The 55,101-nt window shown below is 73.2% G+C and carries 54 protein-coding genes and 1 pseudogene (1 of these 55 only partly in view); 28 read left to right on the forward strand and 27 right to left on the reverse strand.

Annotated elements, in window-relative coordinates:
* Positions 1–688: pseudogene (locus ABGB06_RS27610) on the reverse strand (hypothetical protein); the annotation flags it as partial.
* Positions 689–835: 147 nt separating this feature from the next.
* On the reverse strand, positions 836–2,653 hold the full coding sequence (locus tag ABGB06_RS27615) for a gamma-glutamyltransferase family protein (RefSeq protein WP_347594213.1): 1,818 nt from the start codon (positions 2,651–2,653) through the stop codon (positions 836–838).
* A 184-nt stretch (positions 2,654–2,837) separates the two neighbouring features.
* Between ABGB06_RS27615 and ABGB06_RS27620 the strand changes: the two genes are divergently transcribed.
* The 3 genes from ABGB06_RS27620 (at position 2,838) to ABGB06_RS27630 (ending at position 6,121) form a co-directional block, all read left to right on the forward strand.
* Positions 2,838–3,344 (forward strand): hypothetical protein, encoded by a 507-nt coding sequence (locus tag ABGB06_RS27620; RefSeq protein WP_347594215.1) that lies wholly within the window; start codon positions 2,838–2,840, stop codon positions 3,342–3,344.
* A 549-nt stretch (positions 3,345–3,893) separates the two neighbouring features.
* Positions 3,894–4,718 carry a hydrolase gene (locus tag ABGB06_RS27625; RefSeq protein ID WP_347594217.1) on the forward strand — a complete coding sequence of 275 codons (825 nt, stop codon included), beginning with the start codon at positions 3,894–3,896 and terminating at the stop codon, positions 4,716–4,718.
* 452 nt (positions 4,719–5,170) lie between these two features.
* Positions 5,171–6,121, forward strand: coding sequence for an RICIN domain-containing protein (locus ABGB06_RS27630; RefSeq protein ID WP_347594219.1), 951 nt, complete (start codon positions 5,171–5,173; stop codon positions 6,119–6,121).
* 160 nt (positions 6,122–6,281) lie between these two features.
* On the opposite strand, the gene ABGB06_RS27635 is transcribed toward ABGB06_RS27630, so the two are convergent.
* Entirely contained in the window at positions 6,282–6,956 is a 675-nt protein-coding gene (locus ABGB06_RS27635) for a hypothetical protein (protein WP_347594221.1), read from the reverse strand.
* Between the two features lie 174 nt (positions 6,957–7,130).
* Between ABGB06_RS27635 and ABGB06_RS27640 the strand changes: the two genes are divergently transcribed.
* The 8 genes from ABGB06_RS27640 to ABGB06_RS27675 all read left to right on the forward strand — a co-directional run bounded on the left by ABGB06_RS27640 (position 7,131) and on the right by ABGB06_RS27675 (position 15,599).
* Complete coding sequence (locus tag ABGB06_RS27640) at positions 7,131–7,949, forward strand: nucleotidyltransferase domain-containing protein (RefSeq protein WP_347594553.1); 819 nt, start codon at positions 7,131–7,133, stop codon at positions 7,947–7,949.
* Between the two features lie 145 nt (positions 7,950–8,094).
* Positions 8,095–8,190, forward strand: a complete 96-nt coding sequence (locus tag ABGB06_RS27645; protein ID WP_347594223.1) for a putative leader peptide — start codon at positions 8,095–8,097, stop codon at positions 8,188–8,190.
* A 266-nt stretch (positions 8,191–8,456) separates the two neighbouring features.
* Complete coding sequence (locus ABGB06_RS27650) at positions 8,457–9,221, forward strand: GntR family transcriptional regulator (protein WP_347594225.1); 765 nt, start codon at positions 8,457–8,459, stop codon at positions 9,219–9,221.
* Positions 9,222–9,247: 26 nt separating this feature from the next.
* A complete protein-coding gene (locus ABGB06_RS27655) occupies positions 9,248–9,475 on the forward strand; it encodes a ferredoxin family protein (protein ID WP_347594227.1) in 228 nt (75 codons plus the stop codon).
* Between the two features lie 13 nt (positions 9,476–9,488).
* Entirely contained in the window at positions 9,489–10,958 is a 1,470-nt protein-coding gene (locus ABGB06_RS27660; RefSeq protein ID WP_347594229.1) for an ABC transporter substrate-binding protein, read from the forward strand.
* A 158-nt stretch (positions 10,959–11,116) separates the two neighbouring features.
* The gene (locus ABGB06_RS27665; protein WP_347594555.1) at positions 11,117–11,905 is read left to right on the forward strand and encodes an ABC transporter permease; all 789 of its coding nucleotides are present in this window, start codon (positions 11,117–11,119) and stop codon (positions 11,903–11,905) included.
* Positions 11,902–12,810, forward strand: a complete 909-nt coding sequence (locus ABGB06_RS27670; protein WP_347594231.1) for an ATP-binding cassette domain-containing protein — start codon at positions 11,902–11,904, stop codon at positions 12,808–12,810. Before ABGB06_RS27665 ends, ABGB06_RS27670 begins: the two co-directional genes overlap by 4 nt.
* Positions 12,811–12,824: 14 nt before the next feature.
* Positions 12,825–15,599 (forward strand): fumarate reductase/succinate dehydrogenase flavoprotein subunit, encoded by a 2,775-nt coding sequence (locus ABGB06_RS27675; protein WP_347594232.1) that lies wholly within the window; start codon positions 12,825–12,827, stop codon positions 15,597–15,599.
* A gap of 62 nt (positions 15,600–15,661) precedes the next feature.
* Here ABGB06_RS27675 and ABGB06_RS27680 read toward each other — a convergent pair whose 3' ends face one another.
* The 3 genes from ABGB06_RS27680 to ABGB06_RS27690 all read right to left on the reverse strand — a co-directional run bounded on the left by ABGB06_RS27680 (position 15,662) and on the right by ABGB06_RS27690 (position 17,928).
* Positions 15,662–15,859 carry a DUF397 domain-containing protein gene (locus ABGB06_RS27680; RefSeq protein WP_347594234.1) on the reverse strand — a complete coding sequence of 66 codons (198 nt, stop codon included), beginning with the start codon at positions 15,857–15,859 and terminating at the stop codon, positions 15,662–15,664.
* 13 nt (positions 15,860–15,872) lie between these two features.
* Positions 15,873–16,406: a DUF5753 domain-containing protein gene (locus ABGB06_RS27685; RefSeq protein WP_347594236.1), complete on the reverse strand. Its 534-nt coding sequence runs from the start codon at positions 16,404–16,406 to the stop codon at positions 15,873–15,875.
* 85 nt (positions 16,407–16,491) lie between these two features.
* Positions 16,492–17,928 (reverse strand): DUF234 domain-containing protein, encoded by a 1,437-nt coding sequence (locus ABGB06_RS27690; RefSeq protein ID WP_347594238.1) that lies wholly within the window; start codon positions 17,926–17,928, stop codon positions 16,492–16,494.
* Positions 17,929–18,324: 396 nt separating this feature from the next.
* On the opposite strand from ABGB06_RS27690, the gene ABGB06_RS27695 reads away from it, so the two are divergent.
* Positions 18,325–18,507 carry a hypothetical protein gene (locus ABGB06_RS27695; protein WP_347594240.1) on the forward strand — a complete coding sequence of 61 codons (183 nt, stop codon included), beginning with the start codon at positions 18,325–18,327 and terminating at the stop codon, positions 18,505–18,507.
* Positions 18,508–18,542: 35 nt separating this feature from the next.
* Here the strand turns inward: ABGB06_RS27695 and ABGB06_RS27700 are convergent, their stop codons facing one another.
* The 5 genes from ABGB06_RS27700 to ABGB06_RS27720 all read right to left on the reverse strand — a co-directional run bounded on the left by ABGB06_RS27700 (position 18,543) and on the right by ABGB06_RS27720 (position 23,593).
* Complete coding sequence (locus tag ABGB06_RS27700; RefSeq protein ID WP_347594557.1) at positions 18,543–19,454, reverse strand: 5-dehydro-4-deoxyglucarate dehydratase; 912 nt, start codon at positions 19,452–19,454, stop codon at positions 18,543–18,545.
* Positions 19,455–19,468: 14 nt separating this feature from the next.
* Positions 19,469–20,389 (reverse strand): carbohydrate ABC transporter permease, encoded by a 921-nt coding sequence (locus ABGB06_RS27705; RefSeq protein ID WP_347594242.1) that lies wholly within the window; start codon positions 20,387–20,389, stop codon positions 19,469–19,471.
* Positions 20,386–21,246, reverse strand: coding sequence for a sugar ABC transporter permease (locus ABGB06_RS27710; protein ID WP_347594559.1), 861 nt, complete (start codon positions 21,244–21,246; stop codon positions 20,386–20,388). The genes ABGB06_RS27705 and ABGB06_RS27710 overlap by 4 nt, the downstream gene beginning before the upstream one ends.
* A gap of 80 nt (positions 21,247–21,326) precedes the next feature.
* Positions 21,327–22,652, reverse strand: coding sequence for an extracellular solute-binding protein (locus ABGB06_RS27715; protein ID WP_347594244.1), 1,326 nt, complete (start codon positions 22,650–22,652; stop codon positions 21,327–21,329).
* A gap of 179 nt (positions 22,653–22,831) precedes the next feature.
* Positions 22,832–23,593: a ZIP family zinc transporter gene (locus tag ABGB06_RS27720; protein WP_347594246.1), complete on the reverse strand. Its 762-nt coding sequence runs from the start codon at positions 23,591–23,593 to the stop codon at positions 22,832–22,834.
* Positions 23,594–23,680: 87 nt separating this feature from the next.
* Here ABGB06_RS27720 and ABGB06_RS27725 point away from each other — a divergent pair, with 87 nt between their 5' ends.
* From ABGB06_RS27725 to ABGB06_RS27735, 3 genes are all read left to right on the forward strand, one after another.
* Positions 23,681–24,388: a DUF2267 domain-containing protein gene (locus ABGB06_RS27725; RefSeq protein WP_347594248.1), complete on the forward strand. Its 708-nt coding sequence runs from the start codon at positions 23,681–23,683 to the stop codon at positions 24,386–24,388.
* A gap of 97 nt (positions 24,389–24,485) precedes the next feature.
* Positions 24,486–25,229, forward strand: a complete 744-nt coding sequence (locus tag ABGB06_RS27730) for a hypothetical protein (protein WP_347594250.1) — start codon at positions 24,486–24,488, stop codon at positions 25,227–25,229.
* Between the two features lie 63 nt (positions 25,230–25,292).
* A complete protein-coding gene (locus tag ABGB06_RS27735; RefSeq protein WP_347594252.1) occupies positions 25,293–26,054 on the forward strand; it encodes a GntR family transcriptional regulator in 762 nt (253 codons plus the stop codon).
* A 60-nt stretch (positions 26,055–26,114) separates the two neighbouring features.
* Here the strand turns inward: ABGB06_RS27735 and ABGB06_RS27740 are convergent, their stop codons facing one another.
* The 7 genes from ABGB06_RS27740 to ABGB06_RS27770 all read right to left on the reverse strand — a co-directional run bounded on the left by ABGB06_RS27740 (position 26,115) and on the right by ABGB06_RS27770 (position 31,911).
* Positions 26,115–26,537 (reverse strand): DUF6278 family protein, encoded by a 423-nt coding sequence (locus ABGB06_RS27740; protein ID WP_347594254.1) that lies wholly within the window; start codon positions 26,535–26,537, stop codon positions 26,115–26,117.
* A 110-nt stretch (positions 26,538–26,647) separates the two neighbouring features.
* Entirely contained in the window at positions 26,648–27,427 is a 780-nt protein-coding gene (locus ABGB06_RS27745) for an exodeoxyribonuclease III (RefSeq protein ID WP_347594256.1), read from the reverse strand.
* A 55-nt stretch (positions 27,428–27,482) separates the two neighbouring features.
* A complete protein-coding gene (locus ABGB06_RS27750; protein WP_347594258.1) occupies positions 27,483–28,130 on the reverse strand; it encodes an MBL fold metallo-hydrolase in 648 nt (215 codons plus the stop codon).
* A 111-nt stretch (positions 28,131–28,241) separates the two neighbouring features.
* Positions 28,242–29,012 carry a CDP-diacylglycerol--serine O-phosphatidyltransferase gene (gene pssA / locus ABGB06_RS27755; RefSeq protein WP_347594560.1) on the reverse strand — a complete coding sequence of 257 codons (771 nt, stop codon included), beginning with the start codon at positions 29,010–29,012 and terminating at the stop codon, positions 28,242–28,244.
* A gap of 118 nt (positions 29,013–29,130) precedes the next feature.
* A complete protein-coding gene (locus ABGB06_RS27760) occupies positions 29,131–29,778 on the reverse strand; it encodes a phosphatidylserine decarboxylase (RefSeq protein WP_347594260.1) in 648 nt (215 codons plus the stop codon).
* A gap of 269 nt (positions 29,779–30,047) precedes the next feature.
* The gene (locus tag ABGB06_RS27765; protein ID WP_347594262.1) at positions 30,048–31,061 is read right to left on the reverse strand and encodes a CoA ester lyase; all 1,014 of its coding nucleotides are present in this window, start codon (positions 31,059–31,061) and stop codon (positions 30,048–30,050) included.
* Positions 31,062–31,137: 76 nt separating this feature from the next.
* Positions 31,138–31,911, reverse strand: coding sequence for a TetR family transcriptional regulator (locus ABGB06_RS27770; protein WP_347594264.1), 774 nt, complete (start codon positions 31,909–31,911; stop codon positions 31,138–31,140).
* Between the two features lie 209 nt (positions 31,912–32,120).
* On the opposite strand from ABGB06_RS27770, the gene ABGB06_RS27775 reads away from it, so the two are divergent.
* The 4 genes from ABGB06_RS27775 to ABGB06_RS27790 all read left to right on the forward strand — a co-directional run bounded on the left by ABGB06_RS27775 (position 32,121) and on the right by ABGB06_RS27790 (position 34,619).
* Positions 32,121–32,327 (forward strand): hypothetical protein, encoded by a 207-nt coding sequence (locus ABGB06_RS27775; protein ID WP_347594266.1) that lies wholly within the window; start codon positions 32,121–32,123, stop codon positions 32,325–32,327.
* A gap of 103 nt (positions 32,328–32,430) precedes the next feature.
* On the forward strand, positions 32,431–33,276 hold the full coding sequence (gene prcB, locus ABGB06_RS27780; RefSeq protein WP_347594268.1) for a proteasome subunit beta: 846 nt from the start codon (positions 32,431–32,433) through the stop codon (positions 33,274–33,276).
* 8 nt (positions 33,277–33,284) lie between these two features.
* Entirely contained in the window at positions 33,285–34,025 is a 741-nt protein-coding gene (locus ABGB06_RS27785; RefSeq protein WP_347594270.1) for an MBL fold metallo-hydrolase, read from the forward strand.
* A 141-nt stretch (positions 34,026–34,166) separates the two neighbouring features.
* Positions 34,167–34,619: a MarR family transcriptional regulator gene (locus ABGB06_RS27790; protein WP_347594272.1), complete on the forward strand. Its 453-nt coding sequence runs from the start codon at positions 34,167–34,169 to the stop codon at positions 34,617–34,619.
* A 58-nt stretch (positions 34,620–34,677) separates the two neighbouring features.
* On the opposite strand, the gene ABGB06_RS27795 is transcribed toward ABGB06_RS27790, so the two are convergent.
* Positions 34,678–35,310, reverse strand: coding sequence for a ScbR family autoregulator-binding transcription factor (locus ABGB06_RS27795; RefSeq protein WP_347594274.1), 633 nt, complete (start codon positions 35,308–35,310; stop codon positions 34,678–34,680).
* 694 nt (positions 35,311–36,004) lie between these two features.
* On the opposite strand from ABGB06_RS27795, the gene ABGB06_RS27800 reads away from it, so the two are divergent.
* Positions 36,005–36,961: an AMP-binding protein gene (locus ABGB06_RS27800; protein ID WP_347594276.1), complete on the forward strand. Its 957-nt coding sequence runs from the start codon at positions 36,005–36,007 to the stop codon at positions 36,959–36,961.
* Positions 36,962–37,151: 190 nt separating this feature from the next.
* Here the strand turns inward: ABGB06_RS27800 and ABGB06_RS27805 are convergent, their stop codons facing one another.
* A complete protein-coding gene (locus ABGB06_RS27805) occupies positions 37,152–38,813 on the reverse strand; it encodes an FAD-dependent monooxygenase (RefSeq protein ID WP_347594278.1) in 1,662 nt (553 codons plus the stop codon).
* 521 nt (positions 38,814–39,334) lie between these two features.
* Here ABGB06_RS27805 and ABGB06_RS27810 point away from each other — a divergent pair.
* From ABGB06_RS27810 to ABGB06_RS27830, 5 genes are read left to right on the forward strand one after another with little or no spacing between them, the layout of a single operon-like run.
* Positions 39,335–40,447: a ScbA/BarX family gamma-butyrolactone biosynthesis protein gene (locus tag ABGB06_RS27810; RefSeq protein ID WP_347594280.1), complete on the forward strand. Its 1,113-nt coding sequence runs from the start codon at positions 39,335–39,337 to the stop codon at positions 40,445–40,447.
* A 26-nt stretch (positions 40,448–40,473) separates the two neighbouring features.
* The gene (locus tag ABGB06_RS27815) at positions 40,474–41,154 is read left to right on the forward strand and encodes an HAD-IB family hydrolase (RefSeq protein WP_347594282.1); all 681 of its coding nucleotides are present in this window, start codon (positions 40,474–40,476) and stop codon (positions 41,152–41,154) included.
* Positions 41,151–42,227 carry a beta-ketoacyl-ACP synthase III gene (locus tag ABGB06_RS27820; protein ID WP_347594284.1) on the forward strand — a complete coding sequence of 359 codons (1,077 nt, stop codon included), beginning with the start codon at positions 41,151–41,153 and terminating at the stop codon, positions 42,225–42,227. The genes ABGB06_RS27815 and ABGB06_RS27820 overlap by 4 nt, the downstream gene beginning before the upstream one ends.
* Positions 42,228–42,280: 53 nt before the next feature.
* Positions 42,281–43,951, forward strand: a complete 1,671-nt coding sequence (locus ABGB06_RS27825; RefSeq protein ID WP_347594286.1) for an MFS transporter — start codon at positions 42,281–42,283, stop codon at positions 43,949–43,951.
* 10 nt (positions 43,952–43,961) lie between these two features.
* Positions 43,962–44,969: a cyclase family protein gene (locus ABGB06_RS27830; RefSeq protein WP_347594288.1), complete on the forward strand. Its 1,008-nt coding sequence runs from the start codon at positions 43,962–43,964 to the stop codon at positions 44,967–44,969.
* Between the two features lie 55 nt (positions 44,970–45,024).
* Here ABGB06_RS27830 and ABGB06_RS27835 read toward each other — a convergent pair whose 3' ends face one another.
* The gene (locus tag ABGB06_RS27835) at positions 45,025–45,456 is read right to left on the reverse strand and encodes a MarR family transcriptional regulator (protein WP_347594290.1); all 432 of its coding nucleotides are present in this window, start codon (positions 45,454–45,456) and stop codon (positions 45,025–45,027) included.
* Positions 45,457–45,663: 207 nt separating this feature from the next.
* Between ABGB06_RS27835 and ABGB06_RS27840 the strand changes: the two genes are divergently transcribed.
* From ABGB06_RS27840 to ABGB06_RS27850, 3 genes are read left to right on the forward strand one after another with little or no spacing between them, the layout of a single operon-like run.
* Complete coding sequence (locus ABGB06_RS27840; protein ID WP_347594292.1) at positions 45,664–46,362, forward strand: DUF2271 domain-containing protein; 699 nt, start codon at positions 45,664–45,666, stop codon at positions 46,360–46,362.
* A gap of 2 nt (positions 46,363–46,364) precedes the next feature.
* On the forward strand, positions 46,365–47,288 hold the full coding sequence (locus tag ABGB06_RS27845) for an FAD:protein FMN transferase (protein ID WP_347594294.1): 924 nt from the start codon (positions 46,365–46,367) through the stop codon (positions 47,286–47,288).
* Positions 47,285–48,457 carry a ferric reductase-like transmembrane domain-containing protein gene (locus tag ABGB06_RS27850; RefSeq protein WP_347594296.1) on the forward strand — a complete coding sequence of 391 codons (1,173 nt, stop codon included), beginning with the start codon at positions 47,285–47,287 and terminating at the stop codon, positions 48,455–48,457. The genes ABGB06_RS27845 and ABGB06_RS27850 overlap by 4 nt, the downstream gene beginning before the upstream one ends.
* 19 nt (positions 48,458–48,476) lie before the next feature.
* Here ABGB06_RS27850 and ABGB06_RS27855 read toward each other — a convergent pair whose 3' ends face one another.
* The 6 genes from ABGB06_RS27855 to ABGB06_RS27880 form a co-directional block, all read right to left on the reverse strand.
* Positions 48,477–49,298, reverse strand: a complete 822-nt coding sequence (locus ABGB06_RS27855; protein ID WP_347594298.1) for an endonuclease/exonuclease/phosphatase family protein — start codon at positions 49,296–49,298, stop codon at positions 48,477–48,479.
* 85 nt (positions 49,299–49,383) lie between these two features.
* Positions 49,384–51,489 (reverse strand): hypothetical protein, encoded by a 2,106-nt coding sequence (locus ABGB06_RS27860; protein ID WP_347594300.1) that lies wholly within the window; start codon positions 51,487–51,489, stop codon positions 49,384–49,386.
* Between the two features lie 7 nt (positions 51,490–51,496).
* Positions 51,497–52,783, reverse strand: a complete 1,287-nt coding sequence (locus ABGB06_RS27865; protein WP_347594302.1) for an extracellular solute-binding protein — start codon at positions 52,781–52,783, stop codon at positions 51,497–51,499.
* 20 nt (positions 52,784–52,803) lie between these two features.
* A complete protein-coding gene (locus ABGB06_RS27870; RefSeq protein ID WP_347594304.1) occupies positions 52,804–53,718 on the reverse strand; it encodes a carbohydrate ABC transporter permease in 915 nt (304 codons plus the stop codon).
* Entirely contained in the window at positions 53,708–54,655 is a 948-nt protein-coding gene (locus tag ABGB06_RS27875) for a sugar ABC transporter permease (protein WP_347594306.1), read from the reverse strand. The genes ABGB06_RS27870 and ABGB06_RS27875 overlap by 11 nt, the downstream gene beginning before the upstream one ends.
* 208 nt (positions 54,656–54,863) lie before the next feature.
* A protein-coding gene (locus ABGB06_RS27880; RefSeq protein WP_347594308.1) for a hypothetical protein crosses the window boundary here: on the reverse strand, positions 54,864–55,101 show its 3' end. It continues 1,100 nt past the right edge of the window; only the last 238 of its 1,338 coding nucleotides appear in the window; its start codon lies beyond the right edge, outside the window; it ends in the stop codon at positions 54,864–54,866.

A 55,101-nucleotide genomic window follows, 5' to 3' on the forward strand; every position in this document is an offset into this window, starting at 1 on the left:
GGCCGGACCCGCGGCCCGGCCCGTCCGGGGTCCGGGGCCGCGGCGCGGTGGCGTTCGCCGCACCGCCGTCCGCCGCGGCCGGCGCGCCGGTCCGCACCTGCTCCCGGGCCCGGGCCTGTTCCCCGGCCGCCGGCGCCGCGGTGGCGGCCCGCGCCTCGTCGTTCCTGGCCGCCGCGCCGCGCGCCGCCGCGAGGCGGGCCTTCAGCTCGGCGCGGCGGGTCAGGATCCGTTCCTCGTCGTCCTCGGCCCACAGCCGCAGGGCGGCCATCCGCTCGGCCTCCCGGGCGTCGCCACCCTCCTTGGCGCGCTCCTCGGCGCCGGCCAGCAGCCGGGCCCGCTGGCGCACCTCGCGCTCCGCGTGGTCCAGCGCCCCGAGCCGGCGGGCCAACGTGGCGCGCCCGTCGGGCGACGCGTCCTGGGTCCGGGCCGCGGTCTCGTACCGGTCCCTGATGCGCCACCCCGTGCGCTCCGCGGCGGCGAGGCCGTGCCCCACGGCCAGGTCCTGGAGCAGGTCGGCGATGATGTCCCAGGGCGGCAGCTCCCGCCCACCCAGCCAGTCGTCCAGCTCCGCGCGGCTCCGCCGGGCGAAGGCCGCGTACCAGCCGTGGCCCGGATCCAGCCGTGAGGTGAGTGCCCGTAACTCCGCCGTGAAGGCGGTGAGGGACGCGGTGAGTTCCCGATCGGCCATGGACACATCATTAGCCATGGCAGGTACTGAATCGAAGACGTGTTACAGACCTTGTTTCGGATTCGCTACGGCCCGTTTTCCGAGTGCTCTTTTCCGCCCGCGCCTTTGCGTCCGGCGGCGGCCCGGACGAGCGGCTTCGCCGCCGGGTCACCGCCCCACGGCGTAACCTTGCATCCCCCGTGGATTGGCGCCGGCCGACAGGACGCCCGTCTCCGGGTCCCGCGCCACCGCGCACAGCCGGCCCTCCGTCCAGGCGTCCGCCACCGTCACCTTGTGGCCGCGCCGCCGCAGCTCCGCCGCGGCCGCCTCGCCGACCCGGGATTCCACGGTGACGCTGGCCGGCAGCATCCCGCGCGGGAAGAAGGAACTCGGAAACGCGTCCTGGTGCCAGTTGGGAGCGTCGATCGCGCCCTGCAGATCGAGCCCGCCGCGCACCTCGGGCGCCAGCGCCAGGGCCACGAGGAAATGCGCCTGCCACTGGTCCTGCTGGTCGCCGCCCGGGGTGCCGAACGCCAGCACCGGCTCCCCGCCGCGCAGCGCCAGCGTGGGCGAGAGGGTGGTGCGCGGGCGCCGTCCCGGCACCAGCGAGGACGGCAGCCCCGGCTCCAACCAGGTCATCTGCAGCCGGGTGCCGAGCGGGAAGCCGAGCCCTCGCACCACCGGCGAGGACTGCAGCCAGCCGCCGCTGGGCGTGGCGCTGATCATGTTCCCCCAGCGGTCGACGACGTCCACGTGGCAGGTGTCGCCGCGGGTCTCGCCGGTGGGCGCGACGGTCGGCTCGCCGGTGCCGGCCACCCCGCCGCCGGCCGTGGCGCCGCAGTGCGCGCTCAGCCGCGGCGTCCGGCCGCCGGGGCGCCCGGGGCGGAGCTCGCGGGAGGCCTCGGGGCCGATCAGCGCCCGGCGCGCCGCGTTGTACTCGGGGGAGAGGAGCTCGTCGAGCGGCACGGCCTCGGGTCCCGCGGCGTCCCCGTACCACGCCTCCCGGTCGGCCATGGCAAGCTTGCTCCCCTCGATGAGGGCGTGCAGGTACTCGGGGGTGCCGTGGTCGGCCGCGTCGAGACCCGGATCGAGCAGCGCCAGCTGCTGGGGGAGCACCGGACCCTGGGTCCACGGCCCGGCCTTGCACACCGTCCAGCCACGCCAGTCGTAGCTCACCGGGTCCTCGTACGTCGCCTCCCAGCCGGCCAGGTCGGCGGCGTCGAGCAGCCCCGCGTGCCGTCGCCCGGACGAGTCCATCGCCGGACGGGCGGCGTGCGCCACCATCGCCTCGGCGACGAACCCCTCGCGCCAGACCCGCCGCGCCGCCTCTATTCGGGCCTCCCGGCCGCCCGGGCCGCCCGTCCCCGCACCGGCCCGCGCCTCGGCCAGCAGCCGCCGCCAGGTGGCCGCCAGGTCGGGGTTGCGCAGCAGCGCGCCGGCCGCCGGCGGCCGGCCATCCGGCAGGTACACCTCTGCCGAGGAGGTCCACTCCGTCTCGAACAGCTCGCGCAGCGTCGCCACCGCCGCCCCGATCCGCTCCACCGCCGGATGGCCGTGCTCGGCGTACTCGATCGCGAACCGCAGCACGTCCGCCAGCTCCCGCGTGCCGTGGTCCCGCAGCAGCACCAGCCAGGCGTCGACCGCGCCCGGCACCACGGCCGCCAGCGGCCCGGTGCCCGGCACCAGGTCGAGCCCCAGCCCGGTGTAGTACTCGATGGTGGCGGCGGCCGGCGCCGGCCCCTGTCCGCACAGCACCCGCACCCGGCCGCCCGCCGGCGCCAGGATGATCGGCACGTCCCCGGCCGGCCCGTTCAGATGCGGCTCGACGACGTGCAGCACGAAGCCGGCCGCGACGGCTGCGTCGTACGCGTTCCCCCCGTCCTCCAGGACCGCCATCGCGGACTGCGACGCCAGCCAGTGGGTGGACGAGACCATGCCGAAGGTGCCCTGCAGGGTGGGCCGGGTGGTGAAGGACGTGCGGAACATGCCGCGGAGCATACGCCGTCCCCCCGACACCCCGGCCGGCCCCGGGCACCCGGGCGGCGCCGCCGGCGGGCGGCCTGCGAGCCACCTCCTAGTGCTACTTGTTAACCGGTCCGGGTGAAGTCCGGGGGACCGGGGCCTCCCGGTGGGGATCACCTCATCAGAACGACCCACGACCAACGAGGTGATGATGGCCGTCGAGCCCACCAACCCACACTCGACCACCGAGGACCTGACGAACGGCGAGAAGATGATCGTGAGCGCCCTCTCGGGTGGCGTGCTGATCCCCGACTCGTTCGTCAACAAGCGACAGCACCTCAAGGCCCTGCGCGAGGACTACGCGGAGCTGAAGGACAACCACCGTTGGACGTTCACGAGGACCGGGGACGGCACCTTCGTGGTCCAACACGTGGGCAGCGAGCGGTTCCTGGAGCCGCTGCGCAAGGCCGAGAACAGCCCGGTCTACGAGAACATCCGCTACCAGGGCCCCATCCTGCTGGAGACGGGGCCGCTGGCCGGGGCGCGCAACGAGTGGGAGATCCGGCGCCGCGGCCCGCACTACCAGATCGCGCTCCGCGACTCCCGCTACGTCGTGGGGCTGACCCACCCCGACCACAGCGACAGCTGGGTGACCCTGCTCGACCCGTGGTGGAGCGCCGACCGGCTCTGGATCATCCAGGACGCGCCGGACTGAGCCGGCTCGCGGGGCTCGGGGGCGCGGATTCCTGAGGTGGTGCACGAGGGCCGGGTCCACCCGGTCCGGGTCTCGCGGCCCGCCTCCGGGTGGACCCGGCCCTCGTGGCGGGCCATCGCCTCGGGTTGGTTCGGCGCGGTGTCCAGCCAGGGTCCCCGAAGCCGAGCTCGGCGCCGCGGGTGTCGCACGTGTCCATCGGCGCCCGCCCGGCGCCCGGTTGGCGCAGGGCGGGCGCGGGCGCACCCGGACGCGCGCGGGACCCCGATCCGACCCGGGCGTTCGGCCGCTGGCCGGCAGGCGCCCACCGCGGCGGGGCGTCCCGACGCCTCGGCGACCAGCAGGCGTCCACCGGCCGCCACGAAGTGCCGTTCGGGACCGCGAGGTTCCGGAGGGTCTCGGGCGGCCGGCGGGCCGTCGGCAACGGGCGCGCGGCGGTGCGGTCGACCTTCTGGACCGGGTGGCGGGATGGGGCTAGGGTGCGAATGGGAGCGCTCCCATGGGCTGGGAGGACCCGAGCCGCGACAACCCCCACCCGCCTTGGAGGACCACATGGCGTCTGCGCCCGCTCGCTCTTCCCGTTCCTTCCCCCGCGCCTCGGCCGGGGTCGCCCTCGCCCTGACCCTGGCGGCGGGCGGCACCTCCGCCGCGTTCGGCAGCTCCGAGGGCGCCGAGGCGGCGCCCACCGCCGAGTGCACCACCGACGGTTTCTGCGAGGACTTCGAGTCGCAGACCGGCACCCAGCCCTCGGGCCGCTGGAGCGCGGGCGCCCCCGACTGCACGGGCACCGGCTCCGCGAGCGTCGACAGTTCGGTCGCCCACACCGGCAGCCAGTCCATCCGGGTGAACGGCGGCACCGGCTACTGCAACCACATGTTCGTCGGCACGGAGCTCACCGACGTCGCCGTGGACTCCGGCCTGTACGTGCGGTTCTGGATGCAACACAGCACCCCGCTGCCCACCCAGCACGTGACCTTCCTGGCCATGGAGGACGCCGCCCACAACAACTCCGACCTGCGGATGGGTGGCCAGAACTCGGCCATGCAGTGGAACCGCGAGTACGACGACGCCACGCTGCCCGCGCAGAGCCCGGTCGGCGTCTCGCTGAGCGTCCCGCTGCCCACCGACGAGTGGGTCTGCGTCGAGTACCAGATCGACCCGGCGGGCCTGCTGGAGACCTGGGTCAACGGCGAGAGCGTCGAGGGCCTGCACCTGGACGGCACGCCGACCCAGGACGTGGAGCAGCAGTGGATGAACGGCGGCGCCTGGCAGCCGGACCTGACCGACCTGCGCTTCGGCTGGGAGAGCTACGGCGAGGGCTCCGACACCCTCTGGTACGACGACATCGCGGTCGGCACCACCCGCGTCGGCTGCTGAGCGCCGGCGGACGATGGGTCCAGGGCGCCCCCTGTGCGCCCTGGTCCCATCGGCACGGCCGCTTCCCTCGTCCGCCCGGACCGGCGAGGCCCGGGCGGCATCCCGTGCGCGGGCCCGCCGGGTAGCCGGTCGGCGGGCGTCCGCGATGCGGTGTGCCACGGCGTGCCGCTGGCCGACCCCCGACCGGGTCTGGTCCGGGGGTCGCGTGGCGTCGCCGTGTCCGGCACAACGCCGGGGGAGGCGCCGGCATTCCGCGGAGTGGACGGGCCGGGGGTGCCGTGGCGACCGTGGAAGGGAGCCTGGCCCGTGCCGCCGGTGCCGCACAAGGCGCTTCGCCGTCCGGGACAGCCGGCCGGCTGTCCGGCCTGGTCACGGCGCTGTCCGGGGCGTGTCCCGGAAGGATGGCGCGAAGTCGGGTTGATCTCCCCCTGGCCTGGCATGAGGATGGCGCCGTGTCAGGGGATCACGGGGCGCGCCTCGAACGGGCGCGGACCGCGGCGGAGTTCGTCGCGTTGATGCAGGAGCTCAAGGACCGGTCCGGGCTGTCCTACCGTCAGCTGGAGGAGCGCGCGGAGCGCCGCGGTGAGGTGCTGGCGCGCAGCACCATCGCCGACGGGCTGCGCCGCCGCGCGCTGCCGCGGGCCGAGGTGCTGGCCGCGTTCGTGCGGGCCTGCGGTGCCGGGGACGACGAGGTGGACGCGTGGCTGGCGGCTCGGGAGCGGATCGCCGCGGCCCCGCCGGAGCCGGACGTCGACGCCACCTCGGGGCACGGCGACCCGGCCGCGGCGGAGCCCGCGACCGCGTTTCGTCGCCGGCGCGGTCCTGGACTGCCGCGGCTGGCCGCGGTCGGTGGGGCGTTCGCGGTGCTGCTGGCCGGCACCGCCTGGGTGCTGTGGCCGGCCGGCGACGCGGGCGATCAGTCCGCGCGGGTCGCGTTCGAGGACGGCTGGGCGGAGATACGCCCGTCCGGCGCGCCCGGCCTGTGCCTGACCGAGGGACGGGACCGCAGCGGCCGGTACGAGGAAGCGGTCGCCGTGCAGGCGCCGTGCGGGGAGGCGGTGCCGCCGCGCACCTACCTCCGCCGGGCCGGCGAGAACGGCGTGTTCTCCATCGAGTGGGTGCACCCGGAGCACGGCCGGGGCTGCCTCACGCTGCGCACCCGCGAGCCGGCGGCCGACATGCTGGAGCCCTGGGACGACTGTTCGGGCGACCGCGCCATCCAGCGCTTCCGCTTCGAACCGGTGGGCAGCCCCTCGGCGGCGTACCTGATCCGTTCCGAGGAGAACGGGCGCTGCCTGACCATCCGGAACGGGGAGCGCGTCGCGGGCGCGGAGGCGGTCGTCAGCCCGTGCCGGGACGCCGAGGACGCCCAGCGCTTCGTGGTCGTGCCCAGCAACGGGTGACCCCGCGCGGACCAGCGCCCGACAGCCCGCCAGCTCGGACACCTGAGACGGCTGCACGGCCCGGGGCCGGACAGCCGGTCGCCCCCGCACGTGGCGGCGTGCGGGGGCGCGCCCGGCGGCGCCGGCTCGCCGGACCGGAGGGTCCGGCTCCGGCGACCCGTCAGGAGGACTGCGAGGGGGTCTCCTCCTCGGGAGACTCCTCCTCCAGCTCCGGTTCGGGCAGTTGGTGTAGGTCGCGGTCGCCCGGCAGTTCCTCCAGGTCCTGGCCCTCCAGGTCCTCGGGACCGGGAAGCTCCTCGGGGCCCTCGCCGAAGTCGGCCGGGCGTTCGATCGGGTCGCCGATGGAGGTGGCGGTGCGGACGTCGCCCTCGCGGGTGCCGTTGGCCATCACCGTGTCGCCGACCTCGATCGTGTCGGGGTCGGCGTCCCAGGAGTCCTCCGAACGGATCAGGGTGTCGTCGGTCAGCGACCACTCCCAGGTGGTGCCGTCCGCGCTCTCCACGGTCACGCTGTCCTCGCCGCGCGCGGTGACCTCGCCCCGCTGCTGCACCTGGTAGACCAGCTCGCCGGTCTCCGGGTCCTGCAGCACCGTCTCACCGTGCAGCAGGTCCTCCTCTATCGCGGGGAGTCGGGGCAGCTGGCGCAGCTCCGGCTCGCCGCCGTCGCCCGGGCCCTGCCGCTGGTCGTCGTCGTTCTCGTCGGTGTCCGCCGGTTCGACCGCCGACCAGTTCGCGCCGTCCGGTGTGGCGTCCGGGGAAGCGAACGAGGTGGCGGCGAAGCCGACGAACCCGCAGCACACGACGGCGGCGGCGGTGAGCGCCATGGCGCGTCGCATCCCGCACTCCTCTCCTCGTGGCGGCCCTCGGGGGAGGGCCGCCTGGAAGGCTGTGCCTCCAGACTGCGCGACGGACCGTCACAGCCGCGTAAGGGCGGGCCTCGGGCCCGGTCCGCGCGTGCCGCGCTCGCGACCGGCGGCGGGGTTCGGCAGACTCGGCGCGTGGAGCGCGACATGATGGCGGCCATCGCGAGTCGGCTGGCGGGCGTCGAGGGCGTCGTCGGGGTGTCCCTGGGCGGCAGCCGGGCGCGCCGGGTGCACCGCCCGGACTCGGACGTGGACCTGGGCCTGTACTACCGGCCGCCGCTGGACACGGAGGCGCTGCGCCGGCTGGCCGCCGAGTTGACGGGCGAACGGGTCGAGGTCACCGAGCCCGGCGGCTGGGGCCCGTGGGTGGACGGCGGCGCCTGGCTGACCGTGGCCGGGGTGCGGGTGGACTGGATCTTCCGGGACATGGACCGGGTGCGCCGGATCTGGGAGGAGTGCCGGGCGGGTCGGTTCGAGGTGGGCGTCCAGTCGGGGCACCCGCTGGGCGTCTACTCGCACTCCTACGTCGGCGAGCTGGCGCTCGGCCAGTTGCTCGCCGACCCGGCGGGCGAGCTGGCGGAGCTGCGCGACGCGTTCCGCGACTATCCGGCGCCGCTGCGCCGGGCGCTGGTCGAGCACGCCGGGTTCGAGGCGCCATTCGCCCTCTCCGTGGCCCGGAAGGGGGTGGGCGCCGGCGACGCCAGCTACGTCGCGGGCTGCCTGTTCCGCGCGGTCGGCGTCCTCGCCCAGGCGCTGCACGCGGCCGCCGGCAGCTGGCTGCTCAACGAGAAGGGCGCGGTGGCCGAGGCCGGGCGCCTGCCGGGCGCGCCCCCGGATTTCGCGGACCGGGCGCACGCCCTGTTCGCGCTGCTCGACGCGACGCCCGCCGGCCTGGCCACGGTGCTGGACGCGGCGGACCGGCTGGTCTCCGAGGTGCTGGAGGGTGTCTCCCCGGGTGGCGGGTGACGCCGGTGGGCCGGCGCGAGCGCAGGTCACCGCCCGGACCGCAGGTCACCAGGGTGGCGTAATGAGAACGAAACGTCCAGGCAACCGCCAGGAAACACGCAGGGGAGAGGTTGCCTGTCATCAGCCCTCTCTGGAGGAGACGCTCATGCCCGCTGTGACCACCGCCCCGGCGCTGCCGCGCCTGGTGGGCCGGGCACATGTGGACCTGCGCCGTCAGGCGAGCGCCCTCTGTCACGTCTGAACGTTCTCGCGTACGACTGACCGCATCCCGGCGGGTCTCCGCCGGCTGAGCCGTCGTACCAGTACGACCCCGCCCCGCGCCGCACGTTCGCCCCTCGCGCCGCCGCCGTGCGCGGACGAGCGGCCGGACCGGTCGACGTTGTCCCGCTGACTCCCCAGGGAGCCGCCGCCGGGCGCACGCCCGGTCTCATTCGGCCCCGACCGGCATCGCCGGCCCCCGCCGGTCGGGGCTACCGCGGCTGCCCGCTCCTCCGAGAGGCACCACCCATGACGCTCACCTCGCCGCTGCCCTACACCGAGACCGCGGGCCCGTGCGGCGCCCGGCGGCGCGCCGACCGGGCCCACACCATCGCCGAGATCCTGCGCCGCCAGGTCGTCGCCGGCGCGTTCCCCGACGGCGTGCTCCCGGACGAGCTGACCCTCGCCGCCGAGTACGCGGCGTCCCGCAACGCCGTGCGGCAGGCGCTGGACGCCCTCCGCGCCGAGGGCCTGGTGGACCGGGTCCCCGGCACCGGCACCCTGGTCACCGCGGCGAAGTACCCGCACGGCCTGAACCGGCTGTGCGGACTCGCCGAGACGCTGCGCGAGCACGGCCCGGTCACCAACGAGGTGCGCGCCGCGGGCGCCGTGCCGGCCCCGGCCGCCGTCGCCCGGCGGTTCGGGCTGCCGGCCGGCTCGGACCTCGTCTACGTGGAGCGGCTGCGCCGCGTCGGCGGCCTGCCGCTCTCCCTCGACCTGACCTATCTCGCGCCGGACATCGGGACCCCGCTGCTCGGCGAGGACCTGGTCAACAACGACCTCTTCGCGCTGATCGAACGCTCGACGGGCCGCCGCCTCGGCGTCGCCGAACTGACCGTCGAGGCGGTCAGCGCCGACCCGCACACCGCCGCCGTGCTGCAGGCCCCGATGGGCGCGGCGCTGCTGGCCGTGGAGCGGCTCAGCCACCTCGACGGGGGCCGCCCCGTGGACCTGGAGTTCATCCGGTTCCGCGGCGACCGGCTCACCATGACGGCCCGCACGCACCGCAGCTGACCCATCCGAACCCACGGAGGATCCCCATGGCCCTGGTCGAGAACCGCGCCGACGTCCCGGTCACCATCGACGAGTCCCGCTGCATCGACGGCTGCACCCTCTGTGTGGACGTGTGCCCGCTCGACTCGCTCGCCATCAACCCGGAGACCGGCAAGGCGTACATGCACGTGGACGAGTGCTGGTACTGCGGGCCCTGCGCGCTGCGCTGCCCCACCGACGCCGTGACCGTCAACATGCCCTATCTGCTGCGCTGAAGGAAGTTCGCCCATGCCCCGCAGCCGTACCCCCCGTCAGCCCCGCGCTCTGGCCCCCCGTCACCGCGTCCGGTCCCGCGCGGCGCTCGCCGTCGCCCTGCTCCTGGTCCCGCTCGCCGGCTGCGCCGACGCCGGCGCCCGCGACGGCACCGTGCAGATCGTCGTCGGCTACCAGTCCAAGACCATCAACACCGTCACCGCGGGCACGCTGCTGCGCGCCAAGGGCTGGTTCGAGCAGCGGCTCGACGAGCTCGGCGCGCGGGACGGCAACGAGTACGAGGTGGTGTGGCAGGACTACGACACCGGCGCGCCCATCACGGCCCAGATGGTGGCCGGCAAGATCGACATCGGCTCGATGGGCGACTACCCGATGCTGATCAACGGCTCGCGCACCCAACCGCTGGGCGAGGACCGCAGCATCATGGTCTCGGTCACCGGCTACAACGCGGACGGCGGCCTCAACGGCGTCGTGGTGCCGCCGGAATCCGACGCCAGGACGCTGTCCGACCTGGCCGGCGAGACCGTCTCGACGTCCGTCGGCTCCGCCGGACACGGCCAGCTGGTCCGGGCCCTGGAACAGGCCGGGCTGCCCGCCGACGCCGTCTCGGTGGAGAACCAGCAGCCGCAGGTCGGCGCCTCCGCCCTGGAGTCGGGCGCGGTCGCCGCCCAGTCGCAGTTCGTGGCGTGGCCGGGGCTTCTGGTCTTCCAGGACCGGGCCAGGCTGCTCTACGACGGCGCCGCCCTCGGCCTGCCCACGCTGCACGGCGTGGTCGTCGGCGAGCCGTTCGCCGAGGAGCGCCCGGAGGTGCTGAACGCCTTCCTCCAGGCCCAGCTGGACGCCACGACGTTCCTGCACGAGAACCCGCTGGCGGCCGCGACCATCGTGGCCGAGGACACCGGGCTGCCGCCCGAGGTCGTCTACCTCTACAACGGCCCGAACGGCATCTCCACCTTCGACGCCACCGTCAAGCCCGAACTGGTGGACGCGCTGGAGCAGGACATCCCGCTGCTGGAGGACATCGCCGACCTGGAGGCGCTCGACCTCGACGCCTTCGTGGACGACTCGTACCTGCGCGAGGCCTACGGGCCCGGCTACGAGGAGGACCTGGCGTCCGCCACGAACCCGGCCGCCCTCACCGGCACCGACGCCGCCTGCGGCGTCGCGGTGGAGGACCCGGCCACCGCCGGCGAGCTGTGGCTGGACGGTGAGGACACCACCCGGCCCGCCGCGACGCCCACCTGCCTGCTGCGCCAGATCCGCGAGGCCACGGCGGCGGGCGGGACCCCGCGCGCCGCGTACGTGCCGGACGCCACGACCGGCACCCGGTGGTTCGCCGACCACATGACCTGGGTGCGCGACCCCGGGGCCGAGCCGGACCACCGGCTGCTGCCGTTCGCCGCGCCCTCCGCCGCCGACGCGTACGTCGCCGACCACCCGGGCGCCGAACTCGTCGGCTACCGGGAAGCGCTCGCCGACGCGTGACCCGTAGACAAGGAGCCCGCCCGATGACGACGACTCCGCTGACCCGCCCGCCCACCGGCACGCCCCCCAAGTCCCCTGCCAGGGCGGCCGGGGCGGGCGCCACCCCGCCGGCCGGCCCGCCCGGCCGGCGGGGCCCCGCGGCCCCGCGCCGCGCCCGGCTGGTCCGGCTCGGCCTCGGCCTGCTGTCGCTGAGCGCGGCCCTCGCCCTGTGGCAGCTGCTCACGGTCAACGACGTCAGCTGGTGGCTGCGGTTCGACCGGCTGCCCAGCGCCACCGAGGTCGCCTCGGCGTTCGGCGAGCAGGTCGGCACCGCCTCGTACCGGCAGGATCTGCACTTCAGCCTGCAGCGCATCCTCACCGGATTCGGGCTCGCCGCGTTCGCCGGGATCGCGCTCGGCATCCTGGTCACCCGCTCCCGGCTGGCCGGCGGGCTGCTCCAGCCGGTGCTGGAGGTGGCCCGGCCGATCCCGGCCATCGCCCTGGTGCCGATCGCCATCCTGGTCTTCCCGACCGACGAGCAGGGCATCGTCTTCATCACCTTCGTCGCCGCGTTCTTCCCGATCCTGGTGAGCACCCGGCACGCGGTGCGCTCGCTGCCGGTCATCTGGGAGGAGGCCGTGCGCACCCTGGGCGGCGGCCGGTGGCGGGTGCTGTGGCACGTGGTGCTCCCCGGCAGCCTGCCCGGCGTCTTCGGCGGCCTCTCCGTCGGCATGGGCGTGTCCTGGATCTGCGTCATCTCCGCGGAGATGATCTCCGGCCAGTACGGGGTCGGATACCGCACCTGGCAGGCGTACACGGTGGTCGACTACCCGGGCGTGCTGGTCGGGATGGTCACCATCGGCGCGCTCGGCTGGGCCACGTCCGCGCTGGTGGAACTGGCCGGCCGGCGGGTCACCCGCTGGCTGCCCAGGGCCGCCCACACCACCCAGTCCCGGAGGCCCTCATGACCCGCACCCCCGCCGGCCCGACCGCGACGGCGACCCCGTCGCCCGAACCCGCCACCGGAGTGCCCGCCGGGGCCCCCGCCGGATCCTCGGCCGGCCCCGCCGCATCGCCCGCGGTCGCCGTGCCCGAACCGGAACCGGCCGCGCTGCGCCTGGACGGGGTCGGCCTCGGCTACCCGGGCGCCGAGGTGCTCACCGGCCTCGACCTCAGCGTCGCCCCCGGCGAGATCCTCGTGGTCGCCGGCCCGTCCGGCTGCGGCAAGACCACGCTGCTGCGGGTGCTCGCCGGCCTCCTCCCGGCCACCGCGGGCCGGGTGCTGGTCGACGGCGCGCCGGTCGCCGGACCCGGGGCCGAGCGCGCCCTGGTCTTCCAGGACGACGGCCTGCTGCCCTGGCGCAGCGTGCGCCGCAACGTCGAACTCCCGCTGGCCCTGCGGGGCGTGCGGCGCCGCGAACGCGCCGTGGCCAGCGCCCCCTGGATCCAACGGGTCGGCCTCGCCGGCTACGAGCGGCACCTGCCGCGCGAACTGTCCGGCGGCATGCGCCAGCGCGTCCAGCTGGCCCGCGCGCTGGTGGCCGCGCCGGGCGTGCTGTTGATGGACGAGCCGTTCGGCGCGTTGGACACGGTGACCCGCGCCGCCATGCAGGACCTCCTCGTCCGGGTCTGGCGCCGGCACCGCACCACGCTGGTGTTCGTCACCCACGACATCGACGAGGCGCTGCACCTGGGCGACCGGGTGCTGGTGCTCGGCTCGGCCGGCGCCGGGCCGCGCGGCGTCGTCACCGTGCCGTCGCCCCGCGACCGGGCCGCCGCCGCGACCCCGGAGACGCGGCGGGTCCGCGAGGAACTGCTCACGCTGCTGGACGCCGGCGCCCCCGCCCCCGCCCCCAGCGAGCCCGCGCCGTGAAGGGACCCGCCCCCATGGAGATACCAGAACCCGCCGACCCCTCTGGCTACGAAGCACTGGACTGCGACGTGCTGGTGGTCGGCGGCGGCACCGCCGGCACCATGGCCGCGCTCACCGCCGGCGCCCACGGCGCCCGGGTGCTGGTGCTGGAGAAGGCGCACGTGCGGCATTCGGGCGCGCTGGCGATGGGCATGGACGGCGTCAACAACGCCGTCATCCCGGGCCTGGCCACCCCCGAGGACTACGTCGCCGAGATCACCCGCGCCAACGACGGCATCGTCAACCAGCACACCCTGATGCGCACCGCCACCCGCGGCCACGACATGGTGCGCCGGCTGGAGGGCTACGGGGTCAAGTTCGAGAAGGACGAACACGGCGAGTACGCGGTCCGCAAGGTGCACCGCTCGGGCAGCTACGTGCTGCCCATGCCCGAGGGCCGGGACATCAAGAAGGTGCTCTACCGGGTGCTGCGCCGCCGCGAGAACCGCGAACGCATCCGGATCGAGAACCGGTTGATGCCGGTCCGGGTGCTCACCGACCAGGGCCGGGCGGTCGGCGTGGCCGCCCTGCACACCCGCACCGGACGCTTCGTCGTGGTGCGGGCCGGCGCGGTCATCCTGGCCACCGGCGCGGCCGGCCGCCTCGGCCTGCCCGCCTCCGGCTACCTCTACGGCACCTACGAGAACCCCACCAACGCCGGCGACGGCCACGCCATGGCCTACCACGCCGGCGCCGAGCTGTCCGGCATCGAGTGTTTCCAGGTCAACCCGCTGATCAAGGACTACAACGGCCCGGCCTGCGCCTATGTCGCCAACCCCTTCGGCGGCTACCAGGTCAACGCGCTCGGCGACCGCTTCGTCGACTCCGACTACTGGTCAGGACAGATGATGGCCGAGGTGAAGCGCGAGATCGACTCCGACCGGGGTCCTGTCTACCTCAAGGTGTCCCATCTGCCCGAGGAGACCGTCGCCGCGCTGGAGTCCATCCTGCACACCACGGAACGCCCCACCCGGGGCACGTTCCACGCCGGCCGCGGCCACGACTACCGCACCCACGACGTGGAGATGCACATCTCCGAGATCGGCCTGTGCGGCGGGCATTCGGGCTCCGGCGTGTGGGTGGACGAGAACGCCGCGACCACCGTGCCCGGACTGTACGCGGCCGGCGACCTGGCCTGCGTGCCGCACAACTACATGATCGGCGCCTTCGTCTTCGGCGATCTGGCCGGCGAACACGCCGCCCTCGGCCCCGGCCGCGACCCGTTCCGCGGCGAACCCCCGGCCGACCAGCTCGCCGAGGCACACGAGCTGGTCTACCGCCCGCTGCGGCACCCGGAAGGACCCTCACAGCAGCAGGTCGAGTACAAGCTGCGCCGCTTCGTCAACGACTACGTGGCGCCGCCCAAGAGCGACACCCGGCTGGCCATCGCGGTGGAGACGTTCGAGCGGATGCGGGGCGAGATCGCCGAGATGGGCGGGCGCACCCCGCACGAGCTGATGCGGTGCGTCGAGGTGTCGTTCATCCGGGACTGCGCCGAGATGGCGGCGCGCTCCTCGCTGGCACGTACCGAAAGCCGCTGGGGCCTGTACCACCAGCGCCTGGACCGGCCGGAACGCGACGACGCCGGCTGGCTGTTCCACCTCAACCTGCGCAAGGGCGCCGACGGGCGGATGGAGTTCCTGCGCCGCGGCGTCGCGCCCTACGTCGTCCCGGTGCCGGAGTTCGACCCGCCGGCGCGACTGGCCGACCCGGGGCCGGTGCCGCTGGCGGTGCCCGAACCGGCGGGCACCACAGCCCGGGCCAGGGCCCGGGTGACGAAGGCCAACGGCCGGCAGACCGGGTCCGGCGACGCCGGCTCACCCCGGATCCTGGAACTCCTGGCGCTGCACGAGCGGATGCCCACGCTGGACGAGGTGCGTCCGTATCTCGACGACGCGGACGCCCCGGTGCGGCGCACCGCGCTGACCGTGCTCACCGAGACCACGCCCGAGGGCTTCGGCACCGCGCTGACCGAGGCGCTGGGCGATCCCGATCCGGAGGTCAGGGCGGCCGCCGCCGAGGCCCTCCGCGAGCTCGCCGAGATCCTGCCCGCCGCCGGCACCGCCGACGGCGACGGGCTGCGCGCCGGGCTGCGGTCCGCCCTGGCCGTGCCGGATCCGGGCGTCAGGGCGGCGGCCCTGGACCTGCTGCGCGCCGTGCGGGCCGGCGACCCCGAGCCGTTCCGCGCCGCGCTGACCGATCAGGTGACGGCGGTGCGGCTGGCCGCGATCAGCGGCCTGGTCGGCCTGGACGACACCGAGGGGGTGGCCCGCGCCGCCGCCGACGAGGCCCGCGAGGTACGGGTCGCGGCGGCCCGCGGGCTGGGCACGCTGGCCGATCCGCGCGGCGTCCCGGCCCTCACCGCGCTGGCCGGCGACGCCGACGCGCTGGTCCGGGCGGCGGCGTTCGAGGCGGCGGCCGCGTTCCCGGCGGCGGACGGGCTGACCGCCCTGGCCGCCCGGGCGGCCGAAGACCCCGACTGGCGGGTCCGCGAGGGCACCATCCGGGCGCTGGCCGTCGCGGGCCCCGAGCATCTGCCGCGGCTGCGGCACGCCGCGCGGTCCGACCGGCACGCCAACGTCCGCCGGGCGGCGGTGCAGTCGCTGGCCGCCCGGGCCGCCGACCCGGCCGTGGCCGAGGCGCTCACCGCGGCCCTCGGCGACACCGACGCCGACGTCCGCGCCTACGCCCGCCGCGCCCTGGCCGGGGTGCCCACCCCGGATCCCGCCGACCTGCCCGGCCGCGGCTGAGCCCGTGCCGCGCCCGCTCCCGGGTACCGCAGTCCTGGTGCCCGGGAGCGTCCCCGTCAGGCTCAGTCCTTGACGTGCCCCACGAACGCTCGCCATGCGTCGGCGGTCACGACCAGGGCGGGGCCCGGGTTCTTGCTGTCACGCACGGGGACGACGCCGGGGAAGCCGTCCGCGACCTCGACGCAGTTCCCCTCGTCCGCGTTGCTGTAGCTGCTCCTGCGCCACGACGTGACGCTCATGTCTGCTTGGGCGGCGTCCATGTCTCAGTCGTCCTCACTTCATCAGCGAACGGATGAACTCAAGCGACTCCTGCGGCGAGAGAACCACGTCGCGCAGCTGATCGTATGACAGCCGGAAGTGTTCCGCCTCCAGCGGATCGGTGACCAGGTGTCCATGGGCCGCGCTCTCCAAGTAGGCCACTGAGCTGCCGTCCTTCTCCCACAGGATGGTCAGCGAACCACCCAGCACGTGCTGTATCCCCACGTCGAAAGGCAACACCTGGATGGTCACGTTCGGTAGCTCTGCCACCTCGACGATATGGGCGAGCTGCCGGTTCCATGCCTCGACGTCCTTCATGGGGCGCCGCAGCACGGCCTCGTCGAGGATGACTCGGTACGTCGGGGGCGGCTCCCCGCGAAGGAACTCCTGCCTGCTCATCCGCAGATCGACTGCCCGCTCTAACTGCGCCTCCGTCTTGCGCCTGTCGGTGCGCAATTGCTCCCGGGCGTACTCCTCGGTCTGAAGCAGGCCGGGCACGGTGGCGGCTGCGTACTCGTACCGTGTCGCGGCCCTCTCCTCCCGTTCCATGAACGGCGCGTACTTCGGGCGGATCGACTCACGCTTGGCCAGTCGCCACAGCTTCTCCCGGCTTGGGCAACGCAGCCCATCCCGGTCAGCGCCAGGCGCGGACGAGGTCTTCCGGGCCCCAGTGGGCCGCGAGCGGCAACCCGTCAGCGAAGCCGCTGCGGGAGACTGCGACCAGAGGCGTGTCCGTTCCCGCGCCCGGCACGGCGGGCGCGTCGCGGACCAGAGCGACGTAGTCGTGATGGTCAAAGGTCCGTCCCTCCAGCCACTTGATGGACCCGAGGAAGTGCACCCGCCCGGCCACCGGCTCCCGATCGGCGCCAACCAGGTCGATCTCAGGGTTGTTCTGACGGTTCCACCAGCCGCCGACCACCTCGGTGTCAGGCCACGTCTTGTCGGGCAGCAGCCGCAGCAGCGACTCGCGGATGATCGGTTCCACCGCCCGCCCGCGCCAACTCGTCCAGCCCCGCTCGATGCGCTCCAGGGCCACGTCGCCCCGGCCTCGTTCGATCAGTGGCAGACCGCGCTGGAGAAAGGCCAGCCAGAACCGTAGGTACGGGTCGGCGATGCGGTAACGCTTGTTCTTGTGGCCGGGCTTGGCCGACAACGGGAGGTCGGCCGCCAGCACCCGCTTGGCCAACAGCGCGTTCAGCAGCGGAGTCAAAACCCCGGAAGGCAGTGCGCTGGCACCGCCGGCCTGGGCGGCGATGGTCGTGAACGTCCGCTCACCGCTGCCGACCGCCTCCAGCACTGCGCGGGCGTGTGACGCCTCTGGGAACTCGCCCAGCAACGACAACTCGCCCGCCGCCAGGAGCGGCGAGAGAGGGTTGGCCACCGCCTCGGTCAGGAACGCGGTGCGGCTCATGCCCCGCCGCCAGGACTGAACGATCTCCGGGAATCCCCCGGTGATCAGCAGGGCGTCCACCGCCTCGGCCGCACCCAGGCCGACGGCGGTCTGCACGTCCCCCAGATGCAGCGGATTGACCGTCATCTTCGCCGCCCGCCCGAAGAACGGGCGACCGTGGGATCGCAGCGCCTCCATCACCGAGATATCGCTTCCCACCAGGATCAGCAAAACCGGCTTGGCCGACAGGTGCCGGTCCCAGACGGTCTGCAGCGCACCCTCGAACTCACCGTCCTGTTCCACCAGCCACGGCACCTCGTCGATCACCGCGACACTCGGGGCGTCGTCGGGCAACGCCACAGCCAGGGACCGCAGCGCCTGGTTCCAGTCGCCTGCCTGCAGCCCCGCCACCAGACTGGCCCCGGGCAGCGGCGACTGCGCCAGCGTGGCGGCAAAATCCGCCCGCTCGGCCACCGGATTACGACCCCGAGTAGCTTGGAAGACCACATACGGCAACCCGGATCGATCACAGAACTCCTGCACCAACCGCGATTTCCCGACGCGCCGCCGCCCCGTCATGATCACAGCCTGACCGCGCGTGCCCCCTGCCCCCTGGGCCACCAAACCCAACTGGCGGTCCAGCCGCTCCAGGTCGAGCGATCTGCCCTTGAAGCCGCTCACGGGGTCACCTCACTCTGGAGTGCAAAAGGTAGATTCGATATTACGTAGATTGAATCTACCTTAAACTACCGAGCCCGCCTCAGCCAGCCGCATGCCGCGGCGCAGGCAACGGGAGGGCCGCCTCCCTCTCGGACGTTCGCTGAGCCGGCCCGGACGAGCCCGACCCCGCTGACCCGGCGCGCCGCGCGTGGTCCGGGCACACCAGGAACCGGCCGCTTTCCCCCTCGTCCTACGGGTACGCCGGACGAGGGAAGCGGGCATGCGCGGGAGGCGAGCCGGCGGGTTGGCTGCGGCGGTGCTGGTGGCTCCGGTCGTCGCGGCGGCGGTCGTCGTGTCCCTGCTGCCGGGCGGGGGCGCCGGCCCGGCCCGGACCCGGACGACACGCTGCCGTCGAACATGCTCACCTCCGCCTGCCGGGCGGACGTGACCCTGCCGGACGACGCCAACGACACGGGCTACCGGCTGACCGGGCTCGACTGGGAGCTGTGGCTCTCGGCCGACGCGCAACGCGCCTACGTCGTCACGCCGGACGGCGTCGAGGCGTGGCCCCAGGTCGCCCCGTTCTGGGGCTGCGGCTGACCGAGGCCACGCCACTGGCGCTCACGCCCCGGCGTTCACGCCACGACACCCAGACCGTGGTCGATGAGCTTCGCCAGCCGGTCCAGATGTTCGGGGGTCGGGTCCAGCAGCGGCGCCCGGACCCCGCCCACCGGCAGGCCGCGGAGCCGGACGCCGGCCTTGACCAGGGACACCGCGTAGCCAGGACGCTCGTTGCGCAGCGCCACGAGCGGCACGTAGAACTCGTCGAGCAGCAGCGCCGCGGTGTCCTCGTCGCCCGCGCCGACCGCCCGGTGGAAGGCCAGCGCGATCTCCGGCGCGAAGGCGAAGACGGCCGAGGAGTACAGCGAGATGCCGAGGCCGCGGTAGGCGTGCACGGTCATCTCCGCGGTCGGCAGCCCGTTGAAGAAGTGGAACGGCTCCGCGGACGCGCCCCGCGCGCCGCGCACCCGGCGCACCGTGCGGTGCAGCAACTCGACGTCGCCGACCCCGTCCTTCAGGCCCACGACGCCGGGCAGCGTGGCCAGTTCGGCCGCCGTGTCGGGCGTGGGCACGGCGTTGGCGCGCTGGTAGACGATGACCGGCAGCGAGGTGGCCGCGGTCACCTCCCTGACATAGTCCACCAGCCCCTGCTGCGGCCCGTTCACGAGGTACGGCGGGAGCAGCAGCAGGCCGTCCACGCCGGCCCGCTCCAGTCCCTCGACCTGCTGGCGCACCAGCGGCAACGGGCCGCCGGCCGCGGCCACCACCGGAACCCGGCCGGCGACGGCGGTGACCGCCACCCGGGCGCAGGCGGCCAGTTCGTCCGCCGACAGCGCGTGGAACTCACCGGTGCCGCAGGCGACGAAGACGCCGCCCGCCCCGGCCTCGACGCCGCTCGTGACGTGCCGGGCCAGCAGGTCCGTCTCGACCTCCCCGTCGGCCCCGAAGGGGGTGACGGGGAAGAACAGGATTCCCTTGAAGTCCAGGGCGGTCATGGCAGTCATCCCTTGGTCGCGCCTGCGGTGATGCCTCGGACGAGTGAGCCCTGGAGGCAGAAGTAGACGATGAGGCTGGGCACGAGGGCCACCAACGCTCCGGCCAGCACCACGCCGGACCCCACCTGCACGTCGGCGCGCAGGATGGACAGGGCGACCGTCAGCGTGTAGTCGTCGGGCCCCTTGGCGGCGATGATCGGCAGCAGGTACTGGTCCCAGATCATCAGGTAGCCGAAGATGCCGATCACGCCGAGCGCGGGCCGGCACAGCGGCAGGATGATCTGCCAGAGCATCCGGAACTCGCCGACGCCGTCCAGCCGCGCGGACTCCTCGATCTCCGTCGGCACCTCCTTCATGAACTCCGTCATGACCAGCACGGAGAACCCCCAGGCGCCGATCGGCAGGATCACCCCGAACACGGTGCCCTTGAGGTCGAGGCCGAGCACCGGAACGTCGCCGAGCACCACGGACAGCGGCACCGCGATGATCTCCTCGGGCAGCATCATGGTGAGCAGGAACAGGCCCATCACAACAGCCCGGCCGCGGAACCGGCGGCGGGCCAGCGCGTACGCGGCCAGCACCGACACCGTCATCTGGAGCAGCAGGCCGCCGCCGGCGATGACCAGCGAGTTCGCGAAGTAGTCCCAGACTCCCCGGTCGGTGGCCACCCGGAAGTTCTCCAGCGTGGACTCGCCGGGGATGAGCGACAGCTGCGACGCCTTGGCGTTCGCGCTGAACGCCCCGCTGAGGATGAGCAGGAACGGCGCGGCGAAGACGAACAGCGCCAGGGCGCACAGCAGGACCCGCAGCACCATCCCGGGTCCCGGCTTCGGCGACCAGGCCAGGGCCGTGTCGAACCGGGTGGCGCTGGTGTGGCGGCCGGTCCGCCGCGGCGCGCGGCCGGCTCCCTTGAGCGCGGTGCTCATCGGTCGTTCCTTCGGGTCAGGAGGCGGACGGCGACGGTCAGCAGCAGCGTGACGGCGAGCAGCAGCATCGAGCCCGCCGAGGCCACGCCGATGTCGTTGCGCTCGAAGCCGAGGGAGAAGACCCGGGTCATCCACACCTCCGTGGCGCCGGCGGGTCCGCCGCCGGTGAGCACGTACACCTCGGTGAAGATGCGCAGACCGCGGATGGCGGCCAGGGTCAGCACGATGGCGATCGCGGGCCGCAGCGCGGGCAGCGTGATGTACCGCAGCCGCTGCCACACCGTCACCCCGTCCACGGCCGCCGCCTCGTACAGCGACCGCTCCACGCCGGCCAGGCCGGCCAGGATGATGACCATGTTGTACGGGGCGCCGATCCAGACGCCGACGACCATCACCGACCACAGCGCGGTGTCCGGGCTGTCCAGGAACGGCTGCGGGCCGAAGCCGAGGAAGCCGAGCACCGAGTTGACGAAGCCGTCGTCGGTCGGCAGGTAGAGCAGCCGCCAGATCTCGCCGACGATGGCCAGCGCGGTGACGACCGGCAGGAAGACGGCCGTGCGGATCAGCCACAGCGACCTGGCCTGCCCCTCCAGCAGCAGCGCCAGCAGGAAGCCCACGACGATCGCGCCGAAGGTCTGGCCGATGCCGAGCAGCAGGGTGTGGCCCATCGCCTCCTGGAAGCGGTCGTCGGTCACCACCTGCTCGTAGTTGTCCAGGCCCACCCACTGGTCGCCGAGGAAGGGCTGCACCTCGTGCAGGCTGAGCCTGATCCCCTCGATCATGGGGATGAACTTGAAGCACAGCGCCAGCAGCAGCCCGGGCGCCAGGAACAGCCACGGGACGCCCGCCCGGCGCAGGCGCCGCCAGCGGGGCGGGGCACTCGTGGCCGCGCGTGGCGGCGCCTGCTTGGCCGGGGGGCGTTCGACGGTGGGTGAGCTCACGGCAGGAGGTCCTGCGCCTCGAGCTCGCTGGCGATGTCCTCCTCGATCCCGGCCACGCCCTCGGCCACGTCGCTGTCGCAGTCCGACATGATCGCGTTGAGGCCCTCGGCGGTCACCTGACGGATCGGGGTGAAGTCGATGGCCGAGGGGAAGACCTTCGAGTTCTCGTCGTACTGCTGCTGCACCAGGTCCCAGCGCTCGTCGTCGCGCAGTTCGCCGGCGTCCATGGTGGTGTTGACGGGCAGCCGGACCACCGGCTCGGTCTGCTCGTCCAGGGCCATCGCGATCTCCTGGGCCTCGGGCGAGATCAGGAACTCGGCCAGCTGCCGCTGCGCGTCCGTCTGGTCGGAGCCTGCGGCGAGGTAGATGTTCTCGCCCTCGGCCAGGGTGGTGGTGCCGGCCGGGCCCGCCGGGGTGGGGATCACCTCGTAGACGTCCTCGCCCGGCTCCTGGTCGTAGGCGGCCATGTTGTAGGGGCCGGTCAGGTAGATCCCGGCCTCACCGTTGTTGAACTGGCGAGAGTCCAGGGTGGTCGAGGTCAGCGCGTTCGGCTGGACGTGCCCCGGCGTGCAGAACTGCTCCTTGATCCACTCGACCGCCTCGATCGTCCCCGGCGAGTCGAAGGCGGGCTCGAAGGTGCCGTCGCCGGCCTCGGTGACGAAGTCGCCGCCGCCCTGCCAGATGTAGCTGGAGCCCCACCAGGACAGGTAGCCGCGCTCGGTGGTGCCCGGCACCACCATGCCGTACGTGTCGTCCTCGCCGTTCCCGTCGGGGTCCTGGGTGGCGAAGGCGTCGGCCAGCGCGGTCAGCTCCTCCCAGGTCTCGGGCACCTCCATGCCGAGGCTCTCGCGCCAGTCCTTGCGCACCATCGTCACGAACGCCTGCCGGGAGAACGGCACGCCGTAGTACTCGCCGTCCAGGCCCTGGGTGGCCTGCCAGTTGGCGTCGGATATGTCGGCGTTGCCGGCTATGGACTCGCGCTCGACCGGCACCACCCAGCCCTGCGAGACGTAGGTGCCCAGGGCGCCGCTGTCGTTGATGAAGACGTCGGGCAGGTCGCGGTCGGCCGCCCGGCCCTGGATCTGGGTGTCGAACTCGACGACCGGCTGGTAGTTCACCTCGATGCCGGTCTGTTCGGTGAAGGCCTCGAAGACCTTCTCGTACGTCGCTGCCGGGGCGTCGGCGCTGCGCGTCCACACCTCGAGCGCGCCGCCACCGTCACCCGACCCCTCGTCGTCCGATCCGCAGGCGGTCAGGCCGCCCAGGAGCGCGACGGTGGCCAGCACGGCCGCAGGGACCCGGGCGGAAGGCGATCTCGACATCGCGGCTCCGTTCAAATACATGAATCGTCTTCATCTGCATAAACCGTCAGCACAGTAGAAGTGGGCCGGGGGCGGGTCAACCCTCTGACGTGCTGCAACATTTCCAGGATTTACCGAAAGCGCTTACCGGGCGTAGGCGCGCGATGGCGCCGCGCGTTCAGGCCTCTGAACGCGCGGGCTCAGGCGTGCGAGAGGGCGAAGGACACCAGATAGCCGCACACGACGACCAGCCCGATGGCGAGGCGCGACTCGGCGACCGCCTCCGGGATCATGGTGTCCGTGATCATGGCGATGATGGCGCCCGCGGCGGCCGCGGTCACCGCCGCCTGGACCGAGAGCGGCAGCTCGCCGACGACGGCGTAGCCGAGCACGGCGGAGCCGGTGCCGGCGGCCGCGATCGTGCCCCAGACGCCGAAGACGTAGCCGCCGGGGCGCCCGGCGGCGCGCATGCCGGCGGAGCTGGACAGACCCTCCGGCACGTTGCTGAGGAACACCGCCAGCACCGTCACCAGGCTGACCACGCCGCCGTCCAGCAGGCTGACGCCGATCACCGCCGACTCGGGCACCCCGTCCAGCAGCGCGCCCAGCGCCAGCGCCAGCCCGGACCCGGCCTGCTGCGACTCCGAGGCCTGGGCGCCGCCGGTGCCCCGCCCCGACCGCTTCCGGTGCCCCGCGCCCCGCCGCACCAGCACGGCGTTCCCCGCCGTGTAGGCCAGCGCGCCGACGACCGTGCCGAGCACCGCCGGGCCGATCCCGGCCTGGTCGTACGCCTCGGCGACCAGCTCGAAGGACACCGCGGAGAACAGCACGCCGGCCCCGAACGCCATCACCGCCGCGACCAGCCACTGCGGCACCCGCACGGCGTAGCCGACCAGCGCGCCCAGCAGGAGCGCCGAGCCGGCCACCGCCCCCCACACCCCCGCGATCAGTACCTCGGGCATGACACCTGACTACCCGGCCGCCGACCCCGCGCCCGGCATCGGCGCGCGACGGGTTTTCCGTTCGGGTCCGTCGGGCACTCGGCGGCCATGATCAGGCACGAGTGGCTGGTGGAAACCGTCGCCGACCGGGCTGGGCTCGGCCGGGCCAAGGAGGCCGACCACGTGGCCAGGACCGTGCTGGCGGACCTCACGCTGCGGCTCGCCCCGGCGGACCGGGGCCGCCTGGAACGGGTGCTGCCGCCCGCCGACCGGGACGCCGCCTTCGCCGTCGGGCCGCGCCGGGACGGGGGCGCGGCCGAGTTCCTCAGGGACGTCGGCACCCATCTGGACGCGCCGCCCGAACGGGCCCGCTATCTGGCCGGCACGGTGCTGGGCACGCTGCGCTCCGCCGAGCCGGGGGTCACGGACGAGCTCCGCGGCCACCTGCCGCGGGACCTCGCCGAGCTGTTCGCCGCTGTGCCGGCCGCGGACCCCGCCCGCCGGCACCCGGACACCCCCGCGCCGGCCCCGCTGACCGACGACGAGCTGCGCCGGGCGCTGCGCGACCGACCCGACTGGGCCGGCGACCTCCGCGGGATCGCCCGCACTGTCCGGCTCCCGGCGGACCGCATCGTCCCGCTGCTGCGCCGGATGCGCCGCGACACCCGGGGCCTGGGCCGGTTCGAGTACCGGGTCGGCCCCGGCGAGGTCACCTTCGTGCTGCACACCCGCTCGGTGCGCGCCGTCACCGACGCGGATCTGCCGCTGGCCGACGCGATCGACGCGACGGTGGACGGCTTCGGCTCCGGCGGCTGATCCGGCGTTTGGCCGAGCCGGCGGGCCGGGTCGGGGCGGCCCCGGGAACCTGCCGGGCACTGTGCGGTGTCTGCCGGCGCCGGTAGGCTCCCCGGCCATGGACGAAGACCTGCGCACGCTTCTCATCGCCGTGGTGGCCACCGCCGTGGCCGCGATGGCCCTCGGCTGGTTCGCCCGCAGCTACTTCTCGGAGCGCTCGTTGCGCCGCCTCCAGGAGTTCTTCGGCCTGCCCGACAACTCCGAGTGTGTGCTGGTCGTCAGCCGGGACACCGGCACCGACGGCTCGGTGGCGCGCAACGACGTCTTCGCGCTGCTCGAACTGTCCGCGGTGATCAAGTACTGCCGGGCGAAGGCCCAGGTGATATCCGGGGAGAGCGCCCAGCAGAGCTTCGGCGAGCGGACCGAGTTCTGCGTCGGCGGCCCGGTCGCGAACCGGCGGATGGCCGCCCATCTGCACTCGCTGCTGCCGGGCGTCTCGGTCAACACCGACGCCGACCCCGGTCCCGACCGGGGCGCGTTCGTGATCGGCAGCGAGCGCTACCGGCTGGTCAACGGTTCCGAGGAGCACGTGCTGCTGGCCCGGCTCACCGCGGGACAGCAGGGCCGGCCGGTCTTCCTGGCCTGCGGGCAGCGGTCCATCACCCAGCAGGCCGCCGCGCGGTACCTCGCGAAGCATCACACCAGGCTGGCCCGCAAGCACGGTTCGCACGGCAACTTCTGCCTGCTGCTGAAGGTGGTCAACTCCCAGGCGTACGGACCGGATGTGGTGGAACTGGTGAAGGACGTGACACGGACCGCCACCACCCCTCAGCCAAAGCTCACCACGAGTAAGGATATTTGACACCGAGTGACGTAGCCTGGTCCCGGGGTACGTACGAGTGGGAGCGTACGGAGAGGAGACGGGATGGGCGACACCCGGCCGGTGTACCAGAGGATCGCCGACGACCTACGACAGCAGATCGACGAGGGGATGATCGGGGTCGGGGCGCGGATACCGTCCCGGGCCGAGTTGAAGCGGACGTACGCGGCGAGCGATCAGACGGTGGACCGGGCCGTGCGGGTGTTGAAGGCCGCCGGGTACGCCACGGGGCAGTTCGGCCGCGGGGTGTTCGTCAGCGACCGGGCGCCGCTCGGCGCGCTGGTGCGGTCCTCCGGCGCCGTGGACTCGCCCCTGGCCGCCCGGATACGTCTCCACCACCAGCTCAACGGCCAGCCGGAGCTGGCCTGGGAGGCCACCTCCACCTCCACCGTGGCGCCGCCGCTGATCGCCGAGCGGCTCGGCGTCCGCCCCGGGGAGCGGGTGATGTGCACCCAGTACGAGTACCTGGCCGATCGGCGTCCTCTCCAACTGGCCACCAGCTGGGAGCCGTTGGCGCTCACCGAGGGGACCGAGGTGGTCTTTCCGGAACGCGGCCCCTACGCCCGGCAGGGGGTGCGCGGGCGGTTCGCGGCGATCGGCATCCGGGTCGTCAGGGCGCGCGAGGTCGTCGGCTCGCGGCCGGCCACCAGCCCGGAAGCCGAGGCGCTCGGCTGCTCGGCGGGCCAGTGCGTCACCGCCGTCGAGCGCACCCACTACGACGGCCACGACCGCCCGGTGGAGACCTCCGACACGGTGGTGCTCGGCGACCGCTGGCGGCTGGAGTACGCGATCGACCTGGGCGGCTAGGCCCCGGTCGCGGCGCCCCGGAGTTCGGCTCCTGGAGCTCGGCCCCTGAAGCTCGGCGCCCTAGAACTCGGCGACCTCCGCGTACACCTGGGACAGCTGGGGAGCGCCGGTGTCCGCCCACTCCTGACCCATCGCGACCACGTCGACCTCCCGGCCCGAGGCCATCACCACGACCGGGCCGTCAGGTCCGGGGCCCCAGCGCGAGCCCGGCACGGTGTGCATGATCACGGTGCCCAGGTACAGACCGGCGTCGTTGCCCAGCCAGGGCAGCTCCTCGGGATCGTCCCGCCAGCGTGGCTGCAACTGGTCCAGGGCGTCCAGGGAGTCGGCCGTGTCGTCCAGTTCCACGCCGGCACTGTGCGCGCGAGTGCGCAGCAGTTCGCACTCGGAGAGCAGCTGGGCCACCCCTTCGGGATCCGGCCAAGCGTCGCTCGCGCTGTCGTCGGGCCGCTTGCGCCAGTTGTCCAGGAAAGGGATGTTCATAGGTCCAGGCTCCCATCCCACACCCCCCGTGCACCACAGGCACGCGGCAACCGGGGGCAACGTGTGGCCATGTTGCGTTCATCAACGCCGCTGCCCCGGACATCCCACGTTCACACGTCGAGATCCACCACGACGGGGGCGTGGTCGGAGGCGCCCTTGCCCTTGCGCTCCTCGCGATCCACGTAGGCGTCCCTGACCGCCTCGGCGAACGGCTCGTTGCCGTAGACCAGGTCGATGCGCATGCCGCGGTTCTTCGGGAAGCAGAGCTGCCGGTAGTCCCAGTAGGTGAACGGGTGCGCGTACTTCAGCGGTCGGGGCACGACGTCGGTCAGTCCGGTGTCGCGCAGCGCGGCCAGCGCCGCGCGCTCGGCCTCGGTGACGTGGGTGGACTCGGCGAACTGCGCCAGGTCCCAGACGTCGTCGTCGGTGGGCGCCACGTTGAAGTCGCCGAGCACCGCGAAGGGCGCGTTCCCCGCGGCGTCCTTGGCCACCGTGGCGGAGAGCGCGGAGAACCAGCGCAGCTTGTACGCGTAGTGCGGGTGGCCCACCTCCCGGCCGTTCGGCACGTACACCGACCAGACCCGGACGCCGCCGCAGGTGGCGGCCACCGCCCGCGGCTCGACGGCGTCGTCGTACGCCGGGGTGTCGAGCAGGCCGGTCTCGACCGACTCCAGCCCGACCCGGGAGAGCACCGCCACGCCGTTCCACCGGCCGGCGGCGTGCACGGCCGCCTCGTATCCGGCCTCGCGCAGCGGCTCGGCCGGGAACGCCTCGGGGCCGCACTTGAGCTCCTGGAGGCAGAGCACGTCGGTCTCGGTGCGCTCCAGCCAGGCCAGCAGTCGGGGGAGCCGAACCAGTATCGAGTTGATGTTCCAGGTGGCGATGCGCATGACGGTCTCTTCTCGGCTCGCGCGTTCTCGGGCCCGGGGCGGGCGCCGTGGGAGGTCAGAGGGTGGTGGACTCGCCGGGGACCAGCCGCGCGAACTCCGCGTCGCCGAGCCCCGGCCCCTGGGGGCCGAGGTTACGACCGTAGACGAGGTGGCCGACGTCGGAGAGCAGGGCGTCGTGGATGGCCAGGGCCCGCCGCGGGGCGAGCTGCCGGACGTAGTCCACGATCTCGGAGAACTTGTTCCACGGAGCGTGCACGGGGAGCAGCAGGGTGTGCACGGGGCGGCCGGGGTCGGTGAGGGCGTCCCCGGGATGGAAGAGCGCGCCGGCGTCCACCGCGAACCCGACGTTGGCGATGCGCGGCAGGTCGGGATGGATCACCGCGTGCAGCTCGCCGTGCACCTCGACGTCGAAGCCCGCGGCCTCGAAGGTGTCCCCGTCGCCGACCACGTGGACCCGGCCCGGATACGCGGCGGAGACCTGCTCGGCGACGCTGGCCGGCGCCCAGAGCTCGGCCGCCGGATCGGCGTCCAGGGCGGCCCGCACCCGCCCCTCGTCCCAGTGGTCCGGGTGCTCGTGGGTGACCAGCACGGCCTCGGCGCCGGCCGCGGCCGTCTCCTCGCTGAACGCGCCGGGGTCGATGACCAGGCTTCGCCCACCCTTGGTGAGCCGGACGCAGGAGTGTCCCTGCTTCGTGAACTCCATGCCGCTCATTCTGCTACGGACCGCCGACAAACCGGCCGGGGCCCACGCCCCGGGCCCGGCGCCCGCGCCGTCCGGACCCGCCAGGCCCCGCCGGACCCGTCGCGAGCCCCGTCAGGACTCGGCGCCGGCCCGCAGCTCGCGGCGGTGGTCGCGGAAGGCGTTGACCCGGCGGGCCGTCGCGAACAGCGGGATCACCGCGCCCAGCACCAGCTGGAGCGAGCAGCCGGTCTGCAGCAGCAGCTCGCCGCCCGGTGCGTCGAAGGCCCAGGCCGCCAGGAGGGCCATGCTGAGCAGGATCCAGCCGAGCATGGCGCCGGCCAGCGGGCCGCGCGGCTTGGGGTACTCCACGCGGCTCACCATCAGCCAGGCCACCCCGAGGATCGCCAGCAGCGTCGGCGTGAAGGGCAGCTCGAGCAGCACGATGGACACCACCGTCAGCGCCCCGAACGGGCTCGGCATGCCCTGGAAGACCCCGTCGGGCGTGGACACGCAGGAGAATCTCGCGAGCCGCAGCACGACGGCCAACAGGACCATGATCGCGGCGAGGGCGGAGAGCGGCTCGTGCACGTCGCCGACCACCATCCCCCACACCAGCACGAAGTACGCGGGGGCCAGGCCGAAGCTGATCAGGTCGGAGAGGTTGTCCAGCTCGGCGCCCATGGCTGAGCTGCGCAGCTTGCGCGCGACCAGGCCGTCGAACAGGTCGAAGACCGACGCCAGCAGCATCAGCAGCACGGCGGTGGCCGCGTTGTTCCTGACCACGCCGGCGTCGCCGCTGTCGGTCAGGTGCGGGATGAGCACGCCGGTGGTGGTGAAGTAGACGGCCAGGAAGCCGCAGGTCGCGTTGGACAGGGTGAGCGTGTCCGCTATCGACAGCCGCATGGACAGCGGCAGGTCGCCGTCGTCGTCCTGGTCGTCGAAGTCGTCGAGATCGTCGTAGTCGTCCGCCCGGCCCGCCTCCGACGCCCAGAGCGAGCGGGCCGTGCGGCCGAGCTTGCGGTCAATCACGGTCAAGGCGCGTCACCCCCGCCGTCGTGTGTTCGCCGACCTCGACCGCGGGCTCGACGCCCTGCGGGAGGTAGACGTCGACGCGCGAGCCGAAGCGGATCAGGCCGATCCGGTCGCCCTGCTCGACCTTGGTGCCCTGCGTCACGTAGGGGACGATGCGCCGGGCCACCGCGCCGGCGATCTGCACCATCTCCAGCTCGCCGAGCTCGCTGTCCAGGCGCCAGACGACCCGCTCGTTGTTCTCGCTCTCCTTGTCGAACGCCGGCACGTACCCGCCGGGGACGTGCTCGACGGAGGTCACCGTGCCCGCCACCGGGGCGCGGTTCACGTGGACGTTGAGCGGGCTCATGAAGATCGCCACCCGGGTGCGTCCGTCCTGCCACGGCATGATGCTCTGCACCACGCCGTCGGCCGGCGAGATGACTCTGCCCAGGCCGATCTCGCGCTCGGGGTCGCGGAAGAACCACAGCATGGCTGCGGCCAGCGCGGTGGTGGGGACGGCGGCCGCGGCCCAGCGCCCGGAGCGACGGGCGCGGGCCAGGCTGAGGCCGGCGGCGGCCACGGTGGGCAGCAGCCACGGTGAGGCACCGCGGGCCAGCCGCACCCGGCCGCCGGGTAGGGGAGATGAGCGGTGTGGCATGGGAGACCTTCGTAGCGGGGAAACCGCACCTTACGCAGCGGGGCGGCTACGGGAATGCTATAGGTGCCAGGGCGCAACTCGGCAAGCCAGCGGGCCGGTCACGGCCACAACTGCCCACCACTTGTGACCTGGGCGGGGTCCTTCGGATCCGTGCTCCGGGCGGGGCATATGCCAGGAAGGGTGGGGCCAAAGCCGGACATGCCCCGAGCGGACATTCGTGCCTATTCAGTTCATGCCACGGTACTACCTCAACGGCCTTCGCGCGATGATCACTTTCCGGCTCCGGCCGCCGGCGGGTCCGGGGGAGTCGGCGGAGCGGTGCCGCGGCGCAGCCCCGCGGCGCGTCCCTTTCCGGCGATCACCAGCGCCATCTTGCGGCTGGCCTCGTCGATCATCTCGTCGCCGAGCATCGCCGCCCCGACCGAACCGCCCGCCGCGGAGGTCGCGTGCGCGTAGGCGTCGAGGATCTGCTCGGCGCGGTCGTAGTCCTCCTGCGTGGGCGAGTAGACCTCGTTGGCCGCGGCGATCTGGTCCGGGTGCAGCACCCACTTGCCGTCGAAGCCGAGCGCGGCGGAGCGGCGGGCCGCCGTGCGGAACCCCTCCACGTCCCTGACCCGGAGATAGGGCCCGTCGATGGCCTGCAGGTCGTGCGCGCGGGCGGCCATCAGAATCCGCATCAGAACGTAGTGGTAGGCGTCGGCCGGATAGCCGGGCGGCTGCTCGCCGACGACCAGCGTGCGCATGTTGATCGACGCCATGAGGTCGGCGGGGCCGAACACGATGGTCTCCAGCCGGGGCGAGGCCGCGGCGATCTCGTCCACGTGCACCAGTCCCGCGGCGCTCTCGATCTGCGCCTCCACGCCGATCCGGCCGACGGGCAGGCCGTTGGCCCGCTCCAGCTGGGTCACCAGCAGGTCGAGGGCGCGGATCTGGGCGGCGTCCCGCACCTTGGGCAGCATCAGGCAGTCCAGGTTCGCCCCGGCGCCCTCGACGACGGCGATGACGTCCCGGTAGGTCCAGGCGGTGGTCCAGTCGTTCACCCGCACCACCCGGGTCCTCGCGCCCCACTCGCCCTCGTTGAGCGCCTCGACCACCGCGCGCCGGGCGTCCTCCTTGGCCAGCGGGGCGACCGCGTCCTCCAGGTCGAGGAAGACCTGGTCGGCGGGCAGCCCCTGGGCCTTCTCCAGGAACCGGGGGTTGCTGCCGGGCACCGCCAGGCAGGAGCGGCGGGGGCGCGCCGCACGGACGGTACCGGGGACGGGCGTGGGGTCGGGGTCGTTCACGGGGCCGATCCTCCTGGGGGTGAGCCGGTGGGGCGGTGCGGAGCGCCTCGACGCGGCGGCCGGCCGGGTCGCCGGCTCAGCCGCCGTGCAGCGCCCGCTCGATGGTGCGCATGACCTCGCTCAACGGCGCGTCGGTGCGCGCCACGGTCACCAGAACCTCGCCGTGCGAGGAGGCGACGGCCGCCGGGACGGGGGTGCGGCCGGCCAACGCGGGGACCGTGCCGAAGGTGCGCCGGACGATGGCGAAGGCGTGGTCGAGCTCGGCCTCCACGTCGCCCTGCCCGTCGCGGCGCAGCCAGCGGCGCAGCACGTGGTTGTGCGCGGTGACCACGGCGGAGGCGGCGACCTCGGCGAGCAGCGGTTCGTCGCCGTTGTGCGAGCTCTCGTCGAACTGGGCCAGCAGATAGCGGGTGAACAGCCGCTCGTAGCGGGCCACCGAGGCGATCTCCCGCTCCCGCAGCGCGGGCACCTCGCGGGTCAGCTTGTACCGCTCCACCGAGACGGCGGGGGAGGCCGCGTACATCTTCATGACCTCCTTGATGCCCCGGCACACCGTGTCGATGGGGTTCTCGTGGTCCGGGGCGGCGCTCAGCACCGCTTCCGCGCGCTCCAGGGTGTCGTCGTGGTCCGGGAAGATCGCCTCCTCCTTGGACCGGAAGTGCCGGAAGAAGGTGCGCCTGGCGACCCCGGCGGCGGCCGCGATGTCGTCGACCGTGGTGGCCGCGTACCCCCGCGTCGCGAAAAGCTCCATCGCCGCGGCCGCCAACTGGCGGCGCATCTTCAGGCGCTGCGTCGAGGACTGCGGGCGGACGGACTTCACGGGTTGTGCCATGCAGGGAACGTACTGCATGGCCCGTCGCCTCCGCGCATCCGTTGACCGGCCCGCCGCCCGGCCCACGCCCGGCCGTCACTCCCGTGGCGGGCGCCGGCGACGGGCGGTCACCGGGCCGCCCGGCGCCGGCCACCCGCCCGTCACGAGCGCGACGCCGAGGGCTGGCTTGATGGGCCTGCCGGGCCTGCCGGCGCGCGCCGCGCGCCCCTCGACCGAAGGTACGAGCGATGACGACTGACGTCACCCGGGTGGAGATCGCGGAACATCTCGGCCCGCTCTTCGAACACGGCGTCGTGGACCGGCCGGCGATGCTCGCCGCGGTCGCCGGCACCCGCCCCGAGGTGGGCGAACTGCTCGGGCGGCTGCCCGACCGCTCGTACACCTCGCTGCGCCAGGTCTGGGAGCACCTGCCCGAGGTGCCGGTCGGCCTCTAGGCCGCCCCGACCCTCCCGCCCCATCCCGGCGGAGCGGGGTGCTCGCCTACGATGGGCGGCGAGCCGCCGTCCACCTGAGGAGGGCGGAAGGAAGGGGAGAGCCGTGTCCGTCGACGTCTCCGGTTGGGGGGAGTTGCCGCCGGCGTTCCTCGCCCCCGGCTCGTCCTCGTTCCTGGACTTCCTGGCCGAACAGGCCCCCGACCTGCTGCCCTCGAGCCGTCCGTCGGCCGCCGTCCCGGCCGCCGACACCATCCCGCACGGGACGACGATCATCGCCGCCCGGTACGCCGACGGCGTGCTGATGGCCGGCGACCGGCGGGTGACGGCGGGCGGCATGATCGCCCACCGGGAGGCCGAGAAGGTGTTTCCCGCGGACGAGTTCTCGGTGGTCGCGATAGCCGGCAGCCTGGGACCGGCCCTGGAGATGACCCGGCTGTTCCAGCTGGAGCTCGAGCACTACGAGAAGGTCGAGGGCACCCCGCTGTCGCTGGTCGGCAAGGCCAACCGGCTGAGCACCATGATCCGGGACAACCTGGGCATGGCGATGCAGGGTCTCGCCGTCGTCCCGCTGTTCGCCGGCTACGACGTGGCCGGCGGCCGCGGTCGGATCTTCTCCTACGACGTCACCGGCGGGTACCACGAGGAGCGGGACGTCGCCGGGTCCGGCTCGGGATCGATCTTCGCCAGGAACGCGCTGAAGAAGCTGTACCGCCCCGACATGGCGGAGCACGAGGTCGTCACCGCGGTGCTCCAGGCGCTGTACGACGCGGCCGAGGAGGACACCGCGACCGGCGGCCCCGATCTCACCCGCCGCCTGTACCCGATGGTCACCCTGGTCACCGAGGAGGGCTTCCGCCGGTTGCCCGACGCGTCGGTGGCCGAGCTGACCGCCCCGGTGCTCCAGGGTCGCCAGGAGCGCCCCGACGGGCCCACCGCCCCGGTCGTCTGAGTCGCGCCGTGCGGGTCACCGTGCTCGGCGCCTGCGGCGCCTGGCCCGAGGCGGACCAGGCGTGCAGCGGGTACCTGGTCGAGCGGGACGGCTTCCGCCTGTTGCTGGACGTGGGGTACGCGACGTTCCCTCGGCTGCTCCGGCGGCTGCCGGCCACGGCGCTCGACGCCGTGCTGGTCACCCACGGGCATCCGGACCACTGTGCCGACCTGAACCCGCTGCTCCGCGCCCGGGCCCTGGCCGAGCGGCCACCGCCGCCGCTCCCGGTGTACGCGCCGCGCGACGCGCTCACCGCGGTGCTCGCCCTCGACCGGCCCGGCATGCTGGAGTCGGCGTACCGGCTGCGGGAGTTCACGCCGGGCGCCGCGTTCCGCGTCGGCCCGTTCGCGGTCGCGACGGTCGATCTGCCGCACCACTGGCCCAACGCCGGCTACCGGCTGTCCGCCGGCGGCGCGGTGCTCGCGTACACCGGCGACACGGGGCCGAGCGAGCGCGTCGTGGAACTCGGCCGGGACGCCGAGGTGCTGCTGGCCGAGGCCACCTACCCGGAGCGGGTGCCGGAGCCGGACGCCGCCTTCCTGACCAGCGCCGGGGACGCGGCCCGGCAGGCCACCCGGGCGGGCGCGCGGCGGCTGGTGTTGCATCACCTCTGGCCCGGCACCCCGCCGGAGGCGGCGCTCCGGGCGGCGGCCGAGCATTTCGCCGGACCGCTGGCGGTGGCCCGCTCCGACATGGTGGTCGACCTGTGAACGAGACGGCCTGACCTGGTCATCCGCCGTCGAGTTGATACGCTTTGTGTTGCCCCTGTCACTCCCACCCGCGGCGCCGGGCGCTCGGCGTACGCTTCGCGGCCTTGTCCCGCGGGTAACCCTCTCATTACCGTGGTGGACATGCCCCTCCCCGTTCACGAGCGCATAGGACATCGCATCAAGCGGGTCGAACAGGAGTTGGTCTCGGCCAAGCACTCCGTTCTGCGCCTCTTCAAGATCAACGTGGCGCAGTACCACGTGCTTCTGGCGCTGGCCCGGGAGCCTGGGCTGTCCGGTGCCGCGCTCGCCCGCCGGTGCATGGTGACTCCGCAGACCATGTCGTCGGTGCTGGGCACGCTCGGGGACCGCGGGCTGGTGGAGCGCACGCCGCACCCGCTGCACCAACACGTTCTCGAGAGCCGGTTGACCGTTTCCGGTCGCGAACTGCTCGGCCGGGCCGATGCGGAAGTGACGCGGGTTGAACGGAAGTTGATCGACGCCTTCACACCGGGAGAGGCGGGGCGGTTCCTCGGATATCTGGACCGCTGCCTGGAGGTGCTGGACGGCGGGACGGTCGCGGCGCACGCGGACTAGGTCCGGCGGGGCAGGGCCCGACCGGCGCGGGGGCGCGGGCGGGCCCCGGGCTCGCCCCTCATACGCACAGGGCGGGGAACAGCAGGTCGCGGGTCTCCCGCCACCGGTGGGGGAGATCCTCCCGGCCGGTGAGGGCGTCGGAGACGCGCTGCGTGCCGAAGAAGGCGGCGACGAGACAGCGGGCCGCCGCCTCCGGGTCCACTCCGGGCCGGAGTTCGCCGGCGGCGCTGGCCACGGTTAACAGGGAGGTCAGCAGCGTGGTCCAGTGCAGGTAGGGGGTGGGCAGCCAGTCGAGGCGGGGGCGTTCGAGCTGGAGCCGGCACACCGCCTGGGTCATCTGGTCGCTCTGGAACGCCACGCACGCCTCCTCCAGCATCGCCTCGACGGTCTCCATCGGGCTCAGGCCGCGCTCCTGCGCCGCGCCGACCATGGTCGACCAGCGGGCGTGATGCTCCTCGGCCAGGGCCACGGCGAGTCGCTCCTTGGAGGGGAAGTGGAAGTAGACCGCCCCCTTGGTCAGCCGGGCGCGGCGCGCCACCTCGGTCACCGACGTCGCTCGGTACCCCCGCTCGGCGAACAACTCTCCCGCGGCCAGCAGGATCTGGTCCCTGGTGCGGATGGCCCGCTCCTGCCTGGGGGCGGGTCTCCGACCCCGGTCGGCGGATTCACTGCGGGGGCGTACTTCGCTCACCTCGGTCCCTTTCGAGTGGGCGCATGGGGCGTGACGACCACGGAGCGAGGAGGGAAACTCCTGCCCTCGCGCAACCCGGCTCAGAAATTTTAACGGGAAGGTAACCGGAGGCAATCTGGAGCCCTGATCGCTTCCTTCGGTCGCGCCGCAGCGTGATCTTCTGTCAGTATATGACCGTAATCACGGGAGTGCGATATCCCTCAGAGGGGATACGGGATATTCCACTTCGCTGACCGAACGTCACCTCCGCTCGACGAGGGGCAACGTCGCCCGATAGTCATCCGTGTGCGACTTGTGGAAACCCCAAGGAAGCCTTCCGGACGGTATGTTTCCCTGGTAGCTGGGGGGCACAGCACGGCAACCAGTCCCTGGCCGATACACACACTCGTCTGTGGTGGAGGTCTCACTAGTAATGTCGTTCACGAAGCAACCACTGCATGATGCCAAGGCGGAGCTGTCTCACGGGGCCCTGCGGCGGATACTCCGCAGGGTGCGGCACATCCCCTCGCTCTACCGGAAATATCTGAGCAACCTCGACGATTCGCGCCGTCCGTTGCGGCTGAAGGAACTACCCGTCTTGACTTCGCGGGAGTTGTCCGTTGCTACCGGCGAGTTGCTTCGGCAGAGACGACCGGAGGACGGATCCGTCATATACGCCGGGGGCGGCACTCTCACCAGGCCGAGTATCAGCTTATTGCCCGAGGACATGTTCGTGGAGGAGGTCAGGGGGGTCTGGCACGCGCTGCAACCCGGCGACGTGCTGGCCAACTTCTTCCCGGCCGGCCGGTCATGGCCGACGCACGCGTTCTACAACCGGCTGGCCGCCCGCTGCGGTGCCTCCGCGCTGCCCGTGGGCGACCTCCAGGACGGCCAGTTTGATCGCTGGCTGACCTTCTGCGAGGAATACGGGGTGAACGCGATCGCCGCGCCACCCAGCGTCGTCCGCCAACTGCTGCGCCGGTACGGCGGCTCGGGCCGACCGCCGTGGTGGCTGCGGAAGCTGCTGATCGGCGGGGCGTTCCACGACCCCACCCCGGAGCGGGAGATCGCCCACCGGCTGCCCGGCGTGCAGGTCTGGCAGTTGTACGGCTCCGCCGAGGCGTGGATGGTCGGCCACCGCGGGCCGGGCTGCGAGGAGGACGTCTTCCATCTGCTGCCGCACCAGTACGCCGAGATCGACGGGGACCGCATCCTGGTCACGACGACCGAGGTGCACCGGGCGCCGCCACTGATCCGGTACCTGATCGGCGACCGGGGAGCGCCGGCCGACTGCTGCTGCGGTCGGTCCGGGCGGGCCCTTCGCGTTCTGGGTCCGATCGAGCCGTCCGTCGTCTTCCAGGGCCATCCGATCTGGGCCAGGGAACTCGTGGACCTCGCCCTGGAGAACCGCGACGTGACCGCCGCCCAGGTGGTGGTGATCCCCTCGGGTGGGGATGACGAGCACCTGGAGCTCCGGGTCTGCCTGGCCGACGGGGTCCCCGACGACCAGTACACCCGGGAGTGGATCAGGTACCAGGTGCTGAGCGGGCATCTGGCCCTGGATCCGGCGATCGCCGAGCACTCCGAGTCCTTTCAGGTGGTCGCCGTCGACCGGCTGCACGCCGGCGCGCACGAGGAACCCCCGCTGCTGGTCACCGAGCGGGTGGAGTGAGGCGTGGGCTCCCGGTGCACAGGGACTGGAGGGTGGGTTGCTCACGGCACGTCGGTGGGCGGCCGGGAGCCATGTCACGACGGCACGGCCGGGCCCGCCCGGCGCGTCTGGTGGTGCGCCGGGCGATGCGGGTCGTTTCCGGTCGGCGGAGGTCTGGAGCACGGAGGCCCGGTTGGTGGAGGTGCTCGGCTCAGGCGCTGAGCGCCTCCACGGCGGGCAGTCCGACGGGGCGGCCGCGCCGCGTCTGTCCCGGCGCCGCCGGCTCCCCGAGCACGGCGGTCAGCTCGGCCCGCAGTCGGGCCAGGTCGCCGGTGTGCCCGTGCGCGGCGATATGGCCGTCCGGCCGGACCAGGTAGTAGCCCTGCTGTCCGCAGCCGGTCGCCGGGCGGGCCTCGCGCACCGGCAGGTCCAGCAGGGTCAGTTGGCCCCAGCCCGCCGCCAGCGCGTCGAGCCGGGCGTGCCATCCGGTGCCGCCGCCCTGGCCGACGGCGACCAGGCTCCAGCCCATCGGGTCGGCGTCCGGGCCGGCGACGCCCAGCGGCACGGCCAGCTCCCGGGGGAAGACGGCCCCGACCCGAAGCCCGCCCGGCAGCCGGTTCCGCAGCCGGCAGGCCGGGCGTCCGCCGGGCCGCTGGGTGTCGCGGACCGGGGGATAGGCGATCCGGCGGCCGGCCATGACCGGGGCGTAGTAGCGCGACATCGCCCCGGTGCGGTCGGCGATGCGGAAGGCGGCGTCCCGGACCGCGACCTCGGCGCGCCCCTTCACCATCCACGCCCGGGTCTGGATGTCGGTGTCCCGCACCACCTGGCGGGCCACGGCGGCGCGTTCGGGACCGTAGCTGAGCAGCAGGTCGGACGGGGCCTCGCCGCGGATCACCGCGGCCAGCTTCCAGGCCAGGTTGTGCGCGTCCTGGATGCCGGTGTTGAGGCCCTGGCCGCCGGCGGGGCTGTGGATGTGCGCGGCGTCGCCGGCGATGAACACCCGGCCGAGCTGGAAGTCGTTGGCGTGCCGGGCGTGCACCCGGAAGACGCTCTCCCAGACCGGGTCGGTGATCCGGACGCCCTTCGGCCCCCGCTCGTCCACGATCCGCTGCATGCTGGCGACGCTCACCGGCTCGCCGGGGGTGAGGCTGCTGAAGAAGCGGAAGACGCCGTCGGGCAGCGCCACCACCACCAACGCGCCGGCGGGGGACTGGTAGTACAGCGCGCGGTCCTCCGGCAGCGAGCCCTCGATGTGCGCGTCGACCAGGGCGAACGCGGCCTCGTAGGTGCTGCCGCTGAAGCCGGTGCCGAGCAGGCAGCGCACGGTGCTGCCGGCCCCGTCGGCGCCGATGACGAACGGGGCCCTGGTCCGCTCGATCCGGCCGTCGGCGTGTTCGAGTATCGCGGTCACGCCGTCCACCGCGTCGATCCGCCCGGAGAAGTCCAGCCGGTCGAAGTTGAGCAGCCGGACGCCACGCTCCACGGTGCCGCCCAGCCGCTCCAGGCAGCCGCGGAGGATCAGTTCGGTCCCGTTCTGCGGCAGGCACACGGGGACCAGCGGCCCGGGGAAGTCGAAGGTGGCCAGGTGCTCGCGGTCCGAGTAGTAGCTGAACGCGTTGATCGCCAACCCCGCCTCGCGCAGCTCGTCCAGCGCGCCCAGGTCCTCGAAGAGATCGAGACTGCGCGGCCACAGCAGCAGCGCCTTGGGGAACGGCGACGGCTCGGGCGCCCGGTCGATGATCCGCACCCGGAGGCCGCGGCGCAGCAGTTCGCAGCCGGCCATCATCCCGACCGGTCCGGCGCCGACGATGAGGACGTCGTACGCGTGCTCGTCGGCGCCGGACCGCGCCGCAACCTCAGCACTTTGCATACCCTTGACTCCCATCCGATTGACGACGTGTATCAGATCTCTTATGGTCCTACGAAAGCATATGCGAGATCGATGGCTTAGACCAGAGCCTGACTTCGGGGGATGTCTTCGATGACCGACCGCGTCGCAGCACGGCCGTCCCTGACCACACTCGGACCGGACACAGCTCCGGAACGGGGAGGGGTGCCGTCGGCGCCACCCACGCCGTGGATCTGAACCCGCCCGTCACACGGCCGGGCCCGGCAGCCGGGATGTCCCCGGTCTCGTCGGACCAGCCGGCCCCGTAGACGTCGCGGTCAACGGTGGCCCACGGGCCTCCGCTTCATCCGTACCGCGGTCCCAGCCGCTACGTGGCATTCCCCGTCTCGCGATGCCTCGGGGACAGCCGTGGCCCGCTTCGCCGTCGAACCGGCCACCGCGTTCCCGTCGCCGTCCCGCATCCCAGCCCCACGCCTGCCCATCCGGCGGTGTCGGCGAGCAAGAGAAGCAAAGGACTGACCACCTCACGAAGGGCCTGTCTCATGAGCACCACCATCAGATCGTCCGCGCTCCCCACCGCCCTACCGGACGGACCGGAGCTCGACTACAGCCGCACGGTGGACCGCCTTCTGGTGCACCGGGACGCGCTGGGCGAGGTGTTCCTGACCGATCTGCGGCCGATCGACGCGGAGAGCTACGCCGCCGCCGCGCAACTGCCGCGCTCGCACGCCTACTACGGCGACCACCTGCTGCGTCCCAGCTACCACGACCCGGTGTTGCTGCTGGAGGCCTGCCGGCAGGCCACCCTGGCCGGCGCCCACCGGTTCTACGAGGTCGCCGAGGACCACAAGTTCATCCTCACGCACCTGCGCCTGCACCTGGTCAACCCGCGTCTGCTGCAGGTGGGTTCGTCGCCGTTCTCGCTGGCCATGCGCGTCCGGGTGACCAACCGCCGGGTGCGGGACGGCCGGGTGACCGGACTCGACTACGCCCTCGAGCTGTACACCGAGGGCGGCGTGCTCGGCACCGCCGAGATGGGTCTGCGGTTCAAGTCGCCGACGGACTACCTGACGCTCCGTCTGAAGAACCGCGGCGGCCTCGCCCTGCCGTCGTCGGCGACCCACCCGGAGACCACCGCGGGCACCCCGGTGGCCCCGTATCTGGTGGGCCGGGCGGCCCCGGAGAACGTCGTGCTGACCAACGCCAGCACCTCGGGCACCAGCAGCCGGGCGACCCTGCGGATCCCCGTGGGCCACCCGAGCATGTTCGACCACCCGCAGGACCACCTGCCGGGCATGGTGATCGGCGAGGGCGCGCGCCAGCTGGCGCTCTTCACCGCCCTCGACGTGTGCGGCATGTCCACGGCCAAGGTGTTCCCCACGGACGTCAGCGTGGACTTCCTCCGCTTCGGGGAGCTGGAGGACGAGACGCTGCTCACCGCGCGGACCGGCGAGCTGGTCCGCTTCGAGCCCGACGACGACGGCGTCTACTACACGCAGGGCGGCGTGCTCGAACTGCGCGCTCCCGACGGGGAACGGGGAGCGTCCGGGGAGCACGCCCTGCTGGAGCAGGTTCCTGTCCGGGTCGAGGCGCGGCAGCGTGACGAGCTGCTGTGCACCGTCGACCTCACTCTCACCCGCGTAGCGGCCGGCTGACGGGCGGCACCTTCATGATCACCTCGATGACGTTCTCGGATGTGGACGAGACCCTCATCCGGGTCAAGAGCATGTTCCGCTTTCTCGACTTCTACCTGGCACGACGGGGCGAGCCGGCGGACACCTACGACCGACTGGTCGGCGAGATGCGGCGCGGCGCCGACCGCGGCCTGCCGCGGCAGGAGATCAACCGCCGCTACTACCGCTACTACGCCGGCGAGGAGGCGAAACAACTGGCCGCCGTGGGCCGGGAGTGGTACGCCCACGAGACGGAGCACGGACTCTACGTTCCGGCGGTGCGGCGCGCGCTCGCCGGGCATCGGGAGGCGGGCGAACCGATCGTCCTCGTCTCCGGATCCTTCTTCGCCTGCCTGGACCCGATCGCCGAGGCGACGGGCGCCGACTGGGCCATCGGCACCCGGCCGGTGATCCGGCGGGGCCGCCTCACCGGCGAGGTGGTGGTGCCGATGATCGGTGCCACCAAGGGCCGGGCGGCGCACGCCGCGGCCGCCGTGCGCGGCGCGGACCTCGCGGCCTGCACCGCGTACGGGGATCACATCAGCGATCTGGACCTGCTCAGGGCGGTCGGCCACCCCGTGGTGGTGGGCGCCGACCCCGCACTCAACGCTCATGCGGAACGGGCCGGTTGGCGGCGTCTGCCGGCCGGTGACGACGAGTCGGAACTCGCGGAACTGGAGACGGTGTGAACGCGATAGGAATCCTGGGCACCGGATCGCTGCTGCCCAGCGTGGTCGTCACCAACGACGAGATCGCCCGCGGCGTCGGCGTGACCGAGGAGTGGATCACCCGGAAGACCGGCATCCGCGAGCGGCGCAGGGCGGAGGCGCACCAGGCCACCTCGGACCTGGCCGCGGTCGCCGCCGAACGGGCGCTGCGCCAGGCGGGGGTGCGCCCCGAGGAGGTGGCGTACATCGTGCTGGCCACCTCCACGCCCGACCAGCCGCAGCCACCCACCGCCAGCTTCGTGCAGCACCTGATCGGCGCGGTCAACGCCGCCGTGTTCGACGTCAACGCCGTGTGCAGCGGGTTCGTCTACGCGCTGTCGCTGGTGGAGCGGCTGCTCCGGACGGATCCGGCGGCCGAGCGGCGGTACGGACTGGTCATCGGCGCGGACATCTACTCCCGCATCCTGGACTACTCGGACCGCAGGACGGCGATCCTCTTCGGGGACGGCGCGGGCGCCGTGGTGCTCGGCGCGACGACGCCCGAAGACGGCACGGGTTCCGGCATCCTCTCGACCAGCCTGGTCAGCAGGGGCGACCAGCACCGCCTCATCGGGGTGCCCGCCGGCGGCAGCCGGATGCCGGCGACCGCGCACACCGTGCGCGAGGGCTCGCACTTCTTCCAGATGGACGGTCGCGGGGTGCGCAGCTTCGTGCAGGAGAACCTGCCGCAGGCGGTGCACGACCTGCTGCACCGCGCCGGCGTGGACGCCGAGGAGGTGCGGCACTTCGTCCCGCACCAGGCGAACGGCGTGATGCTGCGCGAGGTGTGGCCCGAGCTGAAGCTGGTCAACGCCGCGCTCCAGCTCACCGTCGAACTGCACGGCAACACCGGGGCCGCGTCGGTGCCCATCGCCCTGGACGTGGTGCACCGGCGCCGCGAACTGACGGAGGGCGACACGGTGCTGCTGTCCGCGTTCGGCGGCGGGATGGCCATCGGCTCCGCCCTCGTCCGCTGGGGCCGCACCCGGCACGCGCGACCGGCCCGCGACCACGACGGCGTGGCGCGGTATCAGGCGGCCGGCGTCGCCGGCTGACTCCCCGACGTCCCCCAGCCGACGTCCTCCACAGAATTGTCGAGGTTCTTCCCATGGTTCCGACCAGCGCCGTCTCGCGCCGCCGGCGAGACGCCGACACCCCACCCGACGCACCACACGAAACAGCACCCGACGCGGCAGACACCGCACCGGACGCCGCACCGGACGCGGCATCTGAAACCGCACCGGACACGGCACCCGACACGGCGTCCGACACACCCGACGGTGCGCCGGACGGCGCGCTCGACGGTGCGCCGCACGAGTCGTGGCGGGTGGCCGTGGTGGTGTGCCTCGCGGCCTCGCTGCTGCCGATCTCGCTGACGGGCGGCGCGCTGGCGGCGCCGAACGTCGGCTCCGAGTTCGACAGCGGCGTCGCCGCCACCCAGTGGGTGGCCAACGCCTACATGCTCACGTTCGCGGCGTTCATGGCCGTGACCGGTTCGCTGGCCGACCGGATCGGCCGGCGCCGGATGTTCCTCGGCGGGCTCGCGACCTTCGCGGTCGCGGGCTTCGTCGCCGCCGCCGGCCCCTCGGTGCTGGTGGTCGACCTGGCCAGGGCGCTCGCCGGCGCCGGGGCCGCGAGCGTGGTGACCGCCGGCAGCGCCATCCTGGCCCACACCTACAGCGGGCCGCGCCGCGACCGGGCGTTCGCCATGCTGGGCACCTCGTTCGGCCTCGGGCTCGCCTGCGGGCCGCTGGTCGGCGGGGCGTTGATCGCCCTGGGCGACTGGCGGACGCTGTTCGCCACCATCGCGGCCGTCGCCACCGTCGTGCTGCTGGTGAGCCCGCTGATCCTGCGGGAGTCGCGGGGGCCGGCCGCCGAGATCGACTGGGGCGGCGGTCTGACGTTCACGTCCGGCCTGTCCGCGCTGATCTTCACCCTGGTCGAGGCCCAGCAGCGGGGCTGGACGAGCCCCGTGGTGCTCGGCGCCGCGGCCGTCGGAGCGGCGCTGCTGGTGGCGTTCGCCGTGCTCGAACGCCGCCGGCCGGAGCCGCTGTTCGACGTGTCGCTCTTCGCCCTGCCGAAGTTCCTGGCGGTGTGCGTGGTGCCCACGGTGCTGGCCTTCGGCTTCGTCGCCCTGCTCGTGGTGCTGCCGCCCTACCTGGAGTCCGTGGAGGGCGCCGACTCGGGCGAGATCGGCCTGTCCCTGGCGATGATGACCGCCCCGGCGCTCGTCGTGCCCATGTTCGCCGGGCTGCTGGCCAGGCGGCTGTCCGCCCGCACCATCCTGGTGCTCTCGCTCGCCGCCCAGGCGCTCGGCGCCGGCTGGCTCGCGACCGGCTTCCACCCGGGCGCCGTCGCCCTGGTGGGCGCCGGGTTCGGCCTGTCGCTGGCCGTCCTGGACGGCACCGCGGTCTCCGTGGTGGAGCCCGGGCGCAGCGGCATGGCCGCCGGCCTCTTCAACACCGTGCGGCTGACCGGCGAGGCCGTCGGCATCGCGGCCGTGGGCGCCGCGCTGGCCACGCTGCTGAACTCCAGGATCGGCGACGCGTCCGCCGCCCTGCTGCGTGGCGAGTCCGCGGATGGGCTCGCCACCGACTACACCGGAGCGCTCGCCGTCGTCCTGTGGACGGTGGCCGGGCTCTCCGTCGCCGGGGCCGCCGTGGTGTGGCGCCTGCTGTCCCAGTCCGAATCCCGGTCCGAGTCCGAGTCCGAGTCCGAGACCGGCTCCGAGTCCCCGTCCGTTCCCGAACCGGCCGCCGCGCCGGCCACCCTGAGCTGAGGAAACACTCATGTGCAGTCCCGCACTGATGCGTCACGTTGACATGCCCGCCTACCAGCACGTCGTCCACGGCGGTGTGGTGGGGGAGCAGGCGGACCCGGACACGTCCGACGTGTCCCACCAGGTCGCCGCGCGGCACGCCGAGCACGGCCACCCGCACCCCGACGCCGAGCTGGCGGAGCCGACCGCCGGGCGTTCCCGGCCGCGCCGGGTGGGCCGGCGGGCGCTGTTCCGGCTGTCCGCCGCCAGCACGGCGACCATCGCCGCCGGCGCCGCCATGAGCGGCGTCGCCAGCGCCGACACCATGGCGTCGACCCTGGGCCGCGGTGGGCACCGGGTCGCCGACCTCACCCACGAGCTCGGCGAGGACTTCCCGGTCTTCTACCCGCTCGTCGACCAGCCCGTGTTCGAGCAGGTCCGCGACCTGGACATCGACGGCTTCAACGCGAACCAGCTGACCATCAACGAGCACGCCGGCACCCACATCGACGTGCCGGGCCACTTCGGCGTGGGCGCGCCCACGGTGGAACAGCTGTCGGCCGAACTGCTGGTGGTCCCGCTCGCCGTCATCCGGATCGCCGACCGGGCCGCCCAGGACCCGGAGACGCTGCTGACCGTCCGCGACATCCAGCGTTGGGAGAGCCGCAACGGCCGGCTGCCCGACCGGGCGTTCGTGGCGGTGGACGCCGGATGGTGGACCCGGGTGCGCACCCCGGGCGCGCACCTCAACGAGGGCGCCGACGGCGTGTTCCGGTTCCCGGGCATCAGCCCCGAGGCGGCGGCGTTCCTCGTCACGGAGCGGAACGTGGTCGGCGCGGGGGTGGACACCAGCAGCCTCGACGGAGGCGTGGCCGCCGTCCCGCTGACGCACCAGACGCTGCTGCCCGTGGGCAAGTACGGGATCGAGAACATGGCCGCGCTCGACACCGTTCCCGACAAGGGCGCGCTGCTGATCGTCGGGGCGCCCAAGCACCGCGGCGGCTTCGGCGGCCAGGTCAGGGCGCTCGCCCTCTACTGAGGCGCCGGCCAGGCGCCGGTCGCGGGCTGGCGGACTGAGCCCGGCGTGAGCCGGCTCAGTTCTCCAGCGCCGTGGAGCAGCGGCCGAGATACTCCAGGAAGGACTCGCGTTCCTCCGGGGTGAACAACTCTCCGAGCCGCCGCTCCACGGCGACCGCGGCCTCGTCCGCCTTGCGCAGCCGCCCCCAGCCCAGCGGGGTGAGCTGCGTCTCCAGGACGTGGTGGTGCGTCGGGTGCGGGAGGCGCTCGATGAGACCCTCGCGCTCCATTGTGCCGAGCACGGCCGACATGGTCTGCGGCGTCACCAGACAGCGCCGCGCCAGGCCGGCGCCGGTCAGCCCGGGCTCCGTGGACAGCACCAACAGCACCGTGTACTGCGGAACGTTGAGGCCGAACGCCTGCACGGCCGAATGCTTGGCCGCGATCAGGTGTTGCTCCACGCGCTTGATGTGGTGCCCGATGCGCTCATCGATGGAAAGTTCGCTCACAGTGCTTCCCGGTTCAGGGTCTCGCTGTCGCCTGTGGACGCACAAAGAACCCTTCCGCCACGAGGCTCAGACGCGTGCAGACCCCAGTATCGCCGCCTCCGGCACGGGGAGGGACTCCGTTTACGAAGGCTTGGGCGGACCTTGTTATTCGTCTTCTTATGCTTATAAGATAACGAATGGTCGAGAGGGTGTCGAGGGAGGGGAAACATGCCGGACCGCGCCAGCCGGCTGATCGTTCCGGTCGTCGTCCTCACGGGCGTCGCGGTGACCGCCACCGGCACCTACCTCCAGCAGCTGCCCGACCCGCCCGCCGTGGCCGCGGAGCGGGAACGACACGTTCCGGCGACGACCGCGACGCTGGCGCCCACGGCCGAGAGCCTGGGCCTGGTCAGCGTCTCCTACCAGCTCAACCGGCTGGACACGCACGCCAGCAACCAGATCGCCGTCTGGATCGAGGACGAGTCCGGCGCCTACGTCCGCACGCTCTTCGCGACCAGCTTCACCGCGGAGGGCGGCTACGACCGGCGCCCCGAGTCGCTGCCGCTGTGGCGCGAGACCGCGGGCTGGGAGTCGGCGTCCGACGAGGAGCGGGAGTCCGCCAGCCGCCCCGCCCAGGACAGCGGCCGGCACACCCTCTACTGGGACGGCACCGACAGCAACGGCACCCCGGTGAAGCCCGGCCGGTACACCTACCGGGTCGAGGGCAACGTGTACTGGGAGGCCCGCGTGCTGTTCACCGGGACCATCGAGGTGGGCACCGAGCCCAGCAGTTCCCAGGCCACCGTGGAGTTCCTGCCGGCGGAGGCCGGTGACGAGCCGGAGATGGTAGCGGACGTCGGCGCCAGCTTCGCGCCCGGCGAACCGCTCGATCCGGACGACGTCACCACCTACACCCGGGGCTCCTGACCGTGCGGGCCATCCGCGAACGGGTCATGGGCACCGAACTGCTGCTGGTCCTGCCGCCCCGCGAGGGCGCCGACGTGCTCGGCTGGCTGCGCGAGGTGGAGCGGGTCTTCAGCAGGTTCCTCCCCGACAGCGACACCTCGCGGGCCAACGCGGGCGACGGCGCGGCGGGCGTGGCCGTGTCCGCGCTGTTCCTGAAGGTCCTGGACGAGGCGTGCCGCTACCAGGCGCGGACCGGCGGCCTGTTCAGCCCGTTCCTCGGCGCCGAACTCGTCCGGCTCGGCTACGGGGTCGACTTCGACCAGCTCGTCCGCTCCGACCCGCCGGCGCCCGTGACCGTCGCTCCCGCCGCCGGCTCTCCCACCGCCGGCCAGAACCCGCCCCGGGTCCACCTCGACCACGACGCCGGAACGGTCCTGCTGCCCCCGGGCGTCGCCGTCGACCTCGGCGGCTTCGTCAAGGGCTGGAGCGTGCAGGCCGCCGCCGACGCCGTGTCCGCGCCGCGCTGCCTCATCGACGCCGGCGGCGACCTGGTCGCCAGGACCGGCCCCGCGGACCCGCCGTGGCGGGTCGGCGTCGAGCACCCGCTGGCGCCCGAACCGGCCGGCACCCTGGCGTTATCCGGCTCGGTCGCCGTGGCGACCAGCAGCGTCGTGCGCCGCGGCTGGCGGGACGCCGCCGGCACCCGGCTGCACCACATCGTCGACCCGCGCACCGGCGCGCCGGCCGACTCCGACTGCCTCCAGGCCACCGTGCTGACCCGGGACCTGGCCGCCGCCGAGGTCTACGCCACCTGTCTGACGATCCTCGGCACCGCCGAGGGACCCGGCTGGCTGGCCGGCCAGGACCCGGCCGCCGGCTGGCTCACCGTGGACCGCGACGGAGCGGTGCGCACGTCCCCCGACCTGCCGTTGGAGTCCCCGGCATGATCCGCCTGCTGACGCTGATGACCCTGTCCGCGCTGCCGTTCACGCCCCTGCTGGGGCGGATGCACAGCGTGGGGGAGACCGCCAACGTGGTCGGACTGGCCGGCGCGCTCGCGCTGTGGTGGCAGGTGGTGCTGGGCGTCCGCCAGGTCTCCGAGCGGCTCTGCCGGGACCGGCTGGCGGTCGTCGCGCTGCACCGCTGGCTCGGCGGCTGCGGCGCGTTCCTGGTGCTGCTGCACCCGCTGCTGGAGATGATCGCCGCCCACCGGGACCTGTCGTATCTGGTGATCGTCGACTTCACCTGGGTCGAGTCCACGTACACCACCATCGGCCGGATCGCGCTGCTGCTCTTCCTCGCGCTGTGGCTGACCAGCACCCTGCTGCGCGGCGCGCTCCGGCACCGCGCCTGGCGCCGGGTGCACTACCTCTCCTACCCGCTGACCGGGCTGGTGTTCCTGCACGCCTACGGCATCGGCTCGTTCCTGCTCGACCTGCCGTGGCTGCGCGCCTACTGGCTGACCCTGGCCGGCTGCCTCGCCCTGGTGGTGCTCTGGCGGCTCGCCGTGCCGCTCTGGTCGCGCCGCTACCGCCTGGTCACGGCGGTGCCGCTGTCGCCCACCGTCACCCAGTACACGCTCTCCCCGCTCGGCCGGGGACTGCGGCCGCGTCCCGGGCAGTTCTGCTATCTGCGCCGCCATCCGCTGTCCCGGGCGCACCCGTTCAGCGTGGTCCGGCTCGGCGACGACGGCACGCTCACCTTCGCGGTGAAGCAGGCGGGCCCGTTCACCGCCCGGCTGAGCGCGCTGCCGCCGGGCACGATCCTCCGCCTCGACGGGCCCTACGGCACGTTCACCCGCCAGGCCCGCGACGACCGGCGCCCCGCGGTGCTGGTCGCCGGCGGCATCGGCGTCACCCCGTTCGTCGAGCTGGTGCACCGGCACGCCGGGCCGCACATGTCGCTGACCCACATCGTCTCGGTCCCCGCCGAGGCCGTCTTCGGCGACGAACTGCGCCGCCGCCTCGGCACCCGTTACTCCGACCGGCTCCGACTCGACCGCAGCGCCCGTTACTTCATCTGCGGCAGCCCGGGCTTCGTCGAGTCCACCACGGGACGGCTGCGGGCGCGGGGCATCCCGCGCGACCAGCTCTTCACCGAGCACTTCGACTGCTGACCCCGCTGCTGCCCCCTGCTCACCCTTCCTGGAGCTCGGCCAGCACCGCCGCGTGGTCCGACGGCCACACGCCCGCCACCGGGCCGTCCCCGGCCCGGCGCACCCCGCGCACCCGTCCGAGCACGGGACGACCCGGCAGCCCGACGTGCACGTAGTCGATGCGGGCGTCGAACCAGGCGGCGTCCGCGATGTACGGGTTGCCGCCGTCCCAGGTCGCCCATGGCTGCCCGGGCTCGGCGAAGCGCCAGGCGTCCACCAGCACCTGCCCGGGCACGGCCGGCTCGGTGAGCCAGCCGCCGAGCAGCCGGATCTCGTCGGAGTCCGGTTCGGCGTTGAAGTCGCCCGTCAGCACCGCCGGAAACGGCAGCTCGCGGCGCTGCTCCGCCACGAACCCGGCCAGCGCGCGGACCTGTTCGCACCGCACCGCCGAGCCCGCGACGCCGGAGTGCAGATGCGTGGTGAAGAACGGCACCGGCTCCGGATCCGCGGCCAGCAGCGCGAACAGCGCGGTGCGCACCTCCGCGGGACCGCCCGCGGTCGGCAGCCTCAGCACCGCGGTCTCCGCGATCGGCCAGCGGCTGAGCACCGCGTTGCCCACCCCGAACGGGTCGTCCCCCCCGACTCTCTCCCGCCAGTGCGGCAGCACCTCGCCCGGCGCCCAGGCCCAGTGCATGCCCAGCTCCGCCGCGAGCCACTCGGCGAGGTTCTCCCCGGGGCGCTCCCACACCTCCTGCAGCCCCAGGACGTCGGGCCGCTCGGCCCGAAGCACCTCCAGGATCGCCTCCCGCCGCCGCTCCCAGGGCCCGAACCGCCACCAGAGATTCCACGTCATCACCCGCACGGGATCGATGCTAGGGCCCCACCGCCCGCCGCGGGCGGTGGGCGGTGGGCGGTGGGCGGTGGGCGGTGGGGTGCGGCCGGCGGGGTCAGGGGGCGGGGACCAGGCCCTCCGCCTCGACGTGCCAGCGGCCGTCGTCCGGGAAACCCGGTGCCGCCCGCCCGCCGGGCGCGTCGTCCCAGCCGCCGGCCATCAGGGCGACGGCCGCCAGCAGGCCGCCGTTGCCGGGCAGGTAGAGCGGCAGCGACGGCGTCTGCCGGTTGTGGCCGTTCGGGAGGAACTCGTTCTTGTCCGCCGGCATCGTCAGCGCCGCCACCGCGAGCTCGGGTTCGCCGACCCGCGCGGCCGTCATGGCGATGACGGGGTAGTCCCAGCCCCAGGTGGTGTCCCAGGCCCAGTCGCCCAGCACGTCGTGCAGCGTGGCCCGCATGGTCGACGGGTCGATCAGCGGCGTCCTCGGCAGGAAGCCGAGCCCGCACAGCATGGACGGGTGGTCGGTGCGGATGGTGTACGGCTCGACGTCGATGGCCGTGTACACGCCGTCGCGCACGTGCGGCGGCGCCAGTCCCGCCGCCACCGCGCTCCACCCCTCGTGTCGCGGCAGGCCGGCGCGTCGCCGCCACCGCTGCGCCGTCTCCAGGGCCCAGTGCCAGTACGCCAGCTCGAACGTCGGGTTGGTGGCCCGGGCGCGGAGGGACCCGTACGACTCCTGCGCCGGGATCACCGGCGGTCCCAGCTGGTACCCACGGTCCGTCGGAACGGCGAAGTCGGCCATGAACTCGGCGGTCTCGAAGACGATGTCGGCGAACTCGTCGACCACCTCCCGGCCGAGGGCCGGGCTGGGCGCGGCCCGGTACAGCAGCTCCGCGAGGTGGATCGGGTGCGGCTGCTGCCAGATCAGGAACGCGCCGATCGGGCTCGGGCTCTCCCGCGCGTCCGGGCCGACCTGTTTGGGCCACCGCGCGCCCCGGTAGCCCTGCATCCGCGCCGTCGCCCGGGCCGGCCGCAACGCCGCGTGGTACCAGCGCAGCCCACGCCGGAGCAGCTCGGGCCGCCCCCACAGGGCGAAGTGGGCCGCGTGCCACCAGTGCATCTCCAGGTGGAACCGGCCCCGCCAGGAGTTGCACACCAGCCCCGTCTCCTGCGGCGGCAGGGAGCCGGCGCAGTTCACGGCGGTCAGGTACTGCGACAGCACGACGCGCCGTTCGAGCTCCGCGGCCCGCTCGTCGGCGCTGCCGGAGAGCCGCACCGCGCCCCCGTCGGACCAGAACGCCGGCCAGTGCTCGGCGGCCGCCGCCCGCACCTCGTCGAAGGCGGGCGGCGGCGACGGCAGCGCCGCGGGGTCGGGGGCGAAGCCGACGACCAGGTCCAGCGTGGCGGTGTCGCCGGTGACCCGGAACTCGTGCTCGCCGGCCCGGACCAGCGCCAGTCCCGGGGTCGCGCCGACCACGACGGCGTACCGCGCGTCGTCGAGCTCCCGGTCGACGCGCCAGCCGCCGTCGATCTCCCGGAGCGCGGTGCGATGCGCGTCCGGACGGGTCCAGTCGGCGGCGTCGTGCCACCGCTCCGAACCGTAGGGGAACGCCATCCGCACCGCGAGCCGCCCGGCCCGCACCGCCTCGGAGACGATCCGGATCGCCACGACGTCGGCGTCCGGATGGCACACCGTCCGCACCCGGACCGGCTCGCCCCGCAGCGTGAAGGAGCTGTCCACGACGCCGTGCCACAGGTCGAGCACCTGCCGCACGCCGGCGACGTCGTCGGCGGCCACGCCCGCCAGGCCGATGCGGCCGAGGTCGAGGCGGTGCGGGTTGGACCGCAGCCACAGCTCGGCGGGGGAGTCGGTGCGGTCGCCGCCCGCACCGATGCTGCCGGTCATGTCGGCGTACGGCACCGGGCCGCGGGGCGTGTCGTAGGTGACGAGCACGTCCTCCAGCCGGAAGCCGTCACCGCCGTCACCGGCCTCGCCGGCCGGGACGGAGTGCCAGCCCCACTGGGCCTGGGTGCCCAGCAGCGTCGCCGCCGGGGTGCCGTCCCTGGACGCCACCGGGTAGCGGTCGGGGAAGGTCTGCAGCCCGGTGACGTCGACGGTGAAGCAGAACTCGCCGTTGCCGACCGACAGCGGGGAACGCCCGTCCGGCTCCGTCACCTCGACCGCGTGCCGGGACACCAGGGCGCGCCGGTCGATGCTCATCGGATGCTCACTGGCTGATCGCCGTCCCGACCTCGGAGATCATCTGTTCCGCGGCGTCCTCGGGCGACGTACGGTCGAAGAGCACCTCGCTGTTCAGCCGGGTCACGATGTCGGCGGTCTCGGTGGAGCCGACCGGATCCGGCGACCCCGGGGCGCCCAGCGCGTTCTCGAGCCGGCCGATGTACTCCGCCTCGGCCTGCTGCACCGGGGTGAGCTGGTCCGTGATCGCCTCGCGCACGCTGGGGTTGACCGGCAGGCCGCGGTCGGTGAGGAACGCCTCCGCCGCCGCCGGCTCGTTGAGCATGAAGTCGATCAGCCGGGCGGCCTCCTCGGGGTGGTCGGAGCCGGACGAGATCGTGTAGTACATCGAGGGCCCGAGCCACATGCCGTGTTCGCCCTCGCTCTCGCCCGGCGGGATGAGGAGTTCGAGCTGCTCACCCGACGCCGTGCTCAGCGCCTCCAGCGCGTTCGACCAGACCAGCGACATGCCCGCCTTGTTGGTGCCGATGAGGGTCTGTTCCGGCGCCGCCATGCTGGCCAGTTCCTCGCTCAGCGTCGCCGACGGCGTGCACCCGGAGTCGCGCAGCCCGGTCGCGAAGTCCCACCAGTCGGTGAGCGTGCCGGCCGACACCCCCACCTCGCCGTCGTCGGTGTAGAGCTCCTCGCCGTGCTGCCGGGCCCACAGCGACAGGGTGTTGTGGTTGGTGAGGTCCTGGGCGCCGTAGCCGTCGTCGCCGAGCGCGGTGCCGATCTCGGTGCACAGCCCCGCGAAGTCGTCCCAGGTCCAGGCGGTGTCGTCCGGCAGTTCCAGACCGGCCTGGTCGAAGACGGCCGGGTTCGCCACCATGGCGTAGCCGACGACGCCGGTCGGGATGGCGTAGAGCGCCTCGTCGAACGTGCCGTGGGCCAGGAGGTCGTCAGGGATCTCGTCGGTGCGGATGACGTCCCCCACCTGGGCCAGGTCGAGCAGCGCGCCGCGCCCGGCGTACTCGCTGTGGTACGCGCCGCCCATGGTCATGATGTCGGGGGCGTCGCCGGAGGCCACGCTGGTGGCCAGCCGGTCGAAGTAGGCGCCGAAGTCCGCGTAGTCGATCTCCACCCGGATGCCCGGGTTCTCCGCCTCGAACGTGTCGATCATGTCCTGGGTCATCTGCGCCCGCTCGTCGCTGCCCCAGAACGCGTAGCGCAGCTCGACCACGCCGTCGTCGTCGCCGGAGCCGCCGCCGCAGGCCGTGAGCAGCAGCGCGGCGGCCGGCACGGCCGTGGCGAGGGCGCGGAGGGTTCTGTTTCGCATGAGGACGGGTGTTCCTTTCGTCATTTGATGCCGGTCGTGGAGATGCCGCGCATCAGGTAGCGCTGCCCGGCGAGGAAGAACCCGAAGATCGGGCCGAGCGCCACCAGGGACATCGCGAACAACGGGCCCCAGGCGGACTCGCCCTGCGAGTCGACGAAGGTGCGCAACGCCACCGGGACCGTGTAGAGATCGGGGTCGGTCACGAAGATCAGCTGGCTGTAGAAGTCGTTCCACACCGCTATGAAGGTGAAGATGGCGGTCGTGGCCAGCGCCGGCAGGCTCAGCGGCATGATGATCCGCCAGAAGATGCGCGCGTGGCCGCAGCCGTCGATGCGCGCGGCGTCGTCCAGCTCCCGGGGCAGCCCGCGGATGAACTGGACCATGAGGAAGATGAAGAACGCGTCGGTGGCCAGGAACTTCGGGACGATCAGCGGGTAGTAGGTGTTGATCCAGTCCAGCTCCGAGAACAGCACGTACTGCGGCACGATCACGACGTGCACCGGCAGCATGATCGTGCCGAGCATCGCGGTGAAGAACAGTCGCCGGCCGCGGAACTCCAGCCGGGCGAACGCGTAGGCCGCCATCGCGCAGGTGAGCAGGTTGCCCACCACGGAGAAGCCCACGATGATCGCGGAGTTGATCAGGTAGTGGTGGAACGGGTGGGTGAGCGCCGTCCAGCCTTCGGTGTAGTTGCTGAAGTCGAACTCGCTCGGGATGATCGACGGGTCGCGGAAGATCTGGTCCGAGGGTTTGAACGAACTCGACACCATCCACAGCAGCGGGTAGAGCATCGCGAAGCCGAAGACGATCAGCACGACGTGCTTGAGCAGCCGCCGCTGCCGGCTGCTGTGGCGCCCGTACCGCCGTTCGCTCTCCTGTCGCGCGCCGTCGTCCGTGGCCGCGCCGCCGACCGCGGGTCCGAGGTCAGTCGCCATAGTGCACCCACCTCTTCGCCATCAGGAAGTTCACCGCCGTGAAGCCGGCGATGATGACCAGCAGCACCCAGGCCAACGCCGACGCGTAGCCCATCTCGAACGAGCCGAAGCCGCGGTCGTAGGTGTAGAGCGTGTAGAAGAGCGTGGAGTCCGCCGGGCCGCCGGTGCCGCCGCTGACGATGAACGCCTGCGTGAACGTCTGGAACGACCCGATGATCTGCAGCACCAGGTTGAAGAAGATGATCGGCGTGAGCAGCGGGACGGTGATCCGCCAGAACTTCGTGAACGTGCCGGCGCCGTCCACCTCCGCCGCCTCGTAGTACATGGCAGGGATCTGCCGCAGCCCGGCCAGGAAGATCACCATGGGCGAGCCGAACGTCCACACGTTGAGCGTGATCAGCGTGCCCAGCGCGTAGTCCGGATGGGACACCCACCCCTCGCCCTGGATGCCGACGAGGTCGAGCAGCTGGTTGATGAGCCCCTCGGTGCCGAAGATCTGCCGCCACAGGATCGCGATGGCGACGCTGCCGCCCAGCAGCGACGGCAGGTAGTAGATGGACCGGTAGATGGCCAGTCCGCGCACCCCTCGGTCGAGGAAGAGCGCCAGCGCCAGGGCGGCGGCGAGCTGCAGCGGCACCGACACGAGCACGTAGGTGAACGTCACGCGCAGCGCCTTGTGCAGCCGCTCGTCGTCCAGCATCCGCTGGTAGTTGTCCAGGCCGAGCCACTCCGGCGGCTGGAGCAGGCTGTAGTCGGTGAACGAGAGGTACAGCGAGGCCAGGATCGGGCCGATGGTGATGACCGCCATGCCGACGAACCAGGGGGCCAGGAACAGGTAGGCGGCACGGCCCTCGCGCTTCGCCACCGGGCTGCGGCCGCGGGGTTGGTCGCGTTGCGGGACACGCTGGGGGGCGCGTTGGGGGACGTCCGTTTTCATGTGACCGCGCCGACGGTGGGGACGTGCCCGGAGGCGGGGCCCCGGGCGTCTCTCGGAACGGTGGTGGTCATGTCTGTGCTCTCTCTTTCGCGGTCTCGTCGTTCGACGGCAGACAACACACGTCAGACAACTGGAGAGCGCAAGGGACCGCTCTCCTTGGGGACAACAGGTCAGTCGGGGTTCGACTCCACGTCCGGGAGCGTCGCGCTCACCGGGCCAGCCAGTTGAGGTACTCCTCGAGGTCGCTGTAGCCGTCGCCGTCCCCGTCGGCGTTGTTGCCCGCCGCCGCGGGGTCGAGGCCGTGCACCAGCTCCCACCAGTCCGGCATGCCGTCGCGGTCGGTGTCCCGCGGGGCGGGGCCGCCGTGGACCGGCCCGGGCCCGTTGACGGGCGCGTCGTTCTCGTCGCTGATCACGGCGCCGTCCGCGCCGAGCGAGGTGACCTCG

This window comes from Streptomyces sp. B6B3 (assembly GCF_039871525.1).
Lineage (GTDB): Bacteria > Actinomycetota > Actinomycetes > Streptomycetales > Streptomycetaceae > Streptomyces.

What these genes read in the sequence shown, in the direction of transcription:
- ABGB06_RS27615 (WP_347594213.1), bottom strand. Translation starts at nt 2,653, where the DNA reads ATGTTCCGCACGTCCTTCACCACCCGGCCCACCCTGCAGGGCACCTTC.
- ABGB06_RS27620 (WP_347594215.1), top strand. Translation starts at nt 2,838, where the DNA reads ATGATGGCCGTCGAGCCCACCAACCCACACTCGACCACCGAGGACCTG.
- ABGB06_RS27625 (WP_347594217.1), top strand. Translation starts at nt 3,894, where the DNA reads ATGGCGTCTGCGCCCGCTCGCTCTTCCCGTTCCTTCCCCCGCGCCTCG.
- ABGB06_RS27635 (WP_347594221.1), bottom strand. Translation starts at nt 6,956, where the DNA reads ATGCGACGCGCCATGGCGCTCACCGCCGCCGCCGTCGTGTGCTGCGGG.
- ABGB06_RS27640 (WP_347594553.1), top strand. Translation starts at nt 7,131, where the DNA reads ATGATGGCGGCCATCGCGAGTCGGCTGGCGGGCGTCGAGGGCGTCGTC.
- ABGB06_RS27645 (WP_347594223.1), top strand. Translation starts at nt 8,095, where the DNA reads ATGCCCGCTGTGACCACCGCCCCGGCGCTGCCGCGCCTGGTGGGCCGG.
- ABGB06_RS27650 (WP_347594225.1), top strand. Translation starts at nt 8,457, where the DNA reads ATGACGCTCACCTCGCCGCTGCCCTACACCGAGACCGCGGGCCCGTGC.
- ABGB06_RS27655 (WP_347594227.1), top strand. Translation starts at nt 9,248, where the DNA reads ATGGCCCTGGTCGAGAACCGCGCCGACGTCCCGGTCACCATCGACGAG.
- ABGB06_RS27660 (WP_347594229.1), top strand. Translation starts at nt 9,489, where the DNA reads ATGCCCCGCAGCCGTACCCCCCGTCAGCCCCGCGCTCTGGCCCCCCGT.
- ABGB06_RS27670 (WP_347594231.1), top strand. Translation starts at nt 11,902, where the DNA reads ATGACCCGCACCCCCGCCGGCCCGACCGCGACGGCGACCCCGTCGCCC.
- ABGB06_RS27675 (WP_347594232.1), top strand. Translation starts at nt 12,825, where the DNA reads ATGGAGATACCAGAACCCGCCGACCCCTCTGGCTACGAAGCACTGGAC.
- ABGB06_RS27680 (WP_347594234.1), bottom strand. Translation starts at nt 15,859, where the DNA reads ATGGACGCCGCCCAAGCAGACATGAGCGTCACGTCGTGGCGCAGGAGC.
- ABGB06_RS27685 (WP_347594236.1), bottom strand. Translation starts at nt 16,406, where the DNA reads ATGGAACGGGAGGAGAGGGCCGCGACACGGTACGAGTACGCAGCCGCC.
- ABGB06_RS27695 (WP_347594240.1), top strand. Translation starts at nt 18,325, where the DNA reads ATGCTCACCTCCGCCTGCCGGGCGGACGTGACCCTGCCGGACGACGCC.
- ABGB06_RS27705 (WP_347594242.1), bottom strand. Translation starts at nt 20,389, where the DNA reads ATGAGCACCGCGCTCAAGGGAGCCGGCCGCGCGCCGCGGCGGACCGGC.
- ABGB06_RS27715 (WP_347594244.1), bottom strand. Translation starts at nt 22,652, where the DNA reads ATGTCGAGATCGCCTTCCGCCCGGGTCCCTGCGGCCGTGCTGGCCACC.
- ABGB06_RS27720 (WP_347594246.1), bottom strand. Translation starts at nt 23,593, where the DNA reads ATGCCCGAGGTACTGATCGCGGGGGTGTGGGGGGCGGTGGCCGGCTCG.
- ABGB06_RS27725 (WP_347594248.1), top strand. Translation starts at nt 23,681, where the DNA reads ATGATCAGGCACGAGTGGCTGGTGGAAACCGTCGCCGACCGGGCTGGG.
- ABGB06_RS27730 (WP_347594250.1), top strand. Translation starts at nt 24,486, where the DNA reads ATGGACGAAGACCTGCGCACGCTTCTCATCGCCGTGGTGGCCACCGCC.
- ABGB06_RS27735 (WP_347594252.1), top strand. Translation starts at nt 25,293, where the DNA reads ATGGGCGACACCCGGCCGGTGTACCAGAGGATCGCCGACGACCTACGA.
- ABGB06_RS27740 (WP_347594254.1), bottom strand. Translation starts at nt 26,537, where the DNA reads ATGAACATCCCTTTCCTGGACAACTGGCGCAAGCGGCCCGACGACAGC.
- ABGB06_RS27745 (WP_347594256.1), bottom strand. Translation starts at nt 27,427, where the DNA reads ATGCGCATCGCCACCTGGAACATCAACTCGATACTGGTTCGGCTCCCC.
- ABGB06_RS27750 (WP_347594258.1), bottom strand. Translation starts at nt 28,130, where the DNA reads ATGGAGTTCACGAAGCAGGGACACTCCTGCGTCCGGCTCACCAAGGGT.
- pssA (WP_347594560.1), bottom strand. Translation starts at nt 29,012, where the DNA reads ATGCGGCTGTCGATAGCGGACACGCTCACCCTGTCCAACGCGACCTGC.
- ABGB06_RS27760 (WP_347594260.1), bottom strand. Translation starts at nt 29,778, where the DNA reads ATGCCACACCGCTCATCTCCCCTACCCGGCGGCCGGGTGCGGCTGGCC.
- ABGB06_RS27770 (WP_347594264.1), bottom strand. Translation starts at nt 31,911, where the DNA reads ATGCAGTACGTTCCCTGCATGGCACAACCCGTGAAGTCCGTCCGCCCG.
- ABGB06_RS27775 (WP_347594266.1), top strand. Translation starts at nt 32,121, where the DNA reads ATGACGACTGACGTCACCCGGGTGGAGATCGCGGAACATCTCGGCCCG.
- ABGB06_RS27790 (WP_347594272.1), top strand. Translation starts at nt 34,167, where the DNA reads ATGCCCCTCCCCGTTCACGAGCGCATAGGACATCGCATCAAGCGGGTC.
- ABGB06_RS27805 (WP_347594278.1), bottom strand. Translation starts at nt 38,813, where the DNA reads ATGCAAAGTGCTGAGGTTGCGGCGCGGTCCGGCGCCGACGAGCACGCG.
- ABGB06_RS27810 (WP_347594280.1), top strand. Translation starts at nt 39,335, where the DNA reads ATGAGCACCACCATCAGATCGTCCGCGCTCCCCACCGCCCTACCGGAC.
- ABGB06_RS27815 (WP_347594282.1), top strand. Translation starts at nt 40,474, where the DNA reads ATGACGTTCTCGGATGTGGACGAGACCCTCATCCGGGTCAAGAGCATG.
- ABGB06_RS27825 (WP_347594286.1), top strand. Translation starts at nt 42,281, where the DNA reads ATGGTTCCGACCAGCGCCGTCTCGCGCCGCCGGCGAGACGCCGACACC.
- ABGB06_RS27830 (WP_347594288.1), top strand. Translation starts at nt 43,962, where the DNA reads ATGTGCAGTCCCGCACTGATGCGTCACGTTGACATGCCCGCCTACCAG.
- ABGB06_RS27840 (WP_347594292.1), top strand. Translation starts at nt 45,664, where the DNA reads ATGCCGGACCGCGCCAGCCGGCTGATCGTTCCGGTCGTCGTCCTCACG.
- ABGB06_RS27850 (WP_347594296.1), top strand. Translation starts at nt 47,285, where the DNA reads ATGATCCGCCTGCTGACGCTGATGACCCTGTCCGCGCTGCCGTTCACG.
- ABGB06_RS27860 (WP_347594300.1), bottom strand. Translation starts at nt 51,489, where the DNA reads ATGAGCATCGACCGGCGCGCCCTGGTGTCCCGGCACGCGGTCGAGGTG.
- ABGB06_RS27865 (WP_347594302.1), bottom strand. Translation starts at nt 52,783, where the DNA reads ATGCGAAACAGAACCCTCCGCGCCCTCGCCACGGCCGTGCCGGCCGCC.
- ABGB06_RS27870 (WP_347594304.1), bottom strand. Translation starts at nt 53,718, where the DNA reads ATGGCGACTGACCTCGGACCCGCGGTCGGCGGCGCGGCCACGGACGAC.
- ABGB06_RS27875 (WP_347594306.1), bottom strand. Translation starts at nt 54,655, where the DNA reads ATGAAAACGGACGTCCCCCAACGCGCCCCCCAGCGTGTCCCGCAACGC.